50 protein-coding genes (2 of these 50 running past the window's edge) are annotated in these 57,671 nt (G+C 68.6%); 29 read left to right on the plus strand and 21 right to left on the minus strand.

The genetic code is table 11. From position 1 onward, the window contains the following. The 3 genes in view from EV137_RS19855 to pseB are tightly spaced (at most 10 nt apart) and all read right to left on the minus strand, a layout consistent with a single transcriptional unit that may run on beyond the window. Nucleotides 1-808: the 5' portion of a class I SAM-dependent methyltransferase gene (locus tag EV137_RS19855; protein ID WP_238175433.1), read on the minus strand. 572 nt of this gene lie to the left of the window's left edge; only the first 808 of its 1,380 coding nucleotides appear in the window; the start codon lies at nt 806-808; the stop codon falls past the left edge of the window. 10 nt (nt 809-818) lie between these two features. Continuing rightward, nucleotides 819-1,943: a DegT/DnrJ/EryC1/StrS family aminotransferase gene (locus tag EV137_RS19860; RefSeq protein WP_134130292.1), complete on the minus strand. Its 1,125-nt coding sequence runs from the start codon at nt 1,941-1,943 to the stop codon at nt 819-821. Between the two features lies 1 nt (nt 1,944). Next, nucleotides 1,945-2,928 (minus strand): UDP-N-acetylglucosamine 4,6-dehydratase (inverting), encoded by a 984-nt coding sequence (pseB, locus tag EV137_RS19865; RefSeq protein WP_134002451.1) that lies wholly within the window; start codon nt 2,926-2,928, stop codon nt 1,945-1,947. Between the two features lie 134 nt (nt 2,929-3,062). On the opposite strand from pseB, the gene EV137_RS19870 reads away from it, so the two are divergent. After that, nucleotides 3,063-4,100: a PseG/SpsG family protein gene (locus EV137_RS19870; RefSeq protein WP_238175434.1), complete on the plus strand. Its 1,038-nt coding sequence runs from the start codon at nt 3,063-3,065 to the stop codon at nt 4,098-4,100. Nucleotides 4,101-4,131: 31 nt separating this feature from the next. On the opposite strand, the gene EV137_RS19875 is transcribed toward EV137_RS19870, so the two are convergent. After that, nucleotides 4,132-6,360 (minus strand): hypothetical protein, encoded by a 2,229-nt coding sequence (locus tag EV137_RS19875; protein WP_134130294.1) that lies wholly within the window; start codon nt 6,358-6,360, stop codon nt 4,132-4,134. 93 nt (nt 6,361-6,453) lie between these two features. Here EV137_RS19875 and EV137_RS19880 point away from each other — a divergent pair, with 93 nt between their 5' ends. Genes EV137_RS19880 through EV137_RS19895 form a run of 5 tightly spaced genes read left to right on the plus strand, consistent with a single transcriptional unit; the run spans nt 6,454 to nt 14,278 of the window. Beyond that, a complete protein-coding gene (locus tag EV137_RS19880) occupies nt 6,454-7,206 on the plus strand; it encodes an N-acetyltransferase (protein ID WP_134130295.1) in 753 nt (250 codons plus the stop codon). A 35-nt stretch (nt 7,207-7,241) separates the two neighbouring features. Then, nucleotides 7,242-9,524 carry a glycosyltransferase family 2 protein gene (locus EV137_RS19885; protein ID WP_134130296.1) on the plus strand — a complete coding sequence of 761 codons (2,283 nt, stop codon included), beginning with the start codon at nt 7,242-7,244 and terminating at the stop codon, nt 9,522-9,524. Continuing rightward, complete coding sequence (locus EV137_RS19890) at nt 9,524-10,348, plus strand: DNA replication complex GINS family protein (RefSeq protein ID WP_133786509.1); 825 nt, start codon at nt 9,524-9,526, stop codon at nt 10,346-10,348. Before EV137_RS19885 ends, EV137_RS19890 begins: the two co-directional genes overlap by 1 nt. Next, nucleotides 10,341-12,122 (plus strand): hypothetical protein, encoded by a 1,782-nt coding sequence (locus EV137_RS40655; protein WP_166679943.1) that lies wholly within the window; start codon nt 10,341-10,343, stop codon nt 12,120-12,122. Before EV137_RS19890 ends, EV137_RS40655 begins: the two co-directional genes overlap by 8 nt. After that, entirely contained in the window at nt 12,119-14,278 is a 2,160-nt protein-coding gene (locus EV137_RS19895) for a glycosyltransferase family 2 protein (protein ID WP_238175435.1), read from the plus strand. Before EV137_RS40655 ends, EV137_RS19895 begins: the two co-directional genes overlap by 4 nt. 256 nt (nt 14,279-14,534) lie before the next feature. Here EV137_RS19895 and EV137_RS19900 read toward each other — a convergent pair whose 3' ends face one another. Then, nucleotides 14,535-16,025: a class I SAM-dependent methyltransferase gene (locus EV137_RS19900; protein WP_134130298.1), complete on the minus strand. Its 1,491-nt coding sequence runs from the start codon at nt 16,023-16,025 to the stop codon at nt 14,535-14,537. A gap of 63 nt (nt 16,026-16,088) precedes the next feature. On the opposite strand from EV137_RS19900, the gene EV137_RS19905 reads away from it, so the two are divergent. Next, nucleotides 16,089-16,868, plus strand: coding sequence for a hypothetical protein (locus tag EV137_RS19905; protein WP_134130299.1), 780 nt, complete (start codon nt 16,089-16,091; stop codon nt 16,866-16,868). Here the strand turns inward: EV137_RS19905 and pseI are convergent. Together pseI and EV137_RS19915 are read right to left on the minus strand one after the other, a co-directional pair. Next, nucleotides 16,865-17,917 (minus strand): pseudaminic acid synthase, encoded by a 1,053-nt coding sequence (gene pseI, locus EV137_RS19910; RefSeq protein ID WP_134002466.1) that lies wholly within the window; start codon nt 17,915-17,917, stop codon nt 16,865-16,867. The genes EV137_RS19905 and pseI overlap by 4 nt on opposite strands. Next, nucleotides 17,914-18,423 (minus strand): GNAT family N-acetyltransferase, encoded by a 510-nt coding sequence (locus EV137_RS19915; protein WP_134130300.1) that lies wholly within the window; start codon nt 18,421-18,423, stop codon nt 17,914-17,916. Before EV137_RS19915 ends, pseI begins: the two co-directional genes overlap by 4 nt. Nucleotides 18,424-18,507: 84 nt before the next feature. Here EV137_RS19915 and EV137_RS19920 point away from each other — a divergent pair, with 84 nt between their 5' ends. Next, entirely contained in the window at nt 18,508-20,082 is a 1,575-nt protein-coding gene (locus EV137_RS19920; protein ID WP_134130301.1) for a glycoside hydrolase family 10-like protein, read from the plus strand. Between the two features lie 4 nt (nt 20,083-20,086). Here EV137_RS19920 and EV137_RS19925 read toward each other — a convergent pair whose 3' ends face one another. Beyond that, nucleotides 20,087-22,528: a hypothetical protein gene (locus tag EV137_RS19925; protein ID WP_202871048.1), complete on the minus strand. Its 2,442-nt coding sequence runs from the start codon at nt 22,526-22,528 to the stop codon at nt 20,087-20,089. 114 nt (nt 22,529-22,642) lie between these two features. Between EV137_RS19925 and EV137_RS19930 the strand changes: the two genes are divergently transcribed. The 4 genes from EV137_RS19930 to EV137_RS19945 are packed head-to-tail and all read left to right on the plus strand — an operon-like array spanning nt 22,643 to nt 25,115. Then, complete coding sequence (locus tag EV137_RS19930) at nt 22,643-22,927, plus strand: hypothetical protein (RefSeq protein WP_134002472.1); 285 nt, start codon at nt 22,643-22,645, stop codon at nt 22,925-22,927. Then, a complete protein-coding gene (locus tag EV137_RS19935) occupies nt 22,920-23,135 on the plus strand; it encodes an acyl carrier protein (RefSeq protein ID WP_238154955.1) in 216 nt (71 codons plus the stop codon). Before EV137_RS19930 ends, EV137_RS19935 begins: the two co-directional genes overlap by 8 nt. Continuing rightward, on the plus strand, nt 23,132-24,373 hold the full coding sequence (locus EV137_RS19940) for an AMP-binding protein (RefSeq protein ID WP_134130302.1): 1,242 nt from the start codon (nt 23,132-23,134) through the stop codon (nt 24,371-24,373). Before EV137_RS19935 ends, EV137_RS19940 begins: the two co-directional genes overlap by 4 nt. Continuing rightward, nucleotides 24,366-25,115 carry an SDR family NAD(P)-dependent oxidoreductase gene (locus tag EV137_RS19945; RefSeq protein ID WP_134130303.1) on the plus strand — a complete coding sequence of 250 codons (750 nt, stop codon included), beginning with the start codon at nt 24,366-24,368 and terminating at the stop codon, nt 25,113-25,115. The genes EV137_RS19940 and EV137_RS19945 overlap by 8 nt, the downstream gene beginning before the upstream one ends. Here EV137_RS19945 and EV137_RS19950 read toward each other — a convergent pair. Continuing rightward, on the minus strand, nt 25,112-26,503 hold the full coding sequence (locus EV137_RS19950; RefSeq protein ID WP_134130304.1) for an FAD-binding oxidoreductase: 1,392 nt from the start codon (nt 26,501-26,503) through the stop codon (nt 25,112-25,114). The two genes, EV137_RS19945 and EV137_RS19950, sit on opposite strands and share 4 nt — an antisense overlap. A gap of 166 nt (nt 26,504-26,669) precedes the next feature. On the opposite strand from EV137_RS19950, the gene EV137_RS19955 reads away from it, so the two are divergent. Then, nucleotides 26,670-27,875 (plus strand): DUF2786 domain-containing protein, encoded by a 1,206-nt coding sequence (locus EV137_RS19955; RefSeq protein ID WP_238175436.1) that lies wholly within the window; start codon nt 26,670-26,672, stop codon nt 27,873-27,875. Continuing rightward, complete coding sequence (locus EV137_RS19960; protein WP_134130306.1) at nt 27,872-28,390, plus strand: dTDP-4-dehydrorhamnose 3,5-epimerase family protein; 519 nt, start codon at nt 27,872-27,874, stop codon at nt 28,388-28,390. Before EV137_RS19955 ends, EV137_RS19960 begins: the two co-directional genes overlap by 4 nt. Here the strand turns inward: EV137_RS19960 and EV137_RS19965 are convergent. Continuing rightward, entirely contained in the window at nt 28,371-28,949 is a 579-nt protein-coding gene (locus EV137_RS19965) for a TetR/AcrR family transcriptional regulator (protein ID WP_134002482.1), read from the minus strand. The genes EV137_RS19960 and EV137_RS19965 overlap by 20 nt on opposite strands. A 122-nt stretch (nt 28,950-29,071) precedes the next feature. Here EV137_RS19965 and EV137_RS19970 point away from each other — a divergent pair, with 122 nt between their 5' ends. Beyond that, nucleotides 29,072-30,550 (plus strand): MFS transporter, encoded by a 1,479-nt coding sequence (locus EV137_RS19970; RefSeq protein ID WP_134130307.1) that lies wholly within the window; start codon nt 29,072-29,074, stop codon nt 30,548-30,550. Here EV137_RS19970 and EV137_RS19975 read toward each other — a convergent pair. From EV137_RS19975 to EV137_RS19990, 4 genes are all read right to left on the minus strand, one after another. Next, entirely contained in the window at nt 30,539-31,519 is a 981-nt protein-coding gene (locus EV137_RS19975; protein WP_134130308.1) for a GNAT family N-acetyltransferase, read from the minus strand. The two genes, EV137_RS19970 and EV137_RS19975, sit on opposite strands and share 12 nt — an antisense overlap. Before the next feature lie 36 nt (nt 31,520-31,555). Next, complete coding sequence (locus EV137_RS19980; protein ID WP_134130309.1) at nt 31,556-32,596, minus strand: alpha/beta hydrolase-fold protein; 1,041 nt, start codon at nt 32,594-32,596, stop codon at nt 31,556-31,558. Nucleotides 32,597-32,643: 47 nt separating this feature from the next. Next, a complete protein-coding gene (gene argS / locus EV137_RS19985; protein ID WP_134130850.1) occupies nt 32,644-34,314 on the minus strand; it encodes an arginine--tRNA ligase in 1,671 nt (556 codons plus the stop codon). A 127-nt stretch (nt 34,315-34,441) separates the two neighbouring features. Then, nucleotides 34,442-36,664, minus strand: a complete 2,223-nt coding sequence (locus tag EV137_RS19990; RefSeq protein WP_134130310.1) for a bifunctional glycosyltransferase/CDP-glycerol:glycerophosphate glycerophosphotransferase — start codon at nt 36,662-36,664, stop codon at nt 34,442-34,444. A 24-nt stretch (nt 36,665-36,688) separates the two neighbouring features. On the opposite strand from EV137_RS19990, the gene EV137_RS19995 reads away from it, so the two are divergent. Further along, nucleotides 36,689-37,462, plus strand: a complete 774-nt coding sequence (locus tag EV137_RS19995; protein ID WP_134130311.1) for a Fic family protein — start codon at nt 36,689-36,691, stop codon at nt 37,460-37,462. Nucleotides 37,463-37,735: 273 nt separating this feature from the next. Here the strand turns inward: EV137_RS19995 and EV137_RS20000 are convergent, their stop codons facing one another. After that, a complete protein-coding gene (locus EV137_RS20000) occupies nt 37,736-38,533 on the minus strand; it encodes an HAD family hydrolase (RefSeq protein ID WP_134002494.1) in 798 nt (265 codons plus the stop codon). A 415-nt stretch (nt 38,534-38,948) separates the two neighbouring features. Between EV137_RS20000 and EV137_RS20005 the strand changes: the two genes are divergently transcribed. Together EV137_RS20005 and EV137_RS20010 are read left to right on the plus strand one after the other, a co-directional pair. Beyond that, entirely contained in the window at nt 38,949-40,625 is a 1,677-nt protein-coding gene (locus EV137_RS20005; RefSeq protein ID WP_134130312.1) for a chitinase, read from the plus strand. Between the two features lie 14 nt (nt 40,626-40,639). Continuing rightward, nucleotides 40,640-41,542 carry a helix-turn-helix transcriptional regulator gene (locus tag EV137_RS20010; RefSeq protein WP_134130313.1) on the plus strand — a complete coding sequence of 301 codons (903 nt, stop codon included), beginning with the start codon at nt 40,640-40,642 and terminating at the stop codon, nt 41,540-41,542. 2 nt (nt 41,543-41,544) lie between these two features. Here EV137_RS20010 and EV137_RS20015 read toward each other — a convergent pair whose 3' ends face one another. Together EV137_RS20015 and EV137_RS20020 are read right to left on the minus strand one after the other, a co-directional pair. Beyond that, on the minus strand, nt 41,545-41,994 hold the full coding sequence (locus EV137_RS20015; protein WP_134130314.1) for an aminoacyl-tRNA deacylase: 450 nt from the start codon (nt 41,992-41,994) through the stop codon (nt 41,545-41,547). A gap of 4 nt (nt 41,995-41,998) precedes the next feature. Beyond that, nucleotides 41,999-43,210, minus strand: a complete 1,212-nt coding sequence (locus tag EV137_RS20020; protein WP_134130315.1) for an MFS transporter — start codon at nt 43,208-43,210, stop codon at nt 41,999-42,001. Between the two features lie 71 nt (nt 43,211-43,281). Here EV137_RS20020 and EV137_RS20025 point away from each other — a divergent pair, with 71 nt between their 5' ends. Together EV137_RS20025 and EV137_RS20030 are read left to right on the plus strand one after the other, a co-directional pair. Further along, entirely contained in the window at nt 43,282-44,169 is an 888-nt protein-coding gene (locus EV137_RS20025; protein ID WP_134002504.1) for a LysR family transcriptional regulator, read from the plus strand. An 88-nt stretch (nt 44,170-44,257) separates the two neighbouring features. Then, a complete protein-coding gene (locus EV137_RS20030; RefSeq protein WP_238175438.1) occupies nt 44,258-45,025 on the plus strand; it encodes an SGNH/GDSL hydrolase family protein in 768 nt (255 codons plus the stop codon). Between the two features lie 47 nt (nt 45,026-45,072). Here EV137_RS20030 and EV137_RS20035 read toward each other — a convergent pair whose 3' ends face one another. Both EV137_RS20035 and EV137_RS20040 read right to left on the minus strand, forming a co-directional pair. Continuing rightward, the gene (locus EV137_RS20035) at nt 45,073-46,614 is read right to left on the minus strand and encodes a glycoside hydrolase family 18 protein (protein WP_134130316.1); all 1,542 of its coding nucleotides are present in this window, start codon (nt 46,612-46,614) and stop codon (nt 45,073-45,075) included. Between the two features lie 28 nt (nt 46,615-46,642). Continuing rightward, on the minus strand, nt 46,643-48,358 hold the full coding sequence (locus tag EV137_RS20040; RefSeq protein WP_134130317.1) for a glycosyl hydrolase family 18 protein: 1,716 nt from the start codon (nt 48,356-48,358) through the stop codon (nt 46,643-46,645). A gap of 235 nt (nt 48,359-48,593) precedes the next feature. Between EV137_RS20040 and ssd the strand changes: the two genes are divergently transcribed. The 9 genes from ssd (at nt 48,594) to EV137_RS20080 (ending at nt 55,575) form a co-directional block, all read left to right on the plus strand. Then, nucleotides 48,594-49,637, plus strand: a complete 1,044-nt coding sequence (gene ssd / locus EV137_RS20045; RefSeq protein ID WP_238175439.1) for a septum site-determining protein Ssd — start codon at nt 48,594-48,596, stop codon at nt 49,635-49,637. Nucleotides 49,638-49,663: 26 nt separating this feature from the next. Then, nucleotides 49,664-50,842, plus strand: a complete 1,179-nt coding sequence (locus EV137_RS20050) for a TadA family conjugal transfer-associated ATPase (RefSeq protein WP_134130319.1) — start codon at nt 49,664-49,666, stop codon at nt 50,840-50,842. After that, a complete protein-coding gene (locus tag EV137_RS20055) occupies nt 50,839-51,636 on the plus strand; it encodes a type II secretion system F family protein (protein WP_134130320.1) in 798 nt (265 codons plus the stop codon). The genes EV137_RS20050 and EV137_RS20055 overlap by 4 nt, the downstream gene beginning before the upstream one ends. Before the next feature lie 302 nt (nt 51,637-51,938). Continuing rightward, nucleotides 51,939-52,508 (plus strand): type II secretion system F family protein, encoded by a 570-nt coding sequence (locus tag EV137_RS20060; protein ID WP_238175440.1) that lies wholly within the window; start codon nt 51,939-51,941, stop codon nt 52,506-52,508. Nucleotides 52,509-52,621: 113 nt separating this feature from the next. Further along, on the plus strand, nt 52,622-52,987 hold the full coding sequence (locus EV137_RS41780; protein WP_134130321.1) for a DUF4244 domain-containing protein: 366 nt from the start codon (nt 52,622-52,624) through the stop codon (nt 52,985-52,987). Between the two features lie 302 nt (nt 52,988-53,289). Beyond that, nucleotides 53,290-53,829 carry a TadE family type IV pilus minor pilin gene (locus EV137_RS42025; protein WP_375372033.1) on the plus strand — a complete coding sequence of 180 codons (540 nt, stop codon included), beginning with the start codon at nt 53,290-53,292 and terminating at the stop codon, nt 53,827-53,829. Then, a complete protein-coding gene (locus EV137_RS42030; RefSeq protein ID WP_375372034.1) occupies nt 53,826-54,281 on the plus strand; it encodes an Rv3654c family TadE-like protein in 456 nt (151 codons plus the stop codon). The genes EV137_RS42025 and EV137_RS42030 overlap by 4 nt, the downstream gene beginning before the upstream one ends. Before the next feature lie 186 nt (nt 54,282-54,467). Further along, a complete protein-coding gene (locus tag EV137_RS20075) occupies nt 54,468-55,088 on the plus strand; it encodes a response regulator transcription factor (RefSeq protein WP_134002520.1) in 621 nt (206 codons plus the stop codon). Between the two features lie 70 nt (nt 55,089-55,158). Next, nucleotides 55,159-55,575, plus strand: a complete 417-nt coding sequence (locus EV137_RS20080; protein WP_134002522.1) for an NYN domain-containing protein — start codon at nt 55,159-55,161, stop codon at nt 55,573-55,575. 96 nt (nt 55,576-55,671) lie between these two features. Here EV137_RS20080 and EV137_RS20085 read toward each other — a convergent pair whose 3' ends face one another. Then, nucleotides 55,672-56,919 carry a CehA/McbA family metallohydrolase gene (locus EV137_RS20085; RefSeq protein WP_134130323.1) on the minus strand — a complete coding sequence of 416 codons (1,248 nt, stop codon included), beginning with the start codon at nt 56,917-56,919 and terminating at the stop codon, nt 55,672-55,674. A 57-nt stretch (nt 56,920-56,976) separates the two neighbouring features. Further along, on the minus strand, nt 56,977-57,671 hold the 3' portion of the coding sequence (locus tag EV137_RS20090) for an ABC transporter ATP-binding protein (RefSeq protein ID WP_134130324.1). Its footprint extends 406 nt past the window's final position; 695 of the gene's 1,101 nt are visible here — the last part of the coding sequence; its start codon lies off the right edge, out of view; the stop codon is at nt 56,977-56,979.

Below are 57,671 nucleotides of genomic sequence, written 5' to 3' on the forward strand. Positions count from 1 at the left end.
GTACAGCCGGCGCCTCCGCACCAATCACGAAGTACCAGGCCGGCGCCAGCTCGAAGGCAACTCCCGCCGCGGCCGCGTCCAGCACCAGGCGGTACGGATCCATCAACACCGGGCCTTCGTTGCGAGAGGCAACAGCTCGCGCCGCGGCGACCCCTGCGAACCCATCAACTGTCGTGAGCGCGAGGTCCGCCTCAACCAGCGACGGAAAGACAGCAAAGGTCTGCACGTCGGAGGTGTCGAGAGCAGAGAGGAGGGGCTTGAGGCCTGCGGGGGCTCGGTCCGCGACGTCGCGTCCCCAGTCCTCGTCGCGCGGGATGGCCGCGGTGATGTCCGGCTGAATCAACCGCTCGAATCCGAAGGAGTTCGTGGCTCCGAGGAGCAGCCGGCCACCCGGCCGGAGCCGCTCACGCAGCCGATCCAGCGCCTCCACCCACGGGAAGCTCGCCGTATCAGGCCCGACCAGCCGCTCCAAGCCGTCCAGCGCGACGATCACGTCGTACGTTTCATCCACTACCCAACGATCGAGCGAGCCGCAGAAGACCTGCCCCTTGGCGTCGTCCAGTTGTTCGGCGAGTTCCTCGGCGTCAGGAGCCGAGCGGACCAAGAGGTCCACCGACGTGACCTGCGCGACCGCAGCCGTGATCAGCTCGGCGGCGTGCGGGCCGGCGATCAGGACGGCGTCGTCAGGCTGGAGCGCGGCGGCCAAGAGTGCCGTTGCTGCGGGTCCGGCAGCCGCGGGACGGGCATCGCCCGGGTGCAGATCCGACCAGTTGAGCATCTCGCCGCCGATCAGATTCGACCGGGTCACATCGATCACGTTATCCAACCAACTGCAGAAGGGTCTCGATCACCCGGTCGACCTCACTGTCGGTGAGGTCCGGGAAGAGGGGGAGGGAGAGTTCTTCGGCGTAGAAGCGCTCGGCGTTCGGGCAGAGGCCGCGCTGGTAGCCCTGGTGGGCGAAGACCGGGTGCCAGTACACGGGGATGTAGTTCACCTGTACGCCGATCTCCGCGGCGCGCATCGCCTCGAAGATCTCGCGCCGTCGGCCGCCGAGGACGCGAACCGGGTAGAGGTGCCACATCGGGTCGACGCCGGCCCGCTGCACCGGCGTACGGAGTCCGTCGGCATCGGCGAACGCCGCGTTGTAGCGGGCGGTGATCTCGGTGCGGCGGCGTTTGAACTCCGCGAGCCGGCGCAGCTGGGACAGTCCGAGTGCGGCGCCCAGGTCGGTCAGGCGGTAGTTCACGCCGTACTCGTGGACCTCCTGGTGCCACGGTCCTTCGTCGGTGATCTCGAAGCGCGACGGGTCGCGGACCAGGCCGATGAAGTGGAACTCGTGGGCCCGCTGCCCAACCACATCATCTCTGCAGACCACCGCACCGCCTTCGCCGGTGGTGAGGTTCTTCGTGGGGAAGAAGGACATGGTGGTGACGTCGGCGAGGTCGCCTACCGGGCGGCCGTACGCCGAACCGCCGACGGAATGCGCTGCGTCGGCGAGGGTGTGCGCGCCTACTCGATCCGCCAGAACCTGCAGTGCTGGGTAGTCGGCGGCTTGGCCCGCGTAGTCGACTGCGGCGATGACGCGGGACCGATCGGTAAGAGCAGCTTCGACGGCGGCTGGGTCGATCAGGCCGGTGTCGTAGTCCACGTCCGCGAACACCACGCGAGCGCCGAGCATCGCGGCGCAGGAGGCGGTGGCCACGAAGGTCATGGGGGTGGTGACGACCTCGTCGCCCGGGCCGATGCCGAGAGCGGCGTACGCGATGTGCAGGGCCGCGGTGCCCGACGTACAACTCACCGCGCGATGCCCGCCGGAGAGCTCGGAGATCGCGTTCTCGAAGGCGGTGACCGCTGGTCCGGTGGTCAGCCAGTCGCCCCGCAGTACGGCGGTGACCGCCTCGATGTCCTCCTCCGAGATCGACTGGCGCCCGTAGGGGAGCACGTCAGCCGTCGCTCTCGAGGATCTTGCGGATCTGCTCGATCGAGTACCACTGGTCGTTGGTGTCGGAGGCGTAGTGGAACCCGTCCGGCACCGGCGTACCGTCGCTCGGCGGCTGGTAGCCCCAGCTGGCCAGGTCGGGCTGCAGCACGAAGCGGTTGCCGAGGGACAGCGCGCGGCGGCCTTCCTCCGGGCTGATCATCTCCTCGTGCAGCTTCTCGCCGGGACGCAGGCCGACGTCGTGCATGGTCGCGCCGGGCGCGATCGCCTCGGCCAGGTCGGTCACCTTCATCGACGGGATCCGCGGCACGTACAGCTCGCCGCCGGTCATCAGGTCGAACGAGTCGACCACGAACTCGACCGCCTCCGGCAGCGTGATCAGGAACCGGGTGCAGCGCAGGTCGGTGATCGGCAGCGAGTGGCCGGCCGTGTGCAGCGCGCGGAACTTCGGGATGATCGAGCCCCGGCTGCCCATCACGTTGCCGTACCGGACGACGCTGAAGCGGGTGTCGTACGCCGCCGCGTAGTGGTTCCCGTTGATGAACAGCTTGTCCGCGGTCAGCTTGGTCGCCCCGTACAGGTTGATCGGGCTCGACGCCTTGTCCGTGGACAGCGCCACGACCCGCTTCACGCCGGAGTCGATGGCCGCCTCGATGACGTTCTGCGACCCGATCACGTTGGTCTGGACGAACTCCCAGGGGTTGTACTCACCGCTGTCCACCTGCTTCAGAGCGGCGGCGTGTACGACGTAGTCGACCCGGTGCATCGCCCGCAGCAACCGGGACCGGTCGCGGACGTCGCCGAGGAAGAACCGCAGCCGCGGGTCGTCGCCGAACGACTGGCGGACCTCCCACTGCTTCAGTTCGTCGCGGCTGAAGACGATGATCCGGCGCGGGTTCAGGTGGTTCAGCGCGTGTCGTACGAACGTCCGGCCGAACGACCCGGTACCGCCGGTGACCAGGATGTCGGAGCCGGTAAGGATTGACACGCGAGCGGGACCCTTCTGACGGACAGTTCCGAACCGCACACACGCGGTGCGGACCTCGAAACAATAGCTGCCCCGTGAGCGCCGACCTCAATCCACCATCTCAGCGCACCGTGATCAAACGTACGCTGGGTCCCGTGAAACGCGTCGGGGTGCGATGTGATGTGGGGCCGTCCCGGGGCATCGGTCACGTGATGCGCTGTCTGGCGCTGGCCGAGGAGGTACGTCGCCGCGCTGTCGAGCTCGTCTTCGTCTGCGACGCGCACACCGTGCCGTGGGCCGCGGAGCAGATCGCGGCCCGGGGGATCGCCGTACAGCCCGCGGTCTGGGGACCCGCCGAGCATGTCGAGCTCGTCGACCGGTTGGGGCTCGACGCTCTGGTCTTCGACTCGTACGACCTGGACGCTGCGGTCTATCCCGCCGTCCGGGCGACCGGGCTGCCCACGCTGGCGATCGTCGACGGTGACTTCCGCGGCGCCGAGGCCGATGTGCTGGTGGACCAGAACCTCGCCGCCGAGCTCGACCACCCGCCCCTGCCGCGGAACTCGATCCGGCTCGCCGGCCTGCCGTACGTGATGATCCGCGACGAGATCCTCGACCACCGTCCCGCCGCGCCACCGGCCGACCGGCACAGCGCCGTACCGACGGTGTTCGCGTTCTTCGGCGGCACGGATGCCTTCGGCGCCGGTCCGTACGTCGCTCGCGCGCTGGCCGCGACCGGTCTGCCGTTCGAGGCCACCGTGGTCGCACCCGGGCCGGACCTCGCCGCGAAGATCGCCGCTGTCGAGCTGCAACCGCACCAGCACCTCGAGGTGATCGGGCCGACGCATCAACTGGCAGCCCGTGTACGTCACGCGGATCTGACGATCAGTGCGTCCGGTACATCGACCTGGGAGCTGCTGTGTCTCGGGGCGACTGCGGGACTGGTGTGCGTGGTCGACAACCAGGAGATGGGCTACGAGCGCGCGATCGACACCGGCGCGGCTGCCGGGCTCGGGCTGTTGAGCGCGCTGCAGGCGGATCCGAACTCGGCGGTCCCCATGCTCAAGCGACTCCTCACCGATTCGGCCGAGCGTGGTCGACTGGCGCGAGCTGGTTGGGAACTCGTCGACGGGCGCGGGCGTGAGCGAGTCGCCGACGCCCTGCTGCAGCGTAGAGGTCCCGCGGATAGGTAGCGCCGTCGCGAGCGTCGTCCCGCGGGACCTCTCATCTGAGTTCGTAGATCGTCGCGTCCAGCGTGGCGTGTCGCAGGCGGACGTAGTTGCGGAGCGCCGGTGAGACGTCGCCGGCCCGGTGGTCGGCGTACAGCCAGCGCACTCCGGCCTCCCGCAGGCGCTCGATCGCAGCCGGCGTGGGCGCCTTGAACGCGATGTCGTTGGCGGCGAGTTCCTCGCTGTTCCAGTACGGGATGAGGCTCGGGTTGGTGTCGTTGGCGAGGGCGATCCGGTTCGCCTGGTTCGAGTACGACCAGCCCTCGATCAGGACCGGACGCTCGGAGAGTGCTGCGAGCCAGAAGTGCCGGCTGTCGCAGAGACCGTCGCGCTGGATGATGCAGTGCGCGTTCGTCGCGATCAGGTCGCCCGGCGTGCTGTTGCGCCGGAGCCACTGCGCCGCGCCGGCCTCGGCCGCCGTCGCGCCGCCGCGGAACGGGTGCGCGAAGACCAAGTTCGACGCCTTGTCCGACACGAGGCCCTGCAACGGCACCAGGGTCGCGCCGATCATGCACGCCGCCACCGCGCCGCCGAGCAACGCGACGAAGAAGTTGCCCGGTCGCCGCGCCAGCTTCCAGACCACAGCCACCAACAGCGCGACAACTGCCACGGCGGCGATAGTCCACACCCACGGGTCCCTGATGCCCTGCAGGTCCGCGGACTGCGAGCGCGCAACTGCGAGGGCCACCAGCCCGAGCAGCCCGGCCGCGCCGACGAGCACCACGGCTCGCCGGTCTCCGAGCCGCCCGACCAGATTCGCCAGCCCGACAGCCGCGAGTACGGCGATGACCGGGAAGGCCGTCCGCAGGAAGTACAGCTGGCTGACTCCTGATTGGGTCGTCAGCAACGTGCCCAGCAAGCCCGCGACCGCGACCCCGGCAAGGAACACCGCACCGGAGTCCCGCCACCTCCGGCCGAGGAAGAACAACCCCGACGCGGCCAACGCCCAGCTCAGCAAAGTCGTTGCCCCTGACAACAGTTGCGCATGCGGGTTCGACACCAGCATCGGGTACGGCGCCAACTGGACGAACGTCTCGAACGGCTTGATCTCGGTCCCCCACGTGCTCCCGCCGAAGATCGCGATCAACGCCCCCACGAACACCGTCAGCGACAGCAACCCACCGAGGAACGCCGGCCGCGTACTCCGCCGCGCCAGCCCCAGCTGGAGAAACGCGAAGGCGAACCCGGCACCCACCAACGGCAGGATCGTCGACTTCGCCCCGGCTGCGATCAGCGCGAGCAGCACCAGCAACACCCACCGGCCGCGCGGCCGACCGTCGGCCCGCAGCAGGTCCACCGCCACCACGCAGAGCGCCAGCGCGATGAGGACCCCGAGGTTCTGTGTCGGACTCAGGTACGCCGCCACCGCGGTCGAGATCCCGCCCAGCCCGGCGTCCGCCAACGGCTGCACGGCCCCACCGAGACCGGCGACGAACACCGCGAGCGGTCCGGCCCACGTGGCGCCGGACTCGGCGGTCGGGGTCAGCCGACTGGTGAGCGCGAACACCAGCCCGCACCCGGCGAGGAACAGCGGCAGCCAGCTCAGTGAATGGATCAGATCGGTCAGGTCGATCCGCGTCCCCCACTGCGTCGCGGCCGTCGCCTGGTGGAAGAACGTGTGGTACCTCATCGGCTCGCCACCGAGCCACAACGTCGAGATGGGTACGTCGTACTTCGCACTCGCGGCCAGCGCCTGCTGGAAGGCCAGGTCGGGATACGCACGCAGCGGATCGGCGTACGCCGGGAGGAACTGGCCCGGCCCGCGCCGGTACACGATCAGCAGCACGACCGCTGTCGACGCCGCGAGCAGCCAGGCCTGCAGCGGACGCAACGGCCGCTCGACCCGCCGCCAGACCCGAGCCCGCGCGTCGCTGTCCACGAAGGCGATCACCAAGACGATCGGCGCCCACACCCACGACCAGGCCTGCAGCCCGATCGACGCACTGGCCAGGTAGACCAGAACCTGCCCGGCCGTACCCACCGCGAACCCGGCCGAGAGGTCCTCCACGAGGTTGCGTCCGTACCCGCCGATCAGCCGCCAGAGCGCGAACCCGGGCAGCGCTACCGCGACACCGGTGAAGAGCACGAACCGGACGACCTCGAAGACCGTCGCGTGCAGCGCGAGCAGCACGATCGCCAGCACCACGATTGCGAGCCCGGCGACCAGACCGGAAAGGGACGGCCCCGCCGTCCGCGGTCCCCGCCGCCTCGCTTTCGCGCGCATGTCGTAACACTAATGTGAAATCCGTCGCGCCACGAACGCAACCTGTCACTCCAGGTGAGCCTCGTAACCACGATGCCTTAAGCTCGGCGGCCTATGAGTTGGTACGACGCGCTCGAAGCCGGTGAACTGACCGTGCGGCCGTCCGTGGACGCGGCCAAGCGGTTCGGGGTCGCCATCGACCGGATGTCGGTGTCCGCCTCGGCCGGTACGCCGCTCGCCGAGGTGTTGGCCGCCGTCGAGAAGTCGACCGCGGACGTGGTCGTGCTTCGCTACCCGGCGCGCGAGACCACCTGGTTCGCCGCGCTGGCCGACGGGCCGCGTCAGGCGTTGCTGGCCGACGCCGTCACCGGCTGGGCGCTGCCGGTCGGCAAGGGCCGGCGCCCCGCTCCGCTGGCCGGCTTCACCGCGCAGCTCGAGCCGGAGGTCGACGACGACCTGGTGGACGACCTGGTCGCGGACGTCTTCGGCGACTCAGGCAACCACTACTGCTCCAACCCGATGTTCGACCGGGCGCTCGCGCTGGCCGGCCGCCAGGAGTGGGCCCGGCGGCGGATCGGTGCGGCAGGCGCCGTCGTACTGCGTGGTCCGGACCGGCGGGTGCTCGCGCTGGCGGCCGTCGACGAGCAGCGGTCGTGGACCGAGATCCAGCTGGCCGGCGTCGTACCCGCCGAGCAGGGTCGTGGCCGGTACGGTCACCTGCTGGCCGCGATCGAGGACGTCTGTACGACGCGACGCCTGGTCGTCACCGCGCAGGCCCATCAGATCGGCATCCAACGGGTCTGGTCCCGCTACGGGTTCGAGCCTGTGCATAACCTCCTGACGGTTCACCTCGTTGCCGCTACGTAAAGATTCGTAGCGACCGCGGAGGAGGACACACCGGAGTGACTCCGCGGTTGAGCGTTGTGGTGCCCTTCTACGGCGTCGGCGAGTACCTCGGGGACTGCCTGGAATCGATCGCCCGGCAGGCCTGGTCCGACTTCGAGGCGATCCTCGTCGACGACGGCTCGCCCGACGACAGCGCTGTCGTCGCGAAGGAGTTCTGCAGCCGGGACCCGCGGTTCCGGCTGATCCAGCAGGACAACGCCGGCCCCGGTCCGGCCCGGGACGCGGGCATCCGGGAGGCCACTGGCGAGTACCTGGCGTTCGTCGACGGCGACGACCTCGTCTCGCGGTACGGGTTCGCCGCCCTGGTCCGGACCCTGGACCGCACCGGTTCCGACATCGCCGGCGGCAATGCGCGGCGGTTCAACAACAGCTTCGGCGTCCGCCCGTCGTGGCTGCACAAGCAGCCGTTCGCGCGGGTCCGGCACGCCACGCACGTGACCGAGTTCCCCGATCTGGTCCTGGACCGGATGCTCTGGAACAAGGTCTACCGCAGGTCGTTCTGGACCGAGTACGGGTACACGTTCCCCCCGATCCGGTACGAGGACTACCCGGTCGCGCTCAAGGCGCACCTGGACGCGGTGACCGTGGACACGATCACGCAGCCCGTCTACTACTGGCGCGAGCGCGAGTCCGGCGAGTCGATCACGCAGCAGAAGTTCCAGCTCGGCAACATCCGGGACCGGGTGACCTCGGCCGGGATGGTCGTCGATCTCGTCGAGGACGACGTACCGGTGGTCCGCCGGCGGGTGCACGCGCATCTCGCGCAGATCGACGTACTGACGCTGGTGTCCGCGTTCGGTTCGGTCCCGAGCGAGGACGAGCAGGCCTTGCTGGATCTGTCCCGTGAGCTCCTCGACCGGCTCGACGACGACGTTCTGGCCGCCACCCACCGGTATGACCGGATCCAGCACGCCGCGCTCCGGTCCGGCGACGTGGAGCTGCTCCGGCGGCTCGCGGACTTCCGGAACTCGGGCGGGCTCCGCGGCGGGGCGCGTGCCGTACCGCGTCCGCGCCGGTCGCGGCAGCTCGACTACAACTACCCGGGCCTAGGCGAGTCCGCCGTACCTCAGGCGCTCTACAGGCTCCGCGAACAGGACCTGACCCTGGCGACGAGCGTCCGCGAGGTGAGCTGGGTCGACGGCAAGTTGTCGGTCAAGGGCACCGCGGAGATCCGCCACCTGGAGACCTTGCGTACGTCGACCCTCGAGGTCGCACTGGCCGTCGGTGAGACGACGTACCCGCTGGACGTACGTCGGTACAACGCGCTGGACCTGCACGGGGACAAGACACTCGTCGGGTTCGAGGTGCTGCTGGACCGCGAGCTGCTCGGTCAGTGCACGGGCGCGCCGGCCCACTTCGAGGTGCGGATGCGGTCAGGGCGACGGGAGCGGAAGGGCATGCTCGGCGGTCAGGGCCCGGGGAGTCCCGGCTGGCCGCCCGGTGCATGGATCGACGAGCTGAACTGGATCCAGCCCGGGCCGGGGAAGTACGGCTGGTTCTCGTTGCGACGGCTGACGGACCCGTGCCGGCTGACCGCGGTCGAGCAGACGGCCGACGAGCTGGTGCTGCACGGGCGGGCATCGTTCGACCAGCCGGAGCTGTACCTGAGCCGGCCGGTTGTCGGTGGCGAGGAAGAGGTCCCGTTGGAGATCGACGGCCGCGACTTCACCGCTCGCCTGCCGATCCAGGACATCCTCGCGGCCGCGAACCACGACGACCCGTTCGGCCAGCGCACGACCAGGGTGTTCCGGATGCGCGGGCCCGGGGGTGAGCAGCGCGTGTTGCTGTGGACCGCGAGCGACTCGGCGGTCTCGCGGGTCGTTGACGACCGGGTGGTCACGCTGACCCGCTCGACCGGCGGGTACGTGAACCTGCACGAGTCGCCGATCCGCACGACCGCTGTGGCGGCGGTTGTCGAGGGCAACCAGTTGACGGTGCGCGGATCGGAGGGTCGCGAGGTCACGTTCGCGTGGCGGCGGTACCTGGCCGACTCCGACGAGCATCTCGATGTCGCATGCCGCCGTACCCTCACCGCCGAAGGATGGTCCGCGGCAGTCGACGTGGACGCGCTGGTCCCGGTGACCGCGGTGCAGGTCTCGGTCGATCCGCTGGCCGCGCTGGCCGACTGGATCCTGTTCGCCACCCCCGCTGACGGTGCGGCCCACGCCGTACAGTGCGAGCCGTTCCTGTGCAGCCGGTTGCCGTTGGCAATCACTCACGGGTCGCACGCGCTCGCCGTTCGACCCCATGCCGGCACTCTGCATGTCGAGGTGCGCTGATGCATCACCACAACCACTACTACGGTCAGACGCACATCCTGTCCCGGTACGCCGGGTTCGACTTCGACCACCCGCCGCGGTTGCGGGGATACCTGCAGCACGGCTGGAACATCGGCTGCGGCTGGAACCCGGTGCACGAGTTCTACGACGGTGCCTGGCGGTTCACCTGGAGCGATGCGCCGAGGCGTCGCGGACACGCGCTGGGGCGGCGGAACTACCACAGCATCGGCGCGCCGTTCCTGTACCTCATGGAACTCGAACCGGAGCCGGAGGAGCCGGTCGAGCGCGAGGGAACGCTGTGGTTCCTCTTCCACGGGTGGGAGGGCGGCAAGATCCACGGCGACCACCAGCGGCTGATCGACGAGATCCGCGAGACCGAGCCCGGCCCGGTCACCTTTTCGTTGTATTACACCGAGTACGACCGGCCCGAGGTGCGCGGGTTCTACGAAGACGCGGGCTTCCGGGTGGTGTCGTTCGGGCGGCGCGGGTTCTCCTACGAGGGGACCGACCGGCGGTTCCTGTTCAAGCAGCTGGCCGAGCTGCGCAAGCACAAGCGGGTCGCGGCCAACCGGCTGTCGACCGCGATCTTCTACGGCGTCGCGGCCGGCTGTGAGCCCGCGGTGTACGGCGACCCGATGGAGATGGACGGCGAGAACCCGTTGTTCGGCGGCCAGAGCCGGATCGAGCGACTCTGGCCGGAAATGCTCGGAAAGACCGTCGATCTCGAAGCGGCCCGGGCGACCACCGACCTCGAGCTCGGCAAACCCTGGATGATGCCGCCCGCGGAACTGCGGTCGCTGTTCGATTGGAGAGAGCGTGTCTGAGTTGGCAGCTGGGGTTCAGGTCGTCCGCGGCGAGATGCAGCCGTGGACCGACCACACGACGCCGCGGCCGGCGCTCGCCGCGCTGCTGACCGACGTCGTCCCCGCCAACCGGCGGACGCTGATCCTCGGGCCACATGCTCCGCAGCTGATCGAGTCGGTGCTCGCGCACTCCGCGGACGTGACGATCCTGGTCCGCTCGGTCGCGGACGCGCAGCAGTTGGGCGAGGACTTCGGGCCGTGCCTGCAGGTGATCGCCGGTGCGCTGGACGGCCTGCAGAGCGAGCCGTACGACGTGATCATCGCTTCCGATGGACTCGATCGCGTCCTGGGATACGACAGCGCCGACCTGTCGTGGACCGCACGTCTGGCCGCGCTCGCTGCGTTGGCCGCTCCGGACGCGGTCGTCGTACTCGGGCTGGAAAACGAGTTCTCGCTGCTCAACCTGCTGGACAGCCGCCCTGCGGACGAACGCCACGGCGACGACGAGTGGCGCCCGCTCCACGACGACCCGACCCGGCCGGTCTCCGTCGACCAACTCAAGTCCGCGCTCCCGTGGACCTCTGAGGTGTACGCCGACTTCGGCTCCCGCACCTTCGTCCGCGCCGATGTCGCGGCAACCGCCCGCCCCGGCGAACTCCCCACCCGCCTGGCCGGCGCCGCGCTGGAGTCGGTCGACGTACCGCTGTTATCGCCCGCTGCCGAGGGCGTGGACACCGCCGCCCGAGCCGGCCTACTAGCCGCCATCCCCACCGGCTGGCTCGCAATAGCCGGCGCCGGCGCCACCCACGACGTCTACGCCCAATCCGCAGACGTAGTCCTGACCGCCGACCAAACCCTCACCGGCTGGGACACAACCATCACGGGCGAGCCCCCCGCCCCCGCCGCCGCACCTACCGCCACCGCACCTACCGCCACCGCACCTACCACCGCCGCCGCAGCGACCACCGCCGCCGCAGCGACCACCACCGCACCTACCGCCGACGGCGGCTCGCTCTTCTTTGACCCCTCCGTTGTCCCCTCCACAGTTCCCTCGGGTGTGTCGGTCGAGAGTGTGCTGTTCCGGCTTGCCGCCGCCGAGGATGTGCCCGCCTTCCGCAAGTTGGCGGCCGACCTCGGCGACTGGGTGACCGAATCCCGCCTCGTGCTCCGCTGGGACGACGTGATCTACGACGGCGACTCCTTCGCGTACGGCGTCTCGGGCTGGGTAGCCGAGGACCCCATCGAGAAAGAGGACCTGCTGGCTGCCGCCTGGGCGCGGTTCCACGACCGTCTGATCGGACAGCGCCGTCGCCACCCGTGGCCGCCGTGGATGCTGGGTGACGACCTCATCTCCGCGTGGCTCGGCATGTCCGGTGTCGAGCCGCCCGAGCAGACCCCGGCCACGAGCCCCGACTCCCTCCCGGCCACCACCGAACAAGTTGCCTGCGGCAAAGAACTCGCTGCCGCGCTGGACGTCGTACTGGAGACGAGCACCACCATCGTCGACGTACGCACGACGCTCGCCGAAGCCGAAGAGGCCAAGCAGGAGCTGTTCGAGCTGAAGGGCCACGTCTACGGCCTCGAACGCACGCTCGGCTTCCGCAACAAGGCGATGAAGACCCGAGAGAACCGCATCCGCGAGCTCCGCGGTCAGCTCCAGCGGCTGACCACGGCCCACGAGCGGATCCGCGGATCCCGCACGTACGCCGTCTCGCGGGTGATCTTCCACGCGGCCCAGGTCCGCAAGCCGAAGGTCGTCGCCCGCAAGCTCGCGCGCCGGATCAGACAGCGGTGAGTACGCCGCGCCCTCCTGCACGACTCAGCGTGGTAGTGCCGTTCTACAACGTGGGGGCTTATATCGGGGACTGCCTGGACTCGATCGCGCGGCAGACCTTCGGCGACTTCGAGGCGATCCTGGTCGACGACGGTTCGCCGGACGACAGTGCCGTGATCGCGAAGGAGTTCTGCATCCGCGACTCGCGGTTCCGGATCGTGGAGCAGCAGAACGCCGGCCTCGGACCGGCGCGCAACACCGGCGTCGAGCAGGCGTCGGGGGAGTACATCACGTTCGTCGACAGCGACGACCTGGTGACCCGGCACGGGTTCGGGATGCTGGTCCGGTCCCTCGATCAGACCGGTTCGGACTTCGCCGCCGGCAACGCGCGACGGTTCAACAACAGTTACGGCGTACGGCCGTCGTGGTTGCATGCGCAGGCGTTCACGGAAAATCGCCTGGCCACGCACATTTCCGAGACGCCGCAGTTGGTGCTCGACCGGATGGTGTGGAACAAGGTGTACCGGCGGTCCTTCTGGGACGAGTACGGCTACCGGTTCCCGGCGATCCGGTACGAGGACTATCCGGTCACGCTGAAGGCGCACCTCGACGCGGTCACCGTCGACACGCTCGCGGCGCCGGTGTACTTCTGGCGCGAGCGCGAGTCGGGTGACTCGATCACGCAGCAGAAGTTCCAGCTCGCGAACATCCGCGACCGGGTCGTCTCGGCCGGTCTGGTGCTGGACGAGATCGAGGACGCGCCGCCGGCGATCCGGCACCGGGTGCACGCGCACTTCCGGCAGATCGACCTGCACGCGATCCTCTCGGCGTTCGGCACGGTGCCGCCCGAGGAGGAGCAGCACCTGGTCGAACTCACCACCGAGCTCCTCGACCGCCTGGACGAGGCCGTGCTGGTGAACTCGCCACGCCTCGCCCAGCTCCAGTTCGCGGCCTTGCGGGCGGGCGATCTCGAACTGCTGCACAAGGTCGCCCTCGACCCGGACGCGGCCCAGGAACACCTCGCGCTCACCAAGAACGACCTGACGCCGGCGACCAGTGTGCGCGAGGTGACCTGGATCGACGGCGCGTTGTCGGTCCGTGGCACCGCCGAGATCCGGCACCTGCAGTCGAAGCCGTCGAACCTCCGCGTCGACTTGGTGATCGCCGGCAGGAACTACCGGCTTCCGGTACGGCGCTACCCGGCGACCGATCTCCGTGGCGAGGAAAGCATGGTGGGGTTCGAGGTTCGCGTCAGTCGCGAGCTACTCGCCAAGTGCACGGCCGGCCCGTCGCACTTCGACGTACGGCTGCGGGTCGGTGGGATCCGGCGACGGGACATGCTGCGTGGGCAGAAGGCCGGCAGCCCGGGGTGGCCGCCGGGAGCGTGGATCGACGAGACGAACTGGATCCAGCCTGGTCCGGGCAAGGACGGGGCGTTCGCCGTACGGCGGTTGGCAGATCCGTGCCGGTTGACGTCGGTCGAGCAGACCCCGGATGCGCTGGTGCTGCACGGGCGATCGACGTTCGACGAGCCGGCGTTGTTCGTGAGCCGGCCGTTGTCGGGTGGTGAGGAGCAGGTGCCGCTCGAGGTGCGTGGCCGGGACTTCACCGCGTGGTTGCCGATCGGGCCGATCCTCGCGGAGGTCAATCCGGACGACCCGTTCAGTCAACGGACGACGCGTGCGTTCCGGGTCCGTGGACCGGAGGGGCAGGAGCAGGTGCTGCTGTGGACGGCGGGCGATCGGCTGGTCTCACACGCCGAGCGCGGGCGTGCGGTGATGCTGACCCGGTCGACGGGCGGGTATGTGAACCTGCACGAGTCCCCGATCCGGATGACCGCCACCGCTGCGGTTGCCGCGGGCAACATGCTGGTGGTGCGCGGGCCCGATTGGGGCGAGGTGGACTTCAGTTGGCGCCGGTACCTGCCGGATTCCGACGACCACGTGGACGTCGCGTGCCGACGTACCGTCTCGGACGACGGCTGGGCCGCCGTGGTGGAGATGGCGACATTGGACGCGGCGGAGTGGATCCTCTTCGCCACCGCGCCGGACGGCACCTCCCACGCAGTCCAGTGCGAACCGTTCCTCTCCAGCCGCCTCCCCCTGACCGTCACCCGATCCCCCCACACCTACGCCATCCGCCCCCTAGCCGGCACCCTCCACCTCGAAGTCAGGTAGAACTCCAGCCAACGGCCCGCCCCCGATCGGCCGACAGCGTGCACGACCCACCGCCCCACCTTGGCGAGCGTGCCGACGTTTGCTGGGTGGGCCAGGCAATTTCGTGGGTGGGCCAGGCAAATCGGGGGTTTGGTACCGGCAATCAGGGTGTGGAACCCGACATTTCGCTGGTCCACCCAGCAAATGGGCCACTGGGCCGGGGTAGGTAGGCCGGGCAGGCGGAGGTTGAGGGCTCGGGGCGGGGGACGTTAGGCGGTCAGCGGCGGGCGATCATCAGTTGGTGGGTGACTGGCCAGTCGACGGGGTCGCCGGTGGGGGTGGTGATGGAGGCGACCGGGGTGATGCGGTTGTCGACGACCCAGTCGTTGCGCCAGGCCGTTGAGGACGGGTCGATGGTGAAGCCGGCGCGTTCGGCGACGGTGGTCCAGCTGGCGAAGTTCAGGCCGCAGAACTGTTCGTGGGTCTCGCTCAACCAGTTGTCGACGTAGTCCTTCCGGGTGAGGAAGTCCATCGCGTCGGCGAGCCGCAGCACCAGCCCGTCGGCGCGGACCTCGTACCCGAACGGCACGTTCGCGTTCCGCCGGAAATCGTGGGCGAACTGGAAGAAGCGCGCCCGCGTGGAGAGTTTTCCGACGTACGTCGCGGGGTCGTCGAGGGACTCGAGCTCCGTGATGTCGTCCGGGTTCTCGCCGTCGCTGTCGTCCAGCCGCAATACGACGGGACGGTCCGGCTCGTCCGGGCCGCACACGTCGGAGTTGATCCAGACACCGTTCGGGGCCGTGTGCGCGTAGAGCGCGTCGGCGAACCGCTGGACCGTATCGGGTCGCGAACCGTCGGCGTACGACCAGATCTCGTGGGTGAGCGCGAGCGTCAGCGTGGTGTCGATCGAGCGCGGCGGGAACACGGCGGAGCCGAGCATGTTGCGCTGGTAGAAATAGACGTTCGGGTTGCTGAACAGGCCCTGTTCCTTCTTGTGCTCGCATTCGGCGAACAGGTGCCGCGCGACCTCCACACCGATCAGATCCGACTCGTGGAAACGTGGATCGCGGTCGACGAGTTGCAGAGTCGCACCAGTCGCGCAACCGATGTCGAGAATCCGGCCAGGGCGGACAAACGCCTTGATTTGTTGCCATTTCCGGTCGGCGGCGGTCTCGAACGCGTCGGCGTACGTCTTGTAGTCGCGGGTCGTGGTCAGTCCGCCGTCGTCGCCGACCACCGGGTCGTTCACACAGCGCGCGACGTGCGCGTCCAGGGCGTAGCGCTCGAACACGTCCACGGTCGCTGGATGCGCGAGTTCCTTCCACTGCTCGTTGCCCGCAGCAATCATCAGCAGCACGTCCCACGGCCGCGTCGTACCCTCGGGCTCGACGCCGATCACGGAGTACCCGAGCTGCTCGTACAGCTTGCTCACCTCGGGCGTCGAGCACGCCACGACCGTGTTCTCCGGAGTCAACCGCACGAGATCGTCGGTCCCCGCCTCGATCGCCTTCACCGTCACCTCGGCGAACTCGTCCGTCGGCGGGGTATCAACCACTCCCACCACCAGCGACCGGATCCCCTCCGCCACACTGAACCGCTCGATCGCCGCCTCCCGCCGATCGAACGCCACCGGATTCCGCTTGGTCGTCCGGTGGTTCGCCGACGTCACCGCCCACACCACGGTCCGCTCCGCAAACTGCTTCAGGAACTCCCCCTGAAACCGCGTCAGCACATGATGCCGCCCCGGAAACAACAAGTACTCGGTCACCCGGCCAACCTTTCCTGCGTACCATGCATCAGACAGAACATGATCCCAGGGGGAGGGGCCGCGGTGAGTCGGTGGCTGGCTGCGGGCATCTGCCTGGCGGTTTCGCTCAGCGCCTGTACCAAGCCGAGCCGGGACGCTGATCCCGGGCCTTCGAGCGGACCTTCGGCACCGGCCTCGGTCGTACCGCGGATGACGCCCGTACCTCGAGTGGCGGTCACGCCGACGACCGGACCGCACCAGTACGCGGTCAAGGACCTGTGGTCTGCGCTTCCGGACGCGTACGGCACGCACTTGCTGGGAAAGGACTACTACCCGTATCCGCCTCGGGCCGACTGGAAGCCCAGGACCGATCCGTTGGCCGGGCGTACGGTCTCGCCGGAGCTCTGCCGGGACGTCATTCGGTACGTGGGTGTGCCTGGTGTGCCGGGCGACTTCGTCGCACCGGCTACGCCCGGCGTCGCGGCGTTCGCGGCGCTGGGACCGACTACCGGGCCGGCGAGGCCCTTTGTCAGCGTCAACATCGTCGAACTGGCTGCCCCGTTGGGGGACAGGTTGCTCGATCAGCGGCAGCCGACGCCGGCCGAGTGCGCGCACGTCCAGGTCGACGGCCGGGAGCTCGCCTCGGTCGTCGAGCGGCCACTGCCGGGATTCGGGGTCCGGGCGCGTTACATCGTGCGCACCTACCCGATCGCGGGCAAGGCCTGGACCGAGCGCACCTTGCAGTACCGCACGGCGACTTACGTCGTGCTGTTCCGCTTGGATGCGTACGCCAATCCAGAGGCGTCGTTCCTCGCGTTCGCGGGCAAGACCCGTGACGGTCTGACCTCCGCGCTGAAGGGCTAGAGCAGGTCCCACGTGAGCGGCGTGCCCGCCTGGACGTCCACCCGGAACGGGCGGCCTTCGACCTGGGTGAACAGGTCGGGGGCCAGGCCGCCGGCGGGGCGGATGGAGCGGACGTTTTCGAAGGTGATGAGGTCGCCGGCGCGGACGTCCTGGGTGACGAAGAGGGAGCGGCGGAAGCGGAGGACGTTCTGTTCTGCCTGCTTCGGGCCGATGACCGGCTCGCCGAGCGACAGTTGCGCGACGCGCGTGCTTTCGACGAGAAGCTCCAGCTCCCAGGGCTCGAGCGAGAACGCCGAGTCGACGCCGCCGTCGACGCGCTTCAGCGTCACATGCTTCTCGATCACCGTCGCACCGAGCGCGACCGCGGCCACGGCGGCGCCGATGCCCATCGTGTGGTCGGAGAGGCCGACCTGTACGCCGAGAGCGTCGCGAAGGACCGGGATACCGCGCAGATTGGACTGCTCAGGTGGCGCGGGGTAACTCGCCGTACAGGACAGCACGATGATCTGCTCGTTGCCGGTCGACCGCGCGGCGCGGACCGCGGCGTCGATGTCGGTGAGTGTCGCCGACCCGGTGGAGATGATGATCGGCTTCCCGGTCTCCGCCATGCCCCGGACGAGCGGAAGGTCGCCGATCTCGTTCGACGCGACCTTGTACGCCGGTACGTCGAGCTTCTCCAGGAAATCGATCGCGGTGCTGTCGAACGCGGACGAGAACGCGACCAGGCCGAGGGACTTCGCGAGCTCGAAGATCGGCTCGTGCCACGCCCACGGCGTGTGCGCCTCGTTGTACAGGTCGTACAGCCGCGCCTCGCTCCACAGCTCGTGCTCCGCCGGCAGCCGGAACGCCGGCAGGTCGAGGTCGAGCGTCATCGTGTCCGCGGTGTACGTCTGCAGCTTCAGCGCCTGCGCACCGGACTCGGCGACCGCGCGGACGATGTCCAGCGCCCGCTCCAGGTCGCCGTTGTGATTCCCGGACATCTCCGCGATGACGAACGGCTGGTGGTCCGGTCCGACCTTGACGCCGCCGATCTCGATGGTGGTGCTCATTTCGTCCCCTGGGTTCTACGGTCCTGCTTGCGCAGGCTGATCGGAATCACGGTGATCTCGCGTCCGCCGGCGTACCGCGTCTCCGGCGTGCCCTCGGTGAACCGGAACCGCCGGTTCATCTGCCGGACCACGGTGTTGTGTTCGAGCACCTCGCCGGTCAGCAGCTCGAGCCCGAGCTCGTCGAACGCGTACGCCGTGGCCTCGCGCATGATCTCGATCCACGCCGGGAGTGTCTCGCCGCGCTCCGCGAGCCCGTCCGCGTCGAGGAAGAACCCCCACGCGCCGGTCGTCCCCTCGAGATCGAAGAAGTTCACCACTCCGGCGAGCCGGCCGGCCCGCTCGTAGATCAGCACCCGCCGCGAGGGATCGGCCGAGGTCTTGGCCCACCACGCCGCGTGCTCGTCGGCTGTGATCTCGTGTGAGGTGATGCTCACGTCACGGTTCGCCTGCTGATTTCGCAACCGCCGGATCGTGTCGACGTCGTCTTCGGTCGCGGCGCGCAGCATGCTCTTAACCTAGCGCCTTCTCTTGAGGTGCCTTGGTGTGTAAACATCTTTCGACTTCACCTTGAACGACGGTCGGAGAGTGACATGAAAGTCTGGCGAGCGATGGGTGTCCTGGGCGTGACGGCGGGGCTGTTGATGGGCGGGCTGACCGGTACGGCGTCCGCCGCGGAGGCGGACGGTCAGCAGACGTGTGCGCCGAACGCGTCCACGCCACTGCGGCAGTTCCGGGCGAGCTGGGTCGCGTCGGTGGTGAACATCGACTGGCCGTCGAAGACCGGTCTGAGCGCCGCGCAGCAGCAGTCCGAGCTGATCGGCTGGCTCGACGACGCGGTGCGGCAGAACCACAACGCGGTCATCCTGCAGGTCCGTCCGACCGCGGATGCCTTCTGGCCGTCCAAGGTCGAGCCCTGGTCGAAGTATCTGACCGGCGTACAGGGCGGCGACCCCGGCTACGACCCGCTGGCCTTCGCGGTCGCCGAGGCGCACAAGCGCAACCTCGAGCTGCACGCGTGGTTCAACCCGTACCGGCTCTCGATGGACACCAACATCAACGGCCTGCTCCCGACCCACCCGGCGCGGCAGCACCCGGACTGGGTCGTCACGTACGGCGGGAAGCTGTACTACAACCCCGGCATCCCGGCGGCTCGCAAGCTGGTCGAGGACGCGATCATGGACGCGGTCTCGAACTACGACATCGACGGCGTGCACTTCGACGACTACTTCTACCCGTACCCGGTGGCCGGTCAGGTCTTCGACGACGCCGCGACGTACGCGCAGTACGGCGGCGGCTTCTCCAACCTGCAGGATTGGCGGCGGAACAACATCGACCTGCTGATCCAGGAGCTGAACCAGAAGATCCACGCGAGCAAGCCGTGGGTGAAGTTCGGCATCTCGCCGTTCGCCGTCTGGCGGAACAAGGCGACTGACCCGGAGGGCACCGACACCACGGCCGGCGTGCAGACGTACGACGACCTCGCGGCGGACACCCGCAAGTGGGTCCGCGAGGAGTGGATCGACTACATCGTGCCGCAGGTCTACTGGGCCGGTGGGTTCGCGCCGGCGGACTACAACAAGATCGTGCCGTGGTGGGCGGAGCAGGTCCGCGGTACGCACGTGCACCTCTACATCGGCGAGGCGACGTACAAGGTCGGTACGTCGACGCAGTCGCCGGACTGGTCCGACCCGGCCGAGCTGAGCGACCACCTGGCGTTCGACAGCACGATCCCCGAGGTGAAGGGCAACATCTACTTCTCCGCGAAGGACGTCCGCGCGGACCGGCTCGGGGCGACCACGCTGCTCAACAACACCTGGTACACGCGGCCGGCGCTGATCCCCGCGATGCCCGCCCTCGACTCGCGGGCACCGCTCCCGGTGCACGCCGTCCACGCGACGCGCACGAGTGACGGCGTACAGGTCAACTGGTCCAGGACGTCGAGCGACACCACGTCGTACGCGATCTACCGCCGGGAGCTCCGCGGCGGAGACCACTGCCCCGACAACGACGCCCGCAACCTGGTCGCCACGGTCCGCTCCACCGGCGCCAGCCAGTCCTACACAGACACCACGGCCGCGCCCGGTACGGCGTACATCTACTCGGTAACCGCCCTGGACCGCCTCGCCAACCAGAGCATCGCCATCCCGGCAGTCACCATCCGCTGAGTCGCTACGGGCTGTTGAGTCCCGGCGTGGTGGTGATCTGCGTCGGGACTGGGGTGGTGGGGAACGTTGGGGTGGTGGAGGTTGGCAGGGGTCCGGTGGGGGAGGGCTGGGTCGGCTGAGTCTGGCCGGGGAACTGCGTGCCGGTCGGGAAGCTGGTCGACGGGGACCCTGGCGTGCTCGAAGGGGAGCCCGGGGTCTGCGTCGGGAAACCTGGGGTCGGCGTGCCGGTCGGGGACGGTGTTCTCGTGGGGAACGGGTTCTCCGGGGGCGGCGGGTAGATCTGGTAGACGCGGATGGTTCCCAGCTGGAAGCGGAGTTCGGTCAGCTTGTCCAGGTTCTTCGGCGGGGCGCTGACGCGCTCGTCGAGCAGCAGCCATTGGACGCCGTACGTCGTCCGCAGCGTCTCGATCAACTGGCGGCTCGGGTTGCTGAACACCTCGTCGTTCAGCCGCAGCTCGTCCTGGTTCCAGTACGGTCCCTGGACGCCCGCGGGGTAGGAGTCGTCGACCCGCGCCCGGTACGCCCAGCCCTCCACGAGGACGCGACGTTCGGCGTACCCGGCGATCCAGTACGACCCCGTCTGGCAGTGGGACGCCCGTGGCTGGTGGCAGTGGACGTTCGTGGCGATCCGATCGTTCGAGCCGGAGTTGCGCCGGATGAAGCGCGCCGCCTCGATCCCGCCCGGTGCGATCGACTCGTACGACGTCAGCGGCGGGTTCGCGAACCGTCGTACGGACGCGACCGTCGGCGACACCGTCGTACCGACCAGCACCGCCACTGCGATCACAGCCCAGGTACGTCTGGAACCGCGCAGGACCAGCCCGAATACCCCGATCCCGAGCACGGCGATCACCAGCGCGACCGCGAGGCCCTGTCCGAAGCAGTTGGCCGTCGTGCACGACTTCGGCGACCGGTACCGGCCCCAGTAGATCGCGGCGACCCCGATGGCGATCGCGATCCCGGCGACCCAGTACTGCCGGCGCTCGAGCGAACCCAGCCCCCAGGTCGCGAGCAGTACGCCGAACACGAACCCGGTCCGCACGAAGAACAGTTGGGTGTCCCCACGATCGGCCAGCAACGACGCGCCCAGCACCGCGGCCACGAACCCGGCCACCAGGAACACCACCATCGGATCCCGAGCCACCCGCCGCCTGATCAGCAACGCGCCGACCACCGGCATGGCCCACCCGACGACGACCACGACCGCGATCACCGCGACCGCGGATCCACCGCCCATCCGATCCGCGAGACTCTCGAACGTCGCGCCCGGATCGAACCGCACGCTCGACGCCGCGCCCCGCAGTACGACGAAGAACGTCAACGTATAGGCCGCCGCAACGCCGACGCCGAGCACCAACGCACGCAGATTCAGGCGACCCCTGCGAACCGTCAGATAGATCCACGCAACCGCAAGGCCCGTCGCGTACACCGGCAGCGTCGTCGCCTTCGTCAATGCCAACGCGGCAACCAGCACGCCCGCGGCGACGAACAGCCGGAACAACTCGGCCCGCGTCGTCCCCGCCCGCCGTCGCAACAACGACGCCGTCACCGCTATCAGCGGCAGCAACAGCACCGTCGAGAACGCCTGCGACGGACTCGTCAGCCCGCCGAGCGAGAACGGCCCGTCCGCGAACACCCGGTCCGACACGGCCCACGGCCAGGCCACCAGGTCGCCACCGGCCACCACGAGCCCAGCAGCGATCGGAGCGGCGACCGCACGCCCGGTCAGCAGCATCCCGACCGCGGCCGCGCCCAGGACGGTGAGCAGGATCCAGGCGAACGGCACCATCCGATGCGTCAGTACGTCGAGCGGCACGCTGGTGATCCAGTGCGTGGACGCGATGTGTTCGTACGCCGCCCAGTGGCTGGTCAGCCACCCGCCGTCGGCGTACGGGATCTTCGGCGGGAAGTGGTGCGTGACCTCACCGGCCAGCGCGAGATTGTGCGGAGTGTCGGAGTTCGGCCGCAGCGCGTCCGATCCGTCGAGCGGGACGAGCTGCGAGCCGACCCGGACGAACCAGGCCGCCGCGACGCCGACCGCGACCATCGCGCCGGCCATCGACCACCACGGCGTCGGCCGTTCCGGCAGTTTGCGGCGCGGCAGCCCGCGCAACATCCCGAGCGCCAGCGCCGGCATCAGCAACGCCGCGAACGGCATCTCGAACAGCATTCCCAGCGGGTAGAGCAACGCCTCGACGGCCAGCCCGAACGCCGTACCCAGGATCACGTCCGCCGACCGCCAGCCGGCACCGCCGGTCAGCCGCCGCCAGAACATCGTGCCCGGTACGACGATCACGATCAGCAGGTACGCGAGGTACGCGGCCGCCATCCATGGCGGGTGCTCCTGGAGCGCGACGAACCAGGCCAAGGGCAGCACAGGCAGGCTCATCAAGGCCGCGGTTCGCTTGCCGCGCCCGGCCGCAAGCCGCTTCCCCGGTCTGATCATCGGCAAAGTGTATGAGTCCGACGAGTCGCCTTCGTGGCCGGTGAGCCGTTTACTGCCACGAACTTCGCATTTACACTCAGTAATCTCCCAGCCCCGCAGTGTTCGGGAGGTCCGATGGTCGTGCAGCACATCGCCGGCCTGCCGGTGGAGGAGGTCCTGCTGGCGGCACTCGCCGCCGCGGGCCCGGTGATCGCCCTGATCGGCTGGGAGATCACCAGCCGGATCAAACGGGTGAAGGACCGCTGGCACTCACCAACGTCCGGCGAGGCCGCTCTGGCGGGCTCGGCTGAGCGTGACGGGGCCACGGCGCAGACGGTTGGTGAGTGCGGGACGTCCGGCGCTAGGCTGCGGGACTATGAGTTCGGTGGATCGGAGTCGGGTCAGGGAGTTGATGGGTGAGGTGATGACGGCCCAGGGCCGGGCATTGCCGGCCGAGGACACGGCGGACCTGCGCGAGATCGGGTTCCGGTCGCTGGACTTCTCCGAGCTGGCACTCCGGGTGGAGGACGAACTCGGTGACGAGCTGAACTTCGATGCCCCTGGGCTGCGCCGGATCGCGACGGTCGGCGACGTACTGGATTTCATCGAGCAACTCCAGTCGGCGTGAGCACCCGGCGCCGCACGACCGCCTTGATCGGCGACGACAACACCGTCGTCGTCGCCGGCAAGCGCCTGACCTGGCGGACCCTCCGCAAACTGCCGCAGCTGCCGTCGCCCGCGGCCGTCCTGGTCGACAACGGCGCCGACGCACTCGCCGCACTCCGCCATCATGCGGTGCACGGCACCGAGTTACTGGTTGCGACCGAGTCCCGCGTCGACGAGCGCATGCGGGAGGAACTGGGCGAGTCCGGTTTCGCGATCGTCCTGCCCGACGGGTCAGTCACCCCAGCGCGACTGAAGCGGGTCGAGGAGTCCGGTCGCGCCTGGCTGCTCACCTCCGGCTCCACCGGCCGCCCGAAGCGCATCGGGCACACCCTGGAGTCGCTGACCACCGTCACCGCCGACCAGCCGCCGCGCACCTGGCTGCTGCCGTACTCGCCCGGGACCTACGCCTGGTGGCAGGTCGTCACGCTCTCGCTGACCCAGGCCGATCAGGGCCTGGTCGTGATCGAGCCGAGCGAGCTGGAGGACTGGCCGAAGATCGCGACCGAGCACGGCGTCACGGCCGCCTCCGGTACGCCGACATTCTGGCGGCAGGCGATCTACCGCGACGCCGACGCGCTCGCCGGCGTACCGCTGGAGCAGATCACGCTCGGCGGCGAGCCCGTCGACCAGGCGATCCTCGACCAGCTCCGGGAGATCTTCCCGACGACGCGGATCTCCTGGATCTACGCGTCCTCGGAGGTCGGCGCGTCGATCGTGGTGCACGACGGCAAGGCCGGGTTCCCCAGGTCCTGGCTGGACCGCGACCCGCACCCGGAGCGCCCGGTCCTGAGCGTCGAGGGCGACGAGCTCGTGATCCGCTCGCCGCACCACGGCGCCGGCCTGATCGGCGCGATCCGCACCGGCGACCGGGTCGAGTACGACGGGGACCGGGTGCTGATCACCGGCCGCCTGGACACCGACGAGATCAACGTCGGCGGGTCCAAGGTCTCGGCCGGCGTGGTCCGCAACGTGCTGATGGGCCACCCGGGCGTGTCCTGGGCGCGCGTCTTCGCCCGCAAGGCGCCGTTGGTCGGCCGGATGGTCGCGGCCGAGGTGGTCCCGAACCGGTCGCTCGGCCCGATCACGGACACCGACCTGGTCCAGTGGTGTTCGACCCGGTTACCGGACTACGGCGTACCGCGGCGGATCAAGTTCCTCGACCAGATCCCGCAGAAGGAAACCCTGAAGAGCGATGTCTGAAGCCCCCAGTGTCGTCCCGCCGGCCTCGGTCGTGCTGGTGTCCGGCGGTTCCCGCGGTCTCGGTCTCGCGATCGTCACCGACCTGCTCGCGGCCGGTCTCAAGGTCGGCGCGTTCGCCCGTACGGTCACGCCGGAGCTGACCGCACTCGGGGAGAAGTACCCGGACCACCTCCATTACGGCTCCGTCGACATCAACGACGGCGCGGCCGGGCAGGCGTTCGTCAAGGCGGTCGAGAGCACGCTCGGCCCGATCGATGCCTTGGTCAACAATGCGGCGATCGGACAGGACTCGTTACACGTCCACACGTCCGCAGACCACGTGGCCGAGATCATCCAGACGAACCTGACGTCGCCGCTGATCCTCACCCGCTTCGTGCTGCGCCGGATGCTCGCGAAGGGCCTGAAGGGCCGGATCGTGAACATCACCTCGATCTGCGCGCAACGCGGCTACCCCGGCCTGGTCGCGTACTCGGCCACCAAGGGCGGGATGGACGCGGCCACCCGTTCACTGGCCCGTGAACTCGGTGGCCGCATCCTCGCCAACGCCGTCGCGCCGGGTTTCTTCGCCTCGGAGATGTCCGCGGTCCTCGGCCAGACCCAGCTCGACCAGATCGTCCGCCGGACGCCGACCGGCCACCTGACCGAGCCGGAGGACGTGCTTCCGGTCGTCCGCATGCTCCTCCTGGAGAACACGAACCTCAACGGCCAGGTGCTGGTCGTGGACGGCGCCGCCTCGATCTAGGGCCTGATGTTCTGGTTGCGGTGGAACACGTTGTCCGGGTCGTACTTCCGCTTGATCTCGCGGAGCCGGTCGTACTTGTCCCCGTACGACGCCCGGATGCGGGCCTCGTCGGGCTCGGTCATACCGTTCACGTAGCTGCCGATGTTGATGGTGTGCGGCTGCAGGGCGTCCCAGAACGTCCGCACCCACGTGCGTTCGGCCTCGAGCGCCTCGCGGACCGGCGTCGTTGCGATCATGAACACCGCGTAGCGCTCGGTGCGCTGCCCGCTGAACGCGGTCGCGTCGTCCGCCGTCTCCAAGTAGCCGTGGTCGAGGTGGTAGAACATCGTGACCGACAGCGGCGACGTTTTCTGCGGGAACTGCTCGGTGATCACGTCGATCGCCTCGTCGGTCAGCGTCTCGAGGTAGGCGCCCTTCTCGTAGCGGCACATTCCCCAGGCGTTCGGCTCGTCGATCGACTGCTGTACGGCGACGTACGGCATCGGCGTCGTGAACTCGAACAGCGGCGGCGGCAGCGTCCCGCGCAGTTGCCGCATCGCCTCGGCGTGCTGCTCGGGCGACCCGAATCCGACCGCGATGAGCGCGTATCCGACCTTGAAGTGGTGCTCTTCGGGGACGAACGGTGCCGGCGGCGCGTTCAGGCCGGCGATCACCACGTTCACCTCGCGCGGCAGTGCCGGGATCACCTCGCGGGCGGCCCGGAACAGTTCGACGCCCTGCTCCGCGCCCCAGAACGCGATGCCGTAGTTCACCATCGGCCCGGCCGGGTGCAACCGGAACTCGAACTCGGTGACCACGCCGAAGTTGCCGCCTCCGCCGCGGACGGCCCAGAACAGGTCTGTGTTCTCGTCCGCCGCGGCGCGCCGGAGGCTGCCGTCCGCGGTGACGATCTGGACCGACTCCAGGTTGTCGATACTGAGCCCGTGCAGCCGGGTCAGCAGACCCATGCCGCCGCCGAGCACCAGCCCGCCGACTCCCGTGTGGCTGACGATGCCGGCGGGTACGGCGAGACCGTACTCCTGCGTCGCGGCGTCGAGATCCCCGAGCAGCGCACCACCGGCGGCACGCGCCCGGCGGGCCTCGGGATCCACCGACACCTGGTTCAACAGGCTCAGGTCGATCATCAGGCCGTCGTCCACCGACGACAGCCCGGCCATGCTGTGCGCACCCCCGCGGACAGCGATCTCCAAGCCCTCGGCGACCGCATAGCGGACGGCGGCCTGCACATCCGCGGCCGACCGTGGCCGCACGATCACCGCCGGACGGCGGTCGTGCTCGGCGTTCCAGAGCCGCCGCGCCTCGTCGTACCCCTCTTCACCCGGCCGCAGCGCAAGGCCCTCCAGGATCGCGCGTAACGCGTCGAATCCGGTTTCCGCAAGTTGAGTCATTGCTTCCCCTCCCCGATGTGATGCCGTCAGGCTCGGTGCCTGACCCCCTGTTGACAGCAGTCGTTCGTGCGCTGTCTTCAGTTACTGTCGGGATTCGCGGGGTTATCCACAAGGGGATGGATTCCCGTTTTGGGTGGGAACTTCGGTGGGTGTCAGACTCGACGGCGTGAGTGACCAGGAAATCCTGCGATTGTTACCGACCGCTGCGGCGGTCGTTGCCGTGCGCGACGATCGCGCCGACGCGCACCTGGCCCAGCTGGGTGCGTACGACGAGCGCGACCAGGCACAGGTGGATCGGTGCGTGCAGGCGTTCCTCACCGGTTTGCTCCGCACCGCCTGGGAGCGCGGCTGGGCGCCGGCCGATGTGGTCCAGCACGGCCGCCGCACGCTGGATGCCGGCGTCGAGCCGTTGCTGCTGGCAGCGATCTCGGCCGAACACCGCGGTTACCGTCCCGCCACCATCGACCCCCGCTGGCTCGGTCAACTGACAGACCTCGGCGTGCCGCAGCCCTTCACTGAACTAAGCCTGACCGCTTGGGCAGCGGGCGCACGCGTCGGCCGCTACCTCACGCTGCATCACGCCTTGTCCCTGGCCGGCTTCCTCCAGACCCTGCCGGTCCTGGCCAGGCTCTACCCATTACCCGGTACGACGGTCCGCCGCGGGCAGCCCGCCGTACCGGCGAACGGGAAGATGCTGGCGCGGATCCGCGGCCTGCTCGCGAAGGCGGAGGCGACCGAGTTCCCGGACGAGGCGGAGGCGTTGTCCGGTAAGGCGCAGGAGCTGATGGCGAAGTTCTCCTTGGACAGCGCCCTCCTGGACGCAGAGGTGGAGATCCCGGATGATTCCGCGGGGCGCCGGCTCTGGGTCGAGACGCCGTACGTGTCGGCCAAGGCACAGCTGGTCGGCGCGGTCGCCGCGGCGAATCGGTGTCGCACGGTCGTGATCGACGAGCTGGCCGTCGTCACCATCGTCGGCGCCGAGGTGGACCTGCAACACACCGAGATCCTCAGCACTTCCCTTCTGGTGCAGGCGAATCGCGCGATGCTTGCCGCTGGCAAACATATCGGCCATCAGGGTGAGTCCCGGACGCGATCGTTCCGCCAGTCGTTCCTGATGGCCTACGCGCAACGGATCGGCGAGCGTTTGGAGCAGACGGCCGCGGCGACGCAGGCCGCCGTACCCGAAGCGGCTGCGGACCGTCTGTTGCCGGTGCTGGCCAAGCGGGAGGAGCAGGTCGACGCGTTGTTCGCGCAGCTCTTCCCGAACACGACTACCCGACGGACCCGCATCACCAACGGCGCCGGGTGGAACGCGGGGGTGACCGCTGCCGACCAGGCCCAGCTCGAGGGCCGCCGGCAGGTACGCCGGTGAGGATCGAGGAGACCGCAATCCCCGGCGTACTGCGGATCGAGCTGGAGGTACAGCCGCACGACGACGGATGGTTCAAGGAGAACTTCCACCGCGAGAAGCTGGCCGAGCTCGGGATGGACGTTGTGCAGCACAACGTCGCGCACTTCGATGTGGCCGGGATCGTCCGCGGGATCCACGCGGAACCCTGGGACAAGTACCTGTCGCCGTCGTCCGGGCGGGTGTTCGCCGCGATCGTCGACCTCCGCCCCGGTGACGGCTTCGGCCAGGTGGAGACGTTCGAACTCGGTACGTCGGACGCGCTCTACGTGCCCCGTGGTGTCGGGAACTCGTTCTGCACACTGACGCCGCACACGACGTACAACTTCCTGGTGAACGAGCCCTGGTCGCCGGAGCGGATGACCGTGGACCTGTTCGATCCGGAGCTGGCGATCGCGTGGCCGCTCGAGCAGCTCAAGTACACCGAGCGGGACTCCGGGAACCCTTCGCTGGCAGAACTCAGGAGGCAGCGGGCCTGAGTCCGCAGAGCACGATGTCGAGCAGGCGGTGGGCCTGCTCCGGCTGGGTGTCGGCGTTGTGAGCGATACCGCCGACCAGTCGCAGGACGTCCGCCAGCTCCAGCTCGGGCCGGACGTCGCCGGCCGCCTTCGCCTTGTCGAGCAGGAGTTTCCCGGCCTCTTGCACATTCGCCTTGCAGGCCTGGAAGAACGGCGAGTCCTTGCCTAGGGCATCTATCAGCTCGCCCGACAGGCTCTTCTTGGACAGCCCGTACCCGACGAAGCTGCGCAGCCAGGCGGCGAGCGCGTCGAACGGCTCCAGTTCCCGGTCGAAGTCGTACGCACGGTCGCAGACCGACTGGATCTCGTCGACGTAGACCGCCTCGAGCAGCGCGGTCCGGCTCGGGAACCGGCGGTACAGCGTGCCGATGCCGACGCCGGCCCGGCGGGCGATCTCCTCGAGTGAGGTGTCGGTGCCGTGCTCCGCGAACGTCTCCCGGGCGGCCGTCACCAGGCGGTCGTAGTTCCGGGCCGCGTCCGCACGGGTCGGACGTGCGCACGGCAAGGGTTGTGGCGCCATCCAGCCTCCTCGCAGATCACCAGAACAATATCGCTTGCAAAGCGGAGGAACCCTCCGTATCGTATCCGGAGGAGCGCTCCGCTTTCTGTCTCAACTGTAGCCCCTCAGGGGTAAGGAGCAATATGTCGGCAACATCCGCGGCGCCGGCCGGCGCCACCTCGGGCACGCCTGCGCGGCGGCCGGGGATCGTTCTCGCGGTCATCCTGGTCACCCAGTTGATGGTGATCCTCGACGCGACCGTCGTGAACATCGCAATGCCTCACATCCAGCAGGCCCTGCACTTCAGCCCGTCCAGCCTGTCCTGGGTGCAGAACGCGTACGCGCTGGCGTTCGGCGGTCTGCTCCTGCTCGGCGCCCGTGCCGGTGACCTGCTCGGTCGCCGCCGGGTGTTCCTCACCGGCGTCAGCGTCTTCACGCTCGCCTCGCTGCTCGGAGGCCTCGCGCCGAACGCCGAGTTGCTGCTCGCCGCCCGCGTTCTGCAAGGCATCGGCGGTGCGATCGCGGCGCCGGCGGCTCTGACGCTGCTGATGCTCACGTACCGCGAAGGACCCGAGCGGATGAAGGCACTCGGCTACTACAGCCTGATCTCGTCCGGTGGCGGCAGCGTCGGCCTGGTGCTCGGGGGAATGCTGACCGACTGGGCATCGTGGCGCTGGGGCCTGTTCATCAACGTGCCGATCGGTGTGGCGCTGATCCTGACGGCCCGCCAGGTGCTGACCGAGACCGAGCCCGAGACCGGCCGCTTCGACGTGGCCGGAGCGGTCACCTCGACCCTCGGAATCACGTCGCTCGTCTACGGCTTCATCCGGGTGGCCGAGAAGGGCTGGACCGCCGCCGAGGTCCTGGTGGCGTTCGCCGCGGGCGTGGTGCTGCTGGTCTCGTTCGTGCTGATCGAGCGTCGCGTCAGCCACCCGATCGTGCCACTGCGGCTGTTCCGGTCGGCGACCCGGACGGCGTCGTACCTGACCATGCTGCTGATCGTCGGGACGATGTTCGGGATGTTCTTCTTCCTCACGCAGTACCTGCAGGGAGTGCTCGGGCTCAAGCCGTTCGCGGCCGGCCTGGCGTTCCTGCCACTGACGGGTCTGCTGTTCGCCCAGTCGCGAGTGGTGCCGAAGCTGATTGCCCGGATCGACGGCGCGAAACTGATGCTGATCGGCTCCACGCTGGTCACGCTCGGGACGATCTGGCTGACTCGGCTGGACTCGCACAGCACCTACCTGCACGACGTGGTCGGACCACTGCTGCTGTTCGGCGCGGGTGCCGGGATGATCTTCATCCCGCTCGTCGGCCGCGCCATCTCGGGCGTCGCGCCGGAGGACTCGGGTGCCGCGTCCGGCATGCTGAACGTGGTCCAGCAGGTCGGCGGCGCGCTCGGTCTGGGCATCCTGGTCACGATCTTCGGTACGGCGAGCCGCAACTCGACGTCGACGATCCCCCGGGAGGTGCTGGTGGACGGCGTCCACGCCGCGTTCGTCGGATCGCTGGTCTACGCAGCGGTGAGCCTCGCGATGATCGTGTTCACCGTCCAGCCGTGGAAGTGGTTCCGCGGAGCGCCGGAGCCGGTCGAGACCCCAGCAGTCGTGGACTCACACGTCTGACGGGATGGGCAGCGCGTAGCTGATGAACTTCTGGTGAGTGACGAAGCCGAGGCCCTCGTACAGTCCGAGGGCTCCGGTCGGGTTGTCGGCGTCGACGCCGAGCGCTGCCCGCTGGTACCCGGCCTCTGCGGCCTTGGCGAGCACCTTCGCCAGGGCCGCACGGGCCAGTCCGCGGCCACGGTACGCCCGTCGGGTGCCGACCTGGCCTATGTACAGCTCCCGGACTCCGGTCGCCTCGGTGTCGGCTTCCCACTCGTAACAGTTGGCGTACGCCGCGATGGTGTCGCCGTCGAGGACGTAGTACGACTGCGTTCCGCGGAACGCCCGTGATCCGACGTTCCGGGCTCGCCACGCCTCCGTGGTGGGCGGGGACCAGCCCCAATGGTCGGAGAAGGCCTCGAAGTGGGTCTGCCGCAACGCTTCCTCGTAGGACGTGTCGTACGACCTGAGCTGGAGGCCGCCGACCACTGGCGCGGGCGGGACCGGTTGGTCCAGCCGCCGCCGCATGTCGAAGAAGAACCGCTCGGCTTTGAAGCCCAGGCCTTCGAGCAGGTTGGTCAAGCTGACGTTGTTGCTGCCCGCGCCGACGCTGACCTGACCGGGGGCGTCCGGGTGCGTGGCGGCATGCAGTTCGCCGGCGCGACGGATCAGCCAGCGCATCAGGGTCGTGCCGAGGCCCTGCCGGCGCCACTCCGGATCTATGGCGCCCTCGGAGTTGACCCGGTCCACGTCCACCACGGTGGTCCTGCTGTGTGCGATGCCATAGCCGATCATCCGGTTGCCGGACCACAGGCTGATGCTGTCGTTGGCCAGATCGAGTTCCGGCCGCTCCAGCTGCTCGGCGAGATCCTCGGCACTGTAGTTCTCGCCGACCTGGTCGACCTTCTCCTTGGCGGCCGTCAGTGCCGCCCACGCCTCGACGTCGCCCTTGTCCATCGGACGCGCCTCGATCCCCTCCGGCCAGCTCATGGCTCGACCGTACGGCGTCTGCTCGGTGACGGCATGTCAATTAGTCAGTTGCTCGGCCAGCCAGCGGACTGCCATCGGGTAGCGGTACTCGATGCCGCCGTGGGTGCCCTCGAACAGCTCGAAGTGGATCCGCTCGTCCGGGAGACCGGCCTCCCGCGTAGCACGATGGAACGCCGTGGCGCCGAGGTCCAGGTAGTACTCGTCCTGCCGGCCGGCGTCGATCCATACTGCGCGGAGCGATCGCAGCGCATCGGCGTACTGCGGCTCCTTCACCATCTCGACCGGGTCGCGGGACAGCCAGCGGGCCCAGATCTCCGGGACGATCGCGCCGAGATCGTCGAACGGCAGTAGGACCGTGCCGTCGGCCTCAGCGGAGTACGCCGACGCGTACCCGTACATCTCCAGCAGGTGCAGGTCCTCGTTGGTGGTCCGCCCGGTCTTGGTCGCGAGTACCTCGAAGTACTTCTCGTAGCTGCCGTCGTACTTGTCCCGCAGCGTCCGCGCGCGCTCCGGGAACTCCGGCCGGTAGCAGACGTCGAAGAGCGCGTCACCGGCATGCGTCGCGAGCGCCCCGAACACGTCCGGACGCAGCAGCGGCGTCACCATCGCGGTGTAGCCACCGCTCGACTTACCGGTGACCGCACGGTGATCGCGGTCCGGGATGGTCCGGTACGTTGCATCGACCCACGGCACGATCTCGTCGCAGAGGTACGACTGGTACTGCCCCGTCCCGGGGGAGTCGAGGCATTGGCTGCCGCCGTACTTCGTCCACGAGTCGACGAACACCACGACGGCCCGCGGCACGCTCTCGTCGGAGAACATCGCGTCCAGCAGCTCCGGGTACGGCTGCCGGAACGGGACCCGGTTGAACCACATGCCGACGTGGCCGGTGTAGCCCATCGTCACGTAGATCGACGGGTACCGCTCGGCGGAGTTGTCGGGGTCGTCGTACCCCGGCGGCAGGTAGACCAGCACCGGCCGCTCGTGCGGGTCGCCGAGCGGGTTCCCGCGCAGCAACTCACTCGTGTACGTCGTCTGGTCCAGGCGTCCCTTGAACTCGGCCGACCACGGCAGCATTCGTCCTCCAAAGGCTCACATTGAGCCAGACTCACATTGCGTCAGACTCACATTGCGTCGGGGGCCTCGATCCCCAGCAGGCCGAGTCCATCCTGCAACACCTTCCGGGTTGCGGTGCAGAGGGCGATCCGGCTTGCCCGCGTCGCACCCTCACTGCTCAGCACCGGGCACTGCTCGTAGAACACGGAGAGGGCGGAGGCGACGTCGTACAGATAGGTGCAGAGCCTGTGCGGCTGGAGCGTCTCCGCGACCTGCTCGACGGTGGCGCCGAAGCCGGTGAGCAGGAGGGCGAGCCGCTGCTCGGCCGGGTCCTTCAGTTCGGTGAGCTCACCTGTCGTCCCTGCTTTGGCGAGCAGCCGGGTGAGCCGCGCGTGCGCGTACTGGAGGTACGGGCCGGTGTTGCCGGTCATCGCGACCATCCGGTCCAGGTCGAACACATAGTCGTTGCCCCGGTCGCTCGACAGGTCGGCGTACTTGACCGCGCCGATCCCCACGGCCCGTGCGGTCGCGGCCCGGTCGACGCCCTCCCGGCCGGCCAGCAGCGCGTCGGCCCGGGAGACCGCGCTCTCCAACAGGTCGACGAGCTTGACGGTGCCGCCTTCCCTTGTTTTGAAGGGCTTTCCGTTCGGGCCGAGCACGGTGCCGAACGAGACGTGTTCCGCCGGTACGGTTGCCGGCAGCCAGCCGGCGGTCCCCGCGAGCGTGAAGATCATGTCGAAGTGCAGGGCCTGCCGATGGTCCACGACGTACACGATCCGGTCCGCGTGCAACGTGCTCACCCGATGCCGTACGGCGGCGAGGTCGGTCGCGCTGTAGCCGAATCCGCCATCGGACTTCCGCACGATCACCGGTAGCGGATCGCCGTCGCGACCGAGGAATCCTGGCAGGAAGGCGCACATCGCGCCGTCGGACTCGGTCAGCAGGTCTTGCTGTTCGAGCTCGGCCACGACCCGCGGCAGGTCGTCGTTGTACGCGCTCTCGCCGACGACGTCCGTCCGCTCGAGGTTGCTGCCGAGCAAGGCGTACACCTTGTCGAAGTCGTCCAGCGACACGTCGACCATGTGCCGCCACATCGCCCGCGTCCCCGGATCGCCCGACTGCAACGCGACCACCCGCAGCCGCGATTTGTCGGCAAAGGTGCCGTCGGCATCGAAGTGCTTCCGGCTCCGCTCGTAGAGCTGCTGCAATCCCTCCAGATCCAGGGATTCCGCGGCGAGACCTTCCTCGAGCAGTTGCTCGATCATCATCCCGTACTGCGTGCCCCAGTCGCCGACGTGGTTCTGCCGGATCACGTCGTACCCGGCGAACTCGAGGACGTTGCAGAGTGCGTCACCGATTACCGTCGACCGGAGATGGCCGACGTGCATCTGCTTCGCGACGTTCGGTTGCGAATAGTCGACGACGACCCGCTGACCCCTGCTGGTAAAGGATTCCGGCTCGTTGACCGCCTTCGCCAGCGTCTCCGGCAGCAACGTCAGGTTGATGAATCCAGGGCCGGCGATCTCTGGTGTCTGGCAAAGGTCCTCGACCTGCAACGAGGCGACCAGGCGTGCGGCGACGTCCCGCGGCGATTGGCCGAGGGCGTTGCCGATCCGGAGCGCGAGATTGCTCTGGTAGTGACCGAACTCCGGCTTGGTACTCGACCGCAGCTCGGGGTCGTACGACGTACCGAAAGCGGCCAGGGCGGCAGCGGACAGTCTGGTGGACAGGACAGGCAGAACTGCGGACATGACCAGGTCCTTCAGGAGACGCGACTGGAACAGGCTGGGTGTTCAGACAGTGCGTCGTCGTCGCAGGCTGAAGCGCACGCGCCGGGCGTGGACAGGCTTCAGGCTGATCGACATGTCAGCCATTATGCACGAAGTACGCCGACGGCGCCGGAGACCGCTCGGCCAACGGCGCGATCGCCGGTACGTCGGTCTCGCCCAGGAACACCCGCCGTACGACGCGTTCGGCCGCGCGCCCGTCGTCGAACTCACAGAACTTCTCCCGGTACAGGTGCCGGTGCTTGGCCGCCTCGGGCGCGGCGAACGTGCCGTTCCGGAGCGCGGCGTACAACTCCTCGGCGGACCGTGCCACCACGCCGGGCGGGAACTCGGCGACGTCGAAGTACGTGCCACGCCGGCCGTCGTAGAACGCCTGGTCCTCGACGTGCAGCATGATCGGCCGATCGAGGTTCGCGTAATCGAAGGTGATCGACGAGTAGTCCGAGATGAGTACGTCGGCCGCCAGCATGAGGTCCTCGACCCGCGGGTGCCGCGACACATCGATCACCACGCCGGAGTGGGATTCCGGTGCTGCGGACAACGAGTAGTGGGTGCGCACGAGCACCCGGCCGTGCTCACCGGCCGCAGCCGCCAGTTGGTCCAGGTCGAGCCGGACGCCGGTCCCGCCGAGGTCTTGCAGCCCGGTCGGCAGTCGTACCGAGTCGACGCCGTCGCGGAACGTCGGCGCGTACAGGATCACCAGGTGAGAGTCGTCGAACCCGAGCGCTGCGCGGACCGCCCGGACCTGCTCCAGGGATGCGTTGAGCAGTCGGTCGTTGCGCGGATAGCCGTACTCGAGCTCCTCGAAGTACGACGGGTAGGTGCGCTCCCAGATCTCCGACGAGTACCGGTTCGAGGACAGGTTGAAGTCCCAGCGATCGACCTGACGCATGAGCTCGTCGAGATCGAGGTCCCTGCACGCCTGGGGATGGTGCCGTAGATCGGTGCCCATCGTCTTCAGCGGCGTACCGTGCTGGGTCTGCAGATGGATCTGGCCCTCGCGCTTGTCCAGGTTCTTCGGCCAGTTCATGTTGCTGACGAAGTACGTCGCCTTGTCGAGCAGCTTCTCGTACGCCGGGGAGTCCGCGACGACGTACTCGACGCCCTCCGGGACCGCGTCGACGTGCTCGTTGTCGACGACCCAGACCCCGCGCAGGTGCGGAGCCAGCTCGGCCGCCTTCTCGTAGATCGCGCGCGGGTTGCAGGCGTACTGCTTGAACCAGTAGGCGGCGTACGCGACCAGGTTCGGGTCGAGCTTGCCGCGCCGCAGCAGCTTGCCGACCGTCTTGCCCGCACTCGGGACGTGCAGCATCCGCGCGCTCAGCTTGAGCGTGGAGTAGGTCGCGTAGTCGTCGTGGATCAGCAGCCAGCGCTTGAACCCGCGGGCGGTCCGGTCGGCGCCGTACCCCTCCGGCTTCCAGCGCTTGGCGAAGGCGTGCGCCGTATGGAAGAACTCGGCCCGGTCGTCGGCGTCGATCCGCTCGGGCTTGGCGAGTACGGCGAGGATGTGGTCCAGCGACCGGTCGAACGCGAACCGGCGCCAGCCGGCCAGCTCCGGGTCGGACTGGATGAACGCGTGCACGCGGTCGTACTGGTCGAAGATGTCCCACTGCCGGCGGCCGCTGGTGGCGTGGATGTTGCCGCCGGTCCGATGCTGCCGGTAGTGCACGACGACCCGGTCCAGGGTGGCGATCCGCTCCGCGGTCAGCATCGTCGAGTAGGTCCAGGGCGCGTCCTCGTAGAAGCCGCTCGTGAAGGCGAAGCCGTGCCGGGTCAGGAACTGGCGGCGGTAGGCCTTGTTCCAGACCACCTCGAGGAAGGTCAGGAAGATCGGCCGCTCGGCCGCCGTGAACACCCCGGCGCCCTCGCGGGCGAACGCGTCGTGCCGCTGGCTGCCCATGACCCGGCCGTCCCAGAAGACCCGCTCGTAGTCGAACAGCACGAGGTCCGGCTGGTTGGCGATATCTATGCGGGCCGCGATGGCCTCCAGCGAGCCCGGCAGGTAGCTGTCGTCGGCGTCCAGGAACAGCACGTACTCGCCGCGGCACTCCTTCAGGCCGGCGTTCCGGGCCGGTCCGAGGCCGACGTTGTCGTCCAGGTGCAGCGCCCGGACCCGCGCGTCGGCGGCGGCGTACTCGTCCAGGATCCGGCCGGACCCGTCCGGATCGGCGTCGTCCACCCCGATCACCTCGAAGTCGGTGAACGACTGCCCGAGCACCGAGTCCAGACACGGCCGCAGCCAGGCCCGCGAGGCATGGCAGGGGACCACGATGCTGAACCTGGGGACGGTGCCGAGCGCCATGCCTAGTCATCCTATGGTGCAGCTATGAGTACTGATGTGTTCGAGCCATTGGCCGGTCTCGAGGGGGTCGGGTCGGCGGCACGGGCGGCCCGGGACGCGGTCGACGTACTGCTCCGGGATCGCGGGCTGCGCCGGGTCGGTTCGGACATGACCGCCGAGGCCCTGCTGCGGGGCGCGCACGCCTCAGCGGCGCTGGCCGGCAGCACGGCTGTTCTGGACGAGGTACGGCGAGGTGATGCCGACGGACTGGTCGCCGGCGCGGTGCGGATGACCGGCGAGCTGATGTCGCTCGCGCCACAGGTGGACAAGGCGCCGGTGCAGGTCTGGACCAGACTGCACCAGTTGGCCGCCGCCGACCTGGTCGCGGAGGACCAGTTGGGCCATCTCCGGACCAGTGCGGAACCTCTGCCGGACGACATCCCCGGGCTGCCGCCGGCGCCCGATGCCGACGAGATGTGGGAGCGGCTGAGCGCCCTCGCGCAGAACCTGACCCGCCCGACCAAGGCGCCCGGTCTCGTCGTCGCGGCGATCGTGCACGCCGAGCTCGCCGTCCTGCGCCCGTTCCCGGCGGCCAACGGACTCGTTGCCCGGGCCGCCGAGCGCCTGCTGTTGGTTGCCCGGGGCATCGACCCGGTGGCGGTCACGGTCCCGGAGGGCGGTCACTATGTGTTGCGGGCGACCTATGCGTCGGGTCTCACCGACTACACAGCGCGAGGATTGACCGGCGTTCGTGATTGGTTGCTGCGGTCCTGCGAGGTCGTGACAAGAGGTGCCGAGCTCTCGCCGCTCTCGTCCTGAGTGAACATGCGAACGGCGTTCTCGAGTGAGAACGCCGTCGCTGGCACGTCGCCCTGGTTACCATGCGTGCACCTGTTTGCCGCCACAGGACGAGCCTGGGTCGCGCTGCCCGTTTGGGATGGGCTGGTCGCCGCGTGGGTACCTGGGTTCCCGTGCAATCTCTACCGGACCCTGAGGCCCTTTGTTGATTCCTTTGTACTCCTGAAACCCCTTTCTGTGAAGGGGAAGCGGAGTCCTTCATGGAGTTGAGAACAATGAAGCCCGCTTCAGCTTTCAGCTCGTCCGGGACCGCCGCCGGGAGGCCAGCAGCAGTGCTCCGGCGGCGATCGCCGCGACCAGGCCGGCCGCCAGCGCGGGGCGTCGTACGGCGGGGAAACCGGCCCGCTCGCCCGGCTCCGCGAACGCCAGGATCGGCCAGCCGCGCTCGAGCGCGACCCGGCGCAACGCCTTGTCCGGGTTGACCGCGTGCGGGTGCCCGACCGCGGCCAGCAGCGGCTCGTCGGTGATCGAATCCGAGTACCCGTAGGAACTCGCGAGGTCGTAGCCCTCGGTCGCGGCCAGGGCCTCGATCGCGGTCACCTTGTTCGGACCGTACGCGTACTCGGCGATCTCGCCGGTGTACTTGCCGTCGGCAACGACCATCCGGGTGGCGATCACCCGGTCGGCGCCGAGCATCGCGCCGATCGGCTCCACCACCTCGGCGCCGGACGACGACACGATCACCACGTCCCGGCCGGCCGCGTGATGCTGCGCGATCAGCTCGACCGCTTCGGTGTGGATCATCGGGCGGACGATGTGGTCCAGGGTGTCGGCGACGATCGCCTGCACCGTCGAGACGTCCCAGCCGGTGCACATCGCGGAGATGTACTCCCGCATCCGCTCCATCTGGTCGTGGTCCGCGCCGCCGAGCAGATAGACGAACTGGGCGTAGGCGCTGCGCAGGACCGTCCGGCGGTTGATCAGGCCGCCGGCGTAGAACGGCCGCGAGAACGCCAGCGTGCTCGAGCGGGCCAGAATGGTCTTGTCCAGATCGAAGAAGGCCGCCGATCGAGCCGTTCCGGGATGCGCCATGCAGTCGAGGATAGGCAGCCGGGAGAAACGCCGGGGACCCGGGCTTTTGCGTGGGCCGGTATCCCGTTAGACTAGTCGGCAGTGTGACAGTGACACTGGCTGGAAGCACCCGATCGGGTGGGACTGGCGCTTGGGCGAAACGCAGTCAGTTGAAATTGAACTGAGATGTGTGAAGCCCGAACTCGGGGGGTACAAACTCTCTGACAGTGGCAGACTGTCGCCTCCTGAACGGCCCCCGGCTCCTCCCCCCGAGCCCGTGGCCGAAGACGGCCCCCGGTCACCCCCCCGCCGGGGGCCGTCGCCTTTCTCCGATCAGCCAAGTAAGCGTAAAGATTCTCGCTTTTCTGCGCGTGGGAGCGTTCTCACTTTATGCAGGGTCTTGACAATGTAATTGAGCAGTCACAGGTTGTAAGGCATGAAACCGCCTGCACACCGCCCCCAGGCAGCGGTCGTCATCAGCCTGCTCGTCGTGGTCATGGCCTTCCTGGTCCCCGGCTCCGCCTCCGCGGCCGCCAATCTCGTCACCAACGCCGGCTTCGAGTCCGGCACGCTTTCCGGCTGGTCATGCCCGGCCGGCGGCGTCACGACCTCCGCGCCGCACTCCGGTTCGTACGCCCTCGAGGCGACGCCGAGTGGGAGTGACATCGCCCGGTGTTCCCAGTCGATAGCGGTCCAGCCCAATACGGCGTACACGCTGTCGGCGTGGGTGAAGGGGTCGAACGTCTACCTCGGTGTGGAGGGTGGTCCCTCGACGTGGACCACGAGCTCCGGGTGGAGTCAGCTGACCGTGCCGTTCACCACGGGTGCCTCGTCTTCCGTGACGATCTACGTCCACAGTTGGTACGCGCTCCCGGCGTACCAGGTTGACGACGTCGTGCTGGACGGACCTGGCGGGACGCAGGACACCACACCGCCGTCGACCCCGGGTGGTCTGGCGGTCGGCAGCCCGACCTCGAGCTCGCTGAAGCTGACCTGGTCCACCGCGTCCGACGCGAACGGCATCGACCACTACGACGTCGTCCGAGGGGCTGGGGCCGCGCAGAGCGTCGGCAACGTGACCAGCTGGACCGCTACCGGGCTTACTGCGTCGACGACCTACTCGTTCAAGGTCCGGGCGTGCGACCCCAGCGGCAACTGCTCGCCGTACGGCGCGGCCGTGTCGGGCACCACGTCCGACGGCGGCACCAACCCACCGGTCGGCAGCCTGCCCGCCCACGTGCTCACCGGGTACTGGCAGAACTTCAACAACGGTGCGACGGTGCAGAAGATCTCCGACGTGCCGGCGGCGTACGACCTGATCGCGGTGGCCTTCGCGGACGCCGACGCGTCGAAGCCGGGCGGCGTCACGTTCAACCTGGACAGCGCCGGGCTCGGCGGATACACGGTCGCGCAGTTCAAGGCGGACATCGCGGCGAAGCAGACGGCCGGTAAGAAGGTCATCCTGTCCGTCGGCGGTCAGAACGGCACCATCTCGGTCGCCGACCCGACGGCAGCGTCCAACTTCGCGTCGAGCGCTCTCTCGGTGCTGCGTGAGTATGGGTTCGACGGGATCGACATCGACCTGGAGAACGGGGTCAACGCGCAGTACATGGGTCAGGCGCTGCGGAGCCTGCAGAGCCAGTTCGGCAGCGGGCTGGTGATCACCATGGCGCCACAGACGATCGACATGCAGAGCACGTCGTTCGAGTACTTCAAGCTCGCGCTGGCGATCAAGGACATCCTGACCATCGTCAACGTGCAGTACTACAACTCGGGCTCGATGAACGGCTGTGACGGCCAGGTGTACTCGCAGGGCTCGGTCGACTTCATCACCGCCCAGGCCTGCATCATGCTGCAGGGCGGCCTGCGTCCCGACCAGGTCGGGCTCGGCCTGCCGGCGTCGTCGCGAGCGGCCGGGAGCGGATACGTGTCGCCGACTGTGGTCAACAACGCGCTGGACTGCCTGGCCAAGGGCACCGGGTGCGGCAACTACAAGCCGAGCACTCCGTGGCCGTCGCTGCGCGGTGCGATGACCTGGTCGACCAACTGGGACGCGTCGAACGGCAACCAGTTCGCGACCCAGGTCGGCGGCCACGTGCACGCCTTACCCTGATCGCGCGCCTGATCATGCACAGCTATCGACCGGCTCCGCTGCTGGAGGCGCTCGGTGTCTGCTCGGAGGACGAGCAGCTCTACCGGGCGCTTCTGGCCCGCCCGGAGTCCACAGCGACCTCTCTGGCCTTGTCAGTCGACTGGCCGGCCAACCGAGTCGGCCGGCATCTCAGGTCACTACTGTCCCTCGGCCTTGCGTCCCGGACACCAGGCCGGCCCGCCCGCTACGTGCCGGCCGTACCAGACGCCGCGGTCGAGCTGCTCGCGCTGCGGAAGCAGGCAGCGATCGTGGAGGCCCGGCTGGGTGCTGCGGCGCTGACAGCCGAGTTCAGACAGCCGGACGCGTTCACGGTCATCCGTGGCGCCGAGGCGATCGCCCAGCGGTTCTACCAGGCGCAGCAGTGCGCACAGGACGAAGTACTCGTGCTGGACCGGTTGCCGTACGCCGTGTTCGCCGCCCGTGGTGTGACCTACCGGACGATCTACGACATGGCGTCACTGTCCGAGCCTGGCGATCTGGTGGCGGCTCGAGCGTCGGGCTGTTGCCGGATGCTGCGCGACGTACCGCTGAAACTGGTCATCGTCGACCGCCGTACGGCGCTCCTCCCGACCGGGCCGGATGTCGTCGTAGAACTAGGACCGTCGAGCCTCCTGGACGCCCTACTGCGCCTATTCGACCTGCTGTGGCGACAAGCCAGTCCTCTGACTCCATCCGTGTCCGAAGGCCCACTCACGCCGGACGACCAGCAGCTCCTGTCACTGGCTGCCGCCGGACTGACAGACCAAGCCATCGCCCGGCGTCTGGGTGTGGCCCAACGGACTGTGGAACGCCGAATGCAACGGATCCTCAAAGCCCTGGACGCCACCACCCGCTTCCAAGCCGGCCTCCGCGCGGGCCAGCAGGGCCTGCTTGTCTAGCTTTAGTCGGTTACGTCCGCCACGGTGGCGCTCAGGGCCTTCGTCAGGGCCTCGGCGTCCACCGTGATCCCCACCCCATGGTCACCGCCGCCGATCGAGATGGTGCCGGTGATCCGCTCGTCCGCGATCACCGGCCAGGCGTGGGTGCTTCCGAGCGGCGTGATCGTCCCGCGGACGTAGCCGGTGACGGCGAACGCCGTGTCCTTGTCCGGCATCGAGATCCGGCTCACGCCGAGCAGTGTCCGCAGCTTCGGCCACGCGATCTCGCGGTCGCCCGGCACCAGGACGAACCGGTAGTCGTCGTCGGACAGCCGCACCACGATCGTCTTGATCAGCCGCGCCGGCTCGATGCCGCGCGCCGCAGCGGCCTCCTCCAGCGAGTTCACCCGGCCATGCCTGGTCACCTGGTAGGTGAGCCCCAACTGATCAGCCGCATCGGTCGCTTTGGTCACCCACTTAGTTTTGCACCCGGCTGGGAACGTTCTTCAGCAGCAGCGCGAGCACCAGCGTCACGAGGAACAATGCTCCAGCCTCGGCCGCCACTCCAGTCCACTCGGCGCGGCTCCACGCCGTACCTGCAAGGCCGCCGAAGACCGAGGAGCCCAGGTAGAACGCGAAGAGGTACATGCTCGACGCCTGTCCGGTCCCGACGCCGCTCGCATGCGCCCGGGCCGGCACCCAGCCGCTGGCGACCCCGTGCACCGCGAAGAAGCCCGCGGTCATCACAGCCAGCCCCAGCACGATCAACGGCAGCGGAGCCGCAAGCGTGATCGCTACGCCGGCCAGTGTGATCAGGCACCCGACCGGCACCACGGCTCGCCGACCGTACCGATCGGCGAGCGTCCCAGCCGTCGCCGACCCGGCTGACCCGAGGAGATAGACACAGAAGACCAGCCCGGCTGCTCCGGCGCTCAGCTCGTACGGCGAACCGGACAGCCGGAAGACCGCTCCGTTGTAGACAGCCACGAACGCGCCCACCGCCGTCGCAGCGATCCCGTACAGCGCGAGCAGCGCCGGGTCACGCAGTACGCGGAACAGGTCGTGTGGTCGCGCGGCGCTCGGGTGGAAGTTCTTTGACGCGGGCAGCAACAGCCAGACGACAGCCGCGCACAGTACGCCGACCGCAGCGATCCCGGCGGTCGCAAAACGCCACCCGCCGAGGTCCGACAACCCGCCTGCGATGAGGCGGCCCGCCATACCGCCAACCGCCGTACCCGCGATGTAGAGGCCGCTGGCGCGCGCGTGGCTGTCTTGGTGCACCTCCTCGCGCAGGTACGCCATTGCGACCGCAGGCAGCCCGGCCATCGCGATTCCCTGCAGACCGCGCAGCGCGAGCAGCAGGTGCCACGTCGGCGCGAACGCGCTGAGCAGCGCGAACACCGACGTCGCAGCGACCGACCAGCGCATCAGATTGGTCCGGCCGAGCGCCTCGGACGCCGGACCGGCGATCAGCAACGCCAGACCGAGGCCGAACGTCGCGAATGACACGCTGAACGCACTCTGGCTGGGCGAGACGTGGAACGCGTCGACCAACTGGGGCAGCAGCGGCTGTGTGCTGTAGAGGAGAGCGAACGTCGCCAGCCCAGCCGCGAACAGCGCGACGGACAACTTGCGGTACTCGGGGTCTCCGGGCAAGTAGCCGGTCTGGCGGGCGACGGATTGGTGCATGTCTTCGACGGTCGCACGGCTGGAGCGATACGTAAAATGTCGATCTCAGCAGAAATCGATACGATTACCGTATGCATGTCGAGGATCTGCGGTGGTTCGTCGTACTCGCCGAGACCGAGCACCTCACCGAGGCGGCGGCCGCCCTGGGGACGAGTCAGCCGAATCTGTCCCGGTCGCTGCAGCGGGTCGAGCGGGCGTTCGGGGTGCCGCTGTTCGAGCGGGAGCGTCGCGGCGTACGGCTGAATCCGTACGGCCGGCTGGTTCTGGATGCGGCGCGAGCAGGGACTGCGGCGGTGGATACGGCGAAGCGCCGGATCGACGCGTTGCTCGACCCGGAGTCCGGCACGGTGCGGCTCGCGTTCCTGCACTCGGTCGCGACCAGCCTGATGCCGGACCTGCTGAAGGCTTTCCGGGCGGTGGCACCGAACATCGGGTTCGCGCTGCGGCAGGAGCCCGCGCACGACATCGTCCAGGACCTGGAGAGCGGTGAGGCCGAGATCGCGATCATCGCGCCGCGGCCGGACCCGGCGCGCTTCGGTTGGCACCTGCTCGAGCGGCAGCGGCTGTATCTCCACGTGCCGCCCGGTCATGCGCTGGCATCCCGGCGCCGGGTCGAGCTGGAGTCGGCCCGGGATGAGGCGTTCGTCGGTCTGCAGCCCGGGTTCGGCTTCCGGCGGGTGACGGACCGGTTGTGCGAGGAGGCCGGGTTCAGTCCGCGGCTGGCGTTCGAGGCGACCGACCTCGCGACGATCGACAGCCTGGTCGGTGCCGGTCTCGGTGTGGCGATCCTTCCGGCCGGTGCGGTCCGTGGGAACGACAGCGGCGCGGTATCCGTTCCGTTGGCCGGCGTACGGGCCCGGCGGGAGATCGGTATGGCGTGGCGGCTGAGCATGCCGCTGACGCCCGCGGCCGAGCGGTTCCGGACGTTCGTCAGATCGCGCCCGGTGACGACCAGCTGACCGCATTCGCCGCGACTTCCGTAGCGTTCGTCCCAATTTCGCGGTGTCGACTTGCACAGAGAGGGCTTTCCCCCGCACCCTTGCCCTCGTGAGGAAGCGTCTGGGTTCGTTCCGGCCGAGTCGCCGGCTGTTGTTCGCAGCCGGGACCGCGGCGGCTGCGTCGACGGTCGCCGCCGCCACCGCGGCGGAGGCGGTCCCAGGTTCCCCGGCGGCCGGACTGCTTTCCCTCGGCGCCTACGGCTCCGGCGTGCTCGGTGCCTGGGAGCGCCAGGCACGGGCGATCTCGAACGAGCAGCAGATCCGCAAGGCCCGGGAGACCGACGGGGTCTTCATGTTCGGCGACAGCATCGGCGTCCAGGACGGACCGGCGCTCGCCCGGCAGCTGACCCAGCTCGGGATCAACATCGCCGTCCACAACTGGGCCGGGCGGCCGGTGACCCCCGCGGTCGACGCTCTCGACCTCTGGGCGCAGCAGTACGGACTGCCGCACCGGATCGTGATGTCGGTCGGGTCCAACGACATCTTCATGCCGCCGGCCGTCGAGGCCCAGGTCGACCGGACCATGAGGATCGTCGGCGAGGAGCGGATCGTCTACTGGGTCAACGTGCAGGCGGCCCGCACCGCCCACGGCCCCGACATCAAGGTCGCGGACCAGCGCAACAGCGCCTGGATCAACCTGCAGCTCGCCGACGCCCAGCGTCGCTACGACAACCTGCGGATCGTGCGCTGGGCCGAGCACCTGGCGTCCAGCCCCAACCGCCTGGCCCGCCTGCTCCGCGACGGCCTGCACCCGTCGGTCCCGCTCGGGCAGAACGCCCGCAACGGCCTGATCATCGAAGCGATCAAGGCCGGCTGAGTGCGGCGCTGACGCCGCACCCAGCCGTCTTGTTCAGCAGTTCCCGCTCAGAAGCCCGCTGTGATGCGGGTGAAGTCCCAGTCGGCCTGGGCGATGCCGCTGCAGTTGGACACCACGCCGCCGCCGGCGCAGCCGCGGTCACGGTTGACCGACCAGAACGCCAGCCGGCTGAGCCCGTTGCTCTTCGCCCAGTTGGTGATGTTCTGCCAGGTCGCGGTCGTGGTCATCTCCTGCTGGTCGGACAGACCGTTCATACCGGAGATGCCCTGGTGCGCGTACGCCTCCGCCGTGGACCAGCCGAAGGTGGCCTTCAGCTTGTTGTTCAGGCCCTGCGACGCGCCGACCGTGTCGTTGTAGATGTTCGAGCTGCCGAAGTCGAACGGCATCAGCGTGAACACGTCGATGTTCGCGCCGAGTTCCTTCGACCGGTCGATCAGCCGGTTGCCGTAGTACGTCGGACCGGTCGTCGACGTACCGAACGTGACGACGGTCCGGATTCCCGGGTTGTTCTGCTTGACGATCTTCAGCGCGTTCAGGATGCGGTCCTGGACGGCCTCGTTCTCGAACTCGTCGGAGTTCTCGATGTCGATGTCGATCGCCTTCAGGCTGTAGGCGTTGATGACCTGCTGGTACGCGCCGGCCAGCGCCTCGGGGGTGCTGCAGTTCGGGCCGAGCTTGTTACCGCTCCAGCCGCCGAACGACGGCACGATGTCGCCACCGGCCGCGCGGATCTGGGCGATCGCGTTGGCGTCGGCGCTGCCCTGCAGCGGGCGGCTGCCGTCCCAGGCCGGGTTGCAGCCACCGGAGGACAGGACGAACGCCATGGTGAACCACTTGATACCCGTCGCGTTCATCACGGTCGCCGGGTTCGGCGGGTCACCCCAGCCCATGTACAGGTACGGCGCGGCCTGCTTGGTGCCGGTGTTGCCGCCACCGGTGCCGGTCTTGACGGAGATGGTGCTGCTCTTCGCGCCTTCTCCGGCGCTGTTCGACGCACTCACCTGGTAGCTGTACGTCGTGTTCGCGGCGAGTCCGGAGTCCGTGTACGACGTGCTGCTCGGGCTGCCGACCTTCGTGCCGTTCCGGTAGACGTTGTAGCTGGTCGCACCGGACGCGGCCGACCACGTGAGGCTCACCGACGACGCGGACGACGTACCGGAGAGACCTGTGGGTGCACCGGGGACGGTGCCGCCACCGCCGCCTGAGCACGAGCCGCCGTTCAAGCGGCACGCGGCCAGGCCGGGGAAGTTGCCCGGGCTGCCGTTGAAGCCGAAGGTGACAGTCGCGCCAGGAGCCAGTGGGCCGGCCCAGCTCGGCGGTGTGAACGTGTGCGTCTGTCCGCTGCTGGTGTGGGTTGCGTCCCACGTAGAGCTGACGGTGTAGCCGGACGGGAAGTCCAGCGCGACCGACCAGGTGCTGAGAGAACTGGTGGTGCCGTTGGTGACGGTCACCTTGCCCTCGAAGCCGGTGCCCCAGTCGGACACTTTGGTGAAGCTGGCAGTGACACCTGCCGCGTTGGCTGCCTGTGCGGTCAGCAGGGCGACAACCACGGCCGTGACGGCCGCTATCGCCAAGGTGATGCGTTTCATGATGCTCCGATCAGTGGGCGGTACGTGATCAGACCCGGCCCCAGAGTGCGGGGGCGTTCGGCGGCTCCCAGCCGACCAGGGACGTGTGGCCCTGGATGCACTTGTAGGTGACGCCGTCGTAGCTCACGAGCGCACCGGTCGCGTACGTCGTGTTCGGGGCCCACGGGGTGGCCGTGCCGGGCGGTGTGGTCGGCGGCGTCGTCGGGGGAGTCGTGGGCGGTGTGGTGGGTGGTGTGGTGGGTGGTGTGGTGGGTGGTGTGGTGGGCGGGCCGCTGCATCCGGCCGTGCCGGCGTTGACGGAGTCGACCACGTTGTTGAAGAGGGTGACCCCCGGGTCCAGCGCCTCGAGCGAGTACATCATCGCGCCGGCCAGCCCTTTGCAGTGCTGGTAGTCGGCCTTCGCCTTGATCGACTGGGCGTTGTCACCGGACCAGAACGTGCCGTTGCTGTAGAACCAGGACGACTTGGTGGTGTCGTCGAAGTGCGTGGCGGACGGGTTGTCCACGAAGCCGGTGAGCTCCTTGTAGAACGAGACACCCGGCACGTTCCCGCTCAGCGCGTGTCCGTCGGCCGCCCCGGTCGCGGTCTGGTACTTGCCGTTGTCAGTGGCCGGAACACCCTTCCATCCCCTGTAGTAGAAGGGATATCCGATACTGAGCTTGTTCGCCGGGAACCCGCCCGGGATGCCGTACGCCGAGTCGCCAGTTGTCCACGCCTTCACCGCGGAGTCGACGGAGTACTTGCCCTGACCCGGTGGGATCGGGTTGCTCGGATCGTTCGGCGCCGTGTAAAGCGGGTCCTGGAAGTTCGTCGGCCCGGTGGCCTCCCAGCCGCCGTGCATGTCGTACGTCATCACGTTGTTGTAGTCGAGGTACTGTCCGATCTTGTCGGTCTCGATCGTGGCGATCTTGTCCTGTCCGGCCGGGGTCGCGGCAGTCAGGTAGTACTTCTTTCCGGTCTGCCCGCCGTACGCGTCCAGCTGTGCGCGGAACTCGGCCAGCAGCAGTGTGAAGTTGTGCTTGTCGGCGGCGCTGTAGTGGTTGCCGACGTGACCGTTGGGCGAGCCCGGGTACTCCCAGTCGAGGTCGACACCATCGAAGATGCCGGCCGCCGTACCGGGGCCGCCGAAGCCGTCGATCACCGGCAGGTCGCCCTTGAGGAACATGTTCACGCAGGAGCTGACGAAGGCCTTGCGCTTGGCGTCGGTGGAGGCGGCGTCGGAGAAGTACTTCGAGTACGTCCAGCCGCCGATCGAGATCAGGATCTTCAGGTTCGGCACCTTCGCCTTCAGCTTCTTGAGCTGGTTGAAGTTGCCCTGGATCGGCTGGTTCCAGACGTCGCCGACCCCGTCGACGCTGATGTCCGCGCCGTACGACTTGCCGTAGTCGGCGAACGCGTCCCCGGCGCCGTCGCCGGCGTTCGGGTTGTTCTCGTCCTGCGACGCGGCCTTGTTGGCCATGAAGCAGGTGTGGTTGACCGGATCGATGTTGGCGAACGCGTAGTTCAGGAAGTCCAGCTTCGCGCCGGCTCCGGTGGTGATCAGGTTCTTGGGATAGAAGGCGTTGGCGTAGATCCCCCACTGGGTGAAGTACGCCGTCTTGACGCCGCCGCTGGTCGCCTGTGGCGCCGCGACGGCTGCGTTGGCCGTGGTGGCGTCCGAGCTCGCGAGGGAGACGCCGGCGGCGGTGATCAGGGCGGTGGCCGCGACACTGGCTGTGGCGGCGAGCATGCGCAATCGACTCATCTGTTCCTCCGGAGCGATGGGGCGGAAGCGGTCCGGTGAAATTTAGTTAAAGACGCTTCGAAAGGAACCGTAACCGTTCCCGGCGGGTTGGTCGCGGGCTCGTCGTGGCGGGTTCCCGCTGCTGACGGAAACCCGACAGCGCTTTGTCCACAGGCATCCGGTCGCGTTCCCGGAAGGCGCCCGGCAACGGCATGTTCTTGGTATGGACACGAACTCACCAAGCTCATCGGTGCTGATGGCAACTACCAACGAAGCCCTGCTCGACGACCTGCTCCGGCTGGCCGCGGCCGCATCCGTGACGCCCCTCGTCGAGCTCGATCTGCTCAACCTGCGGCGCCACTGGCATGCCTGTTCACTGGTCGTTCTCGGCCGCGACCTGGCGGAGCCGCTGGCGCGCGTACAACCCGCGCACCGGCCAGGTGTGGTCGTGGTCGGTTCGACGTCGGACGGCGACGATCTCTACCGGTGTGCCTTCGACGTCGGCGCCGATGCCGTCTGCCGACTACCCGACGACGAGCCGCTGCTCGCCGGCAAGCTTGCGGATGCCCTGGACGGTGTCGACCGATCTGCCGTCACCCTGGCGTTCGTCGGCGGCTGCGGGGGAGCAGGGTCGACCACGCTCGCCGCCGCGGTGGCCGTTGTCGGCAATCGGCGCGGGTTCCGCACGATGCTGATCGACGGCGACCCTCTCGGAGGCGGCATCGAGCTTGCCCTCGGCATCGAGCACGCTCCCGGCGACCGCTGGCCGAAGCTCCTGAACGCCTCCGGCCGAGTCAGCGCCGTCGCTCTCCGCTCCGCACTGCCTTCCGTCGACGGATTGTCGGTCCTGTCCTGGGACCAGTCCGATGTCACCGTCCTGCCGCCGGACACGATGAGCTCGGTGATCGGCGCAGCTCAACGCAGCGCCGACCTGGTCGTCCTCGACCTCCCGCGCCGCGCGGACCCCGCCGTAGAAGAGGGCTTCATCCGCTCGACAGCAACCCTTCTGGTCGTGCCGTGCGACGTCCGCTCGGTCGCAGCCGCCAAACGTCTCTCCGGCCCTCTCCGGGCCGTCGCCGGCGACCTCCGCGTAGTGGTCCGAGACTCCCGCGCCGGACTCGCCCCTGCCGACGTCGCCGCGCACCTCTCCTTGCCCCTAGCAACAAAGCTCGGCCACGACAAAACCCTCCCCGTCGCCATGGATCAAGGGCATTTCTCCCTGAATCCCCGAAGCCCTCTGACCCGAACCGCCACCACCCTTCTGGACCTCTTCCCCCCACCTCACCCAACGCCCACCTAGCCCAATCTGAGAAGAGAGGTGCCCGCATGCCTAACACCGTCGTACCTGCAGGCCTTCTGGACCGCGTCCGCAGCACCCTCGCACTCACCGGCGCCGAGCCAACCCCAGTGCACGTAGCAGCAGCTCTCCGCGCCGACGGCACCATCTGCGGCGACACCATGGTCCTCGCAGTAGTCACGGCCCTGCGTAGAGAAGCCCTAGGAGCCGGCCCACTCGACAGCCTGCTCGCCGAGCCGGGCGTCACCGACATCCTGGTCAACGGCCCCGACGAGGTCTACATCGACCGTGGCCGCGGGCTCGAGTTCGTCGCGATCCGCACCGGAGACGAATCGGCCATCCGCCGCCTCGCCACCCGCCTCGCCGCTGCGGCGGGCCGCCGTCTCGACGACTCGACCCCGTACGTCGACGTCCGCCTCGCCGACGGCACCCGCTTCCACGCCGTCCTGGCCCCGATCGCCGCCCCAGGCACCTGCCTGTCCCTGCGCGTTCCGTCCCGCAAGGTCTTCACCCTCGACGACCTGGTGGCCTCCGGCGCCCTCCCGCAAGCAGGCGCTGCGATCCTCCAAGACCTCCTCGACTCCCGCCTGGCCTTCCTCATCAGCGGCGGCACCGGCACTGGCAAGACCACCCTCCTCAATTCCCTGCTCTCATTGGCAAATCCCGCCGAACGCCTGGTCCTGGTAGAAGACGCCAACGAGCTTCGCCCGGATCACCCACACGTGGTCCGCCTCGAAGCCCGCCCACCCAACATCGAGGGCAGCGGCGAGATCTCCCTCCGAGACCTCGTCCGCCAAGCCCTCCGCATGCGCCCCGACCGCTTGGTCGTAGGCGAGGTCCGGGGCCCCGAAGTAGTAGATCTCCTGACCGCACTGAACACCGGCCACGAAGGCGGCTGCGGCACCATCCACGCGAACTCCGCCTGTGACGTACCCGCCCGCCTGGAAGCCCTAGGCGCCCTCGCGGGTCTGTCCCAATCCGCCGTTCACAGCCAAGCAGCCTCCGCTCTACACGCCGTCATCCACCTGACCCGAACCCCCACCGGCCACCGCCGAATCACCGAAATCCATACCCTCAGCAAACCCCCGAACGGCCCTCTGACCACCCACCCCGCAGTCACCTTCCACCCCGACAACACCCTCACCCTCCACCCTCCATCCCGCCTCTTCACCACCCCCGCTCAGGCAACCCCCGCAGGTGCTGCATGAACCCGGCCGCCCTCGCCGCCCTCCTAACCTTCCTTACCTGCACCTTCGCCCGCCCACCCCGATCTGCGGGCGTCCACCGACTGACTCCCGCCGCCCGCACACGACGAGCCCACCTCAGATCCCCCAACTCCCGGATCTGGCTCCTGGCCCCACCAACGGCATTAGCCACCGCCCTCCTCGGCCCCCAAGCGCTCGTCACCGCCCTGGCCGCAGTAGCCGTCGTCGCCTTGATCGCCCACCAACGAGCCCGCCACCAAAACCAGAAGTCAATCGCAACCCGCCGAGCCAACATCATCGAAGCCCTCGACGTGCTCTCCGCCGACCTCACCGCCGGCCGCCCACCGATCGCCGCACTGGAAGGCGCCGCGTCCATCAGCCCCGACTTCGAACTGCCCTACGCCGCAGCCAAGCTCGGTGCCGACGTCCCCGCCGCGCTCACCCGGGCGGCCGTCAAACCCGGCGCGACGAGCCTCCGGGCCCTGGCCGCAGCCTGGCGCGTCACCGAAGAATCCGGCGCCGCCTTCGCCACCCTCACCGAACGCCTGGCCGACTACCTCCGAGCCGACGAGGCAATCCACCGCCAAACCGAATCCAGCCTCGCAGGCGCCCGCTCCACCGCCCGAATCCTCGCCGTCCTCCCGGCTTTCGGCATAGCGCTCGGCTACCTCCTGGGGGCCGACCCCCTCACGTTCCTAACCACCACCCCACCCGGCTGGGTCTGCCTAGCCGCAGGCCTCGCCCTCACCGCAACAGGCCTCCACTGGACCACCCAAATAGCCACCCCTCAAATCTGAAGCCCACCCTTCGCACCTACCCACCGCCGGTGCAGACCACCGCGCCAACGCACCGCGTCCAGGCGCCGCGTCCAGGCGCCGCGTCCAGGCACCGCGCCCACTCACCCACTGCACGCACCTCACCGCGGGTTCACCCGCACCCCACGAGACTCCGCATGCTCCACGCACTGACCGCAGCCGCAGCTGTTGCCCTAAGCACCTATTTCCTCATCCCACCCCGACCCAACCTCCGCCGGCTGACCCCACCGCAACCTCGCGTCCGCCGCCACTCCCCGCGATCCCACGGGCTAGCCGCAACAGCCGTGGCACTCTCCGCCCTCGCACTCATCGGCCTCCCCTGGGGCCTCATCCCAGCCGCGATCGCGTATTACTCCATCCCCCGAGCCCTGTCCCGCCTCGAACCAGCCACCACCAAACAGCGCAACGCCCGCATAGCCCGCGACCTCCCCCTCGCGATCGATCTCGTGACCGCCTGCCTCCGAGCCGGCCGCCCACCCCAACACGCCCTGACCCTCGTAGCCGAAGCCCTCCCGGGCCCACTAGCCGACGTCTTCACCAAAATCGCCCACCACCTGGCGCTAGGAGCCGATCCGACCACCGCCTGGGCTCACCTACACACCGAACCCGCCTGCGCCCCCATCGCCCGAGCCATCACTCGCTCACTCCGCTCCGGAGCCCCACTCACCAAAACCCTCGAACACCTCGCGGACGAAACCCGCCGAGCCCACCACCACACCGCCGACCAACAAGCCCGAGCCGCAGAATCCCGAGCCACCCTGCCCCTGGGCCTGTGCTTCCTCCCCGCGTTCGTACTCCTCTCGATCGTCCCGACAATCGCCGACTCCCTGATCCCCTACCTCCTCCGCCCCTAACAGCCCGCCCCTTGTCCACAGCCCAGAACTCCTTTTGAAAAAAGGCGATCCAACAACGGCATGTTTACCGACAAGCCCCCGCAGCACTCCCAGCCCACCCCGCAGGAGCCCAGATGCCCAAGGCAGCAGCCACCAGCAACCGTCCACTCCTCACCGAAGCCTCCTCGCACCCCGTCCCATATCCCCAAAACCAACTCGAGTCCCGCACCCCTGACACCACCAGCCGTGTACGTCGCTCGCGCGTCACCCCCTTCCGCGCTACGAACATTCGCCGCCTTTGTGGCAAAGGCATCAACCGCCTCCGCAACCGCGCAGAACGCGGGGCCGTGACCGCCGAGTACGCGATCATGATCGTCGGTGCCTGCGCCATCGGCGGCGTTCTGGTCGCCCTCCTCAGATCCCCCGCCATGCAGAACGCCCTCAAAGCGATCATCAACTACGGCCTGAAGATCGCCGGCGTAGAAGGCGTACACCTCTGACCCCAAGCCCCCAAAGCCAGCAGGTCAATCAACCCTGACGAGCCGGCAACCCTCGATCCGGCGGCCGGCCGATGCCCCCTCCCCGGCCGGCCGCCACCCGAAGGACCCCCATGCCCCACCGCCAAGACTCGCCCACCCGTGCGCTCCTGCCTCACAAACAACGACCTGCAACTCAAGCCGACCACTGGACCCGCGCCGGCCACCCGACCCGAGCTGGCCACACCCGACCCGAGCCGGCGACCCTCACGATCCGGCGGCCGGCCGATGCCCCTCCCCGGCCGGCCGCCACCCCAAGGACCCCCATGCCCCACCGCGCAGACTCGCCCACCCCACGCGCCCTAACCTCACAAACAACCACCACGCCCCAAGCCAACCACCCAACCCGAGCCAACCACCTGACCCGAGCCAACCACGTGACCCGATCCGGCCACGTGACCCGAGCCGACCACCCAAGCCGAGCCGACCACCCAAGCCGCGCCCGCCGCGCGGCCCGAGCTGAGCGTGGGGCTGTTACGGCTGAGATGGCTTTGGCGCTTCCGGTGCTGGTTTCTCTGCTGCTGTTGGGGATGTGGTCGATCGGTCTCGTCGTGCTGAACATCCGGTGCATAGATGCTGCCCGCGATGTGGCCCGGGCAGTCGCCCGCGGGGAGTCGCTCGATCAGGCGAAGGCGATCGGTCGCCGCACCGTCCCCACAGGCACGATCGTCATCAACCGCGACGCATCAGACATCCAAGTGACAGTCACTGCCACTCCAGCCCACAAGCCACCCCTCCTAGCCTTCCTGTCTCCCACAAGTCTCAAAGCGACCGCCACCCTCCAAGCGGAGCCGGACACACCATGACCCGTACCGAACGAGGCAGCGCCACCCTCCACACCCTCTTCGCAGCCGTACTCCTCTTCACCGCCTTCACCGCAGCAATCCTCTGGTCGGCAATCTCCACCGCCCGCCACAAACTCGCCACCGCAGCAGACCTAACCGCCCTAAGCGCCGCCCAATCCCTAAGCACCGCCCAATCTCTAAGCACCGCTCAATCCTTTAGCGCCGCCCAGCCCTCAAGCGCCGCCCGGCCCATCCGATCCGATGGTCAGCTCGAACATGACGAGCAGCCTGCGGGCATCGCGCCGTCCGCAACGCCCTGCGCAACAGCCGCGCGGGTAGCTGTGCTCAACAAGGTGCGGCTTACTGCGTGCGTTGTCGCTTCCGACGCAGTAACCGTTGAAGTCTCACTCCAGCTTGATCTGCGGCTGACGCGTCCAACTCTGACCGCGGCGGCCCGTGCCGGGCCGCTATAACCTCGCCGCGTCAACCACTCGTTGCGTGCTCGGTTCTGGTGTGATCGCGATCTGGTCGCAATCTGGTAGAGATGCCGCGTTGATGTGGACGACGTACGGGAGGGCGCTCCATGATCGGGAACCGAGTACTGCTCATGTTCCCGGACGTACTTCCCCGGCGCCCGGACGGTTACCTCGGAGGCTCGTTTGCCCAACCGGATTCGGCTGCTGCTGGTCGACGACCAGATCCTCAGCCGAGGCTTGCTCCGCAGCGGTCTGGAGCGTGAGCGCGATCTGGAGATCGTTGCCGAGCTCAACCGATCTGACGATGTCGTCGGTGCGGCCAAACGGCACCGTGCGAACGTCGCGCTGGTCGATGCGGGCGGTCCGGGCAGCGACAGCATCACCGTGACGACCAGATTGCGTACGTCGATGCCGGAGTGCCGGGTCGTGATGCTCACGACGTACGGGCGGCCGGTGCACCTGCGTCGCGGGCTCGATGCCGGGGCGAAAGGGTTCGCGTTGAAGAGCAGTCCGGCGCCGCAGTTGGCGGATGCAGTACGGCGGGTGCACCTCGGTCTGCGCGTGGTCGACGCGAACCTCGCAGCCGAGACTCTCAGGTACTCCGAGACTCCGCTGAACGCGGACGAGACCGACACGCTGCGCGCGGCACGCGATGGTGGATCGGTCGCGGTCATGGCGCAGGAACTCGACGTGTCGGAGCGCGTCGTCCGTACCCGGCTCTGGTCGGCTATCGGTAAGACCGGCGCGCACACCCGCTCCGACGCCGTCGAGATCGCGGAACGAAACGGCTGGCTTCTCGACTAGCTGCCGGCGCGCAGCCGGGTAGCGAAGGGGTTCTGCTCAGGTGGTCTGCGGGACGGGCAGACTGGGGGTCGTGGATGGTGGGCGGAGTCGGGTCGTCGTTGTTGATGCCGCGAACGTGGTTGGGTCACGGCCGGATGGGTGGTGGCGGGATCGGGTTGGCGCGGCCCGGCGGTTGTTGACGCGGCTGGCGGCGTTGCAGGAGCGGTTGCCTGACACGGATGTGGTCGTGGTGCTGGAAGGCGCTGCTTGCCGGGCGGTGTCGGGGGACGGTGCGCCGGAGACCGGTCGTGTTCGGGTGGTGCTGGCGTCAGGGTCCGGTGACGACACCATCGTGAGCGTGACTGCGGAGGTTGCCGCGCAGTCGCATCATCCGGCGGTCACTGTGGTCACCGCGGACCGCGAGCTCAGGCAACGAGTCGAAACCACCGGCGCGACGACCACCGGCCCTCGCTGGCTCCTGGACCAGCTGGACGCCCTGCCTGAATAGGCACCTCGACCATCGTCGAGGCCGGCAGCGGCTCGGTGAAGTACAGCGCCCGGACCTCCGCGCAGACCGTTGGATCGCGTGCGTCGGGCCGTGGCGTTAGGTGCAGGTGGAGAGGAGTTTCCCGGTGTGGGTTATGAGGAGGTGGGGGCCGGGCGTGGCGGGGAGGCGTGCCCTGTCGGTGCGGATGGGGTGACGGCTGCCGTCGGGGGAGATGACTAGTGAGTTGGGGGCGTCGAGGGCTATGAGTTCGTCGTCGGCTCGGACCAGGACGGGTGCGGTGTAGGACCAAGACAGCGCGGTACGGCCGGCGACTAGGGCTTCGAGCGTGGCGGCGGGGAGTTCGTCGGGGCCTTCGGCGGAGGCGTCTACGGCGATCCAGGTAGTGGGAGAGCCGGGTGGCGTGATGGAGGTCGGGTTGTGCCAGTCGCTGCCGCCGATGGGCGTGGTGCCTTCGAGACCCCAGGCCTGCCACCACGCGACGGGGCCACCCCAGGTGTGGTCGAGCCAGGAGGAGTGCCAGATCTCGGCGAGCGGTGGGTGTTCAGGGAGTGGGTGACGCCAGGAGCAGTCGCCGCCGAGTGGGTGGTTGATCGAGAGGAGACCTCCGCGGCGGGCGACCTCCGTGACCCAGGTGGCGGCGGGTTGGCGGAAGTCGATCGGGCCGATGGCGCCGAACGCGTTCGCGTGGCCGGTGTCGGTGGTGACTTCCTGGCCGGGGATGAGGCCGAGGTCGAAGCGTTTGCTGAGCGAGGGAAGTTCGGCGTGGTGGGAGATGGTGTTGTGGTCGGTGACGGCCAGTACGTCGAGGCCGGCCGACACACCGAGTGCCGCGAGGTTGGCGACGGGGGTGGACCCGTCGGAGTGGAGGGAGTGCGCGTGGAAGTCGCCGGCGATCCACTTCAGGCCGGAGGATGCGGGGAGGGTACGGCGCGGTGGTCGCGGGGGTACGGCGATTGCCGCCGAGGTGTCGGCGTACTCGGTGAGACCGGGGATGGTGTCGACCGGGCCGGTGACCGCTTCGACGAGGAGTTCGACGCCTTCGACCGGTACTCGGTGCAGGCCTAGGACGACCCACCAGGTGCCTGGTTCGAGTTCGCCGGGGACGTAACCTGGGGTGGCTGCGTCGGGGGTGATCGCGAAGGTTTGCCGGGCGCCGCCGGACCATCCGCGCCAACCGGCCGCACCTTCGCAGCCGAGGTCGATGACGGCGCCTTCGACGGGCGGAACGGTCAGGGTGACGAGCAGGCCAGGACAATCGGCCGGGATGTCGACGGGCAGAGAATGCCAGACCGACTCGGCGCGGTCGTCGAGTGTCCAGCGCCGACGGTACGACGTGACAGCCATCAGGCGATCTCCCCGCTCACGAACGAGCTCTGAACAGCCATCAGGCGATCTCCCTGCTCACGAACGAGCTCTGGCGGTGCTGTCTGTGGAGGTGAGGAGTTCGCCGGTGTCCTGGGTATAGAGGAGGACTCGGGAGGTGGGCGCGGTGAGGACTACCGGGGTGCCGGGGGCAGGCTCGGCTTCCTCGGGAACGGTGACGCCGATGAGAGTGCCGGCGCAGTCGACGCTGACGAGGGACTGGGTGCCGAGGTTTTCGGCGACGACAACCTCGCCGCGGAGGGCGGGGCCGCTGACGTCGCCTGTCGACAGGGTCAGGTACTCGGGACGGATACCGACCGTGACCTCGGCGTCCGCCGGGGTAGAGGAGGTTGTCGCAGGCAACGAACCGCCGGCCACGGTGACGGCGCCGTCGGTGGTGACCTTGCCGGGGAGGAGGTTCATCGGGGTCGAGCCGATGAAGTTCGCCACGAACGTGTTGGCGGGCCGCGCGAACACTTCACGCGGGGAACCCAGCTGCCGGAGCTTGCCCGAGTCCATGACGGCGATGCGGTCGGCCAGCGCGAGAGCCTCGGCTTGGTCATGGGTGACGAAGACCGTGGTGATGCCGAGGTCGCGCTGGAGCTTCTTCAGGAAGGTGCGGGCCTCGAGGCGGAGCCGTGCGTCGAGGTTCGACAGCGGCTCGTCGAGCAGCAGGACCTTTCCTTCGGACGCGATCGCACGAGCGAGGGCGACCCGTTGCTGCTGCCCGCCGG

It is taken from the genome of Kribbella pratensis, from assembly GCF_004366075.1.
GTDB classification, from domain to species: Bacteria; Actinomycetota; Actinomycetes; order Propionibacteriales; family Kribbellaceae; genus Kribbella; species Kribbella pratensis.

What these genes read in the sequence shown, in the direction of transcription:
- EV137_RS19875 (WP_134130294.1), bottom strand. Translation starts at nt 6,360, where the DNA reads ATGCGCGCGAAAGCGAGGCGGCGGGGACCGCGGACGGCGGGGCCGTCC.
- EV137_RS19880 (WP_134130295.1), top strand. Translation starts at nt 6,454, where the DNA reads ATGAGTTGGTACGACGCGCTCGAAGCCGGTGAACTGACCGTGCGGCCG.
- EV137_RS19890 (WP_133786509.1), top strand. Translation starts at nt 9,524, where the DNA reads ATGCATCACCACAACCACTACTACGGTCAGACGCACATCCTGTCCCGG.
- pseI (WP_134002466.1), bottom strand. Translation starts at nt 17,917, where the DNA reads ATGAGCACCACCATCGAGATCGGCGGCGTCAAGGTCGGACCGGACCAC.
- EV137_RS19915 (WP_134130300.1), bottom strand. Translation starts at nt 18,423, where the DNA reads ATGCTGCGCGCCGCGACCGAAGACGACGTCGACACGATCCGGCGGTTG.
- EV137_RS19920 (WP_134130301.1), top strand. Translation starts at nt 18,508, where the DNA reads ATGAAAGTCTGGCGAGCGATGGGTGTCCTGGGCGTGACGGCGGGGCTG.
- EV137_RS19925 (WP_202871048.1), bottom strand. Translation starts at nt 22,528, where the DNA reads ATGATCAGACCGGGGAAGCGGCTTGCGGCCGGGCGCGGCAAGCGAACC.
- EV137_RS19930 (WP_134002472.1), top strand. Translation starts at nt 22,643, where the DNA reads ATGGTCGTGCAGCACATCGCCGGCCTGCCGGTGGAGGAGGTCCTGCTG.
- EV137_RS19935 (WP_238154955.1), top strand. Translation starts at nt 22,920, where the DNA reads ATGGGTGAGGTGATGACGGCCCAGGGCCGGGCATTGCCGGCCGAGGAC.
- EV137_RS19945 (WP_134130303.1), top strand. Translation starts at nt 24,366, where the DNA reads ATGTCTGAAGCCCCCAGTGTCGTCCCGCCGGCCTCGGTCGTGCTGGTG.
- EV137_RS19950 (WP_134130304.1), bottom strand. Translation starts at nt 26,503, where the DNA reads ATGACTCAACTTGCGGAAACCGGATTCGACGCGTTACGCGCGATCCTG.
- EV137_RS19965 (WP_134002482.1), bottom strand. Translation starts at nt 28,949, where the DNA reads ATGGCGCCACAACCCTTGCCGTGCGCACGTCCGACCCGTGCGGACGCG.
- EV137_RS19970 (WP_134130307.1), top strand. Translation starts at nt 29,072, where the DNA reads ATGTCGGCAACATCCGCGGCGCCGGCCGGCGCCACCTCGGGCACGCCT.
- EV137_RS19975 (WP_134130308.1), bottom strand. Translation starts at nt 31,519, where the DNA reads ATGAGCTGGCCGGAGGGGATCGAGGCGCGTCCGATGGACAAGGGCGAC.
- EV137_RS19980 (WP_134130309.1), bottom strand. Translation starts at nt 32,596, where the DNA reads ATGCTGCCGTGGTCGGCCGAGTTCAAGGGACGCCTGGACCAGACGACG.
- EV137_RS19990 (WP_134130310.1), bottom strand. Translation starts at nt 36,664, where the DNA reads ATGGCGCTCGGCACCGTCCCCAGGTTCAGCATCGTGGTCCCCTGCCAT.
- EV137_RS19995 (WP_134130311.1), top strand. Translation starts at nt 36,689, where the DNA reads ATGAGTACTGATGTGTTCGAGCCATTGGCCGGTCTCGAGGGGGTCGGG.
- EV137_RS20000 (WP_134002494.1), bottom strand. Translation starts at nt 38,533, where the DNA reads ATGGCGCATCCCGGAACGGCTCGATCGGCGGCCTTCTTCGATCTGGAC.
- EV137_RS20005 (WP_134130312.1), top strand. Translation starts at nt 38,949, where the DNA reads ATGAAACCGCCTGCACACCGCCCCCAGGCAGCGGTCGTCATCAGCCTG.
- EV137_RS20010 (WP_134130313.1), top strand. Translation starts at nt 40,640, where the DNA reads ATGCACAGCTATCGACCGGCTCCGCTGCTGGAGGCGCTCGGTGTCTGC.
- EV137_RS20020 (WP_134130315.1), bottom strand. Translation starts at nt 43,210, where the DNA reads ATGCACCAATCCGTCGCCCGCCAGACCGGCTACTTGCCCGGAGACCCC.
- EV137_RS20025 (WP_134002504.1), top strand. Translation starts at nt 43,282, where the DNA reads ATGCATGTCGAGGATCTGCGGTGGTTCGTCGTACTCGCCGAGACCGAG.
- EV137_RS20035 (WP_134130316.1), bottom strand. Translation starts at nt 46,614, where the DNA reads ATGAAACGCATCACCTTGGCGATAGCGGCCGTCACGGCCGTGGTTGTC.
- EV137_RS20040 (WP_134130317.1), bottom strand. Translation starts at nt 48,358, where the DNA reads ATGAGTCGATTGCGCATGCTCGCCGCCACAGCCAGTGTCGCGGCCACC.
- ssd (WP_238175439.1), top strand. Translation starts at nt 48,594, where the DNA reads ATGGCAACTACCAACGAAGCCCTGCTCGACGACCTGCTCCGGCTGGCC.
- EV137_RS20050 (WP_134130319.1), top strand. Translation starts at nt 49,664, where the DNA reads ATGCCTAACACCGTCGTACCTGCAGGCCTTCTGGACCGCGTCCGCAGC.
- EV137_RS20055 (WP_134130320.1), top strand. Translation starts at nt 50,839, where the DNA reads ATGAACCCGGCCGCCCTCGCCGCCCTCCTAACCTTCCTTACCTGCACC.
- EV137_RS41780 (WP_134130321.1), top strand. Translation starts at nt 52,622, where the DNA reads ATGCCCAAGGCAGCAGCCACCAGCAACCGTCCACTCCTCACCGAAGCC.
- EV137_RS42025 (WP_375372033.1), top strand. Translation starts at nt 53,290, where the DNA reads ATGCCCCACCGCGCAGACTCGCCCACCCCACGCGCCCTAACCTCACAA.
- EV137_RS42030 (WP_375372034.1), top strand. Translation starts at nt 53,826, where the DNA reads ATGACCCGTACCGAACGAGGCAGCGCCACCCTCCACACCCTCTTCGCA.
- EV137_RS20085 (WP_134130323.1), bottom strand. Translation starts at nt 56,919, where the DNA reads ATGGCTGTCACGTCGTACCGTCGGCGCTGGACACTCGACGACCGCGCC.